General features: G+C 49.2%; 32 protein-coding genes and 1 pseudogene (2 of these 33 running past the window's edge). 12 read left to right on the top strand and 21 right to left on the bottom strand.

Annotated elements, in window-relative coordinates; genetic code table 11:
- The 4 genes from srfAC to hxlR all read right to left on the bottom strand — a co-directional run.
- Nucleotides 1-3004 carry the 5' portion of a surfactin non-ribosomal peptide synthetase SrfAC gene (gene srfAC, locus AC1RRX_RS16415; protein ID WP_144465020.1) on the bottom strand. The gene continues 833 nt to the left of window position 1, outside the view, so the window shows 3004 of its 3837 coding nt (coding positions 1-3004); the start codon lies at nt 3002-3004; its stop codon lies off the left edge, out of view.
- A gap of 34 nt (nt 3005-3038) precedes the next feature.
- Nucleotides 3039-13799, bottom strand: coding sequence for a surfactin non-ribosomal peptide synthetase SrfAB (gene srfAB, locus AC1RRX_RS16410; protein ID WP_144491010.1), 10761 nt, complete (start codon nt 13797-13799; stop codon nt 3039-3041).
- 21 nt (nt 13800-13820) lie between these two features.
- Nucleotides 13821-24575: a surfactin non-ribosomal peptide synthetase SrfAA gene (gene srfAA, locus AC1RRX_RS16405; protein WP_144491011.1), complete on the bottom strand. Its 10755-nt coding sequence runs from the start codon at nt 24573-24575 to the stop codon at nt 13821-13823.
- Between the two features lie 591 nt (nt 24576-25166).
- Entirely contained in the window at nt 25167-25529 is a 363-nt protein-coding gene (gene hxlR / locus AC1RRX_RS16400) for a transcriptional activator HxlR (RefSeq protein WP_007409352.1), read from the bottom strand.
- Nucleotides 25530-25759: 230 nt separating this feature from the next.
- Here hxlR and hxlA point away from each other — a divergent pair, with 230 nt between their 5' ends.
- The 4 genes from hxlA to nin all read left to right on the top strand — a co-directional run bounded on the left by hxlA (nt 25760) and on the right by nin (nt 28163).
- The gene (hxlA, locus tag AC1RRX_RS16395) at nt 25760-26395 is read left to right on the top strand and encodes a 3-hexulose-6-phosphate synthase (protein WP_060563063.1); all 636 of its coding nucleotides are present in this window, start codon (nt 25760-25762) and stop codon (nt 26393-26395) included.
- Complete coding sequence (gene hxlB / locus AC1RRX_RS16390) at nt 26392-26949, top strand: 6-phospho-3-hexuloisomerase (RefSeq protein ID WP_015239129.1); 558 nt, start codon at nt 26392-26394, stop codon at nt 26947-26949. The genes hxlA and hxlB overlap by 4 nt, the downstream gene beginning before the upstream one ends.
- A 357-nt stretch (nt 26950-27306) precedes the next feature.
- The gene (locus tag AC1RRX_RS16385; RefSeq protein ID WP_032867344.1) at nt 27307-27744 is read left to right on the top strand and encodes a NucA/NucB deoxyribonuclease domain-containing protein; all 438 of its coding nucleotides are present in this window, start codon (nt 27307-27309) and stop codon (nt 27742-27744) included.
- 20 nt (nt 27745-27764) lie between these two features.
- Nucleotides 27765-28163 (top strand): DNA-entry nuclease inhibitor, encoded by a 399-nt coding sequence (gene nin, locus AC1RRX_RS16380; RefSeq protein WP_015239128.1) that lies wholly within the window; start codon nt 27765-27767, stop codon nt 28161-28163.
- A 40-nt stretch (nt 28164-28203) separates the two neighbouring features.
- Here nin and AC1RRX_RS16375 read toward each other — a convergent pair whose 3' ends face one another.
- The 6 genes and pseudogenes from AC1RRX_RS16375 to AC1RRX_RS16350 form a co-directional block, all read right to left on the bottom strand.
- On the bottom strand, nt 28204-29640 hold the full coding sequence (locus AC1RRX_RS16375; RefSeq protein ID WP_007409356.1) for a glycoside hydrolase family 1 protein: 1437 nt from the start codon (nt 29638-29640) through the stop codon (nt 28204-28206).
- Nucleotides 29641-29743: 103 nt separating this feature from the next.
- The gene (locus AC1RRX_RS16370) at nt 29744-30022 is read right to left on the bottom strand and encodes a YckD family protein (RefSeq protein WP_263612330.1); all 279 of its coding nucleotides are present in this window, start codon (nt 30020-30022) and stop codon (nt 29744-29746) included.
- A gap of 116 nt (nt 30023-30138) precedes the next feature.
- Nucleotides 30139-30573 carry an RDD family protein gene (locus AC1RRX_RS16365; RefSeq protein WP_007409358.1) on the bottom strand — a complete coding sequence of 145 codons (435 nt, stop codon included), beginning with the start codon at nt 30571-30573 and terminating at the stop codon, nt 30139-30141.
- A 14-nt stretch (nt 30574-30587) separates the two neighbouring features.
- A pseudogene (locus AC1RRX_RS16360) lies at nt 30588-31725 on the bottom strand (zinc-dependent alcohol dehydrogenase).
- 64 nt (nt 31726-31789) lie between these two features.
- Nucleotides 31790-32992, bottom strand: a complete 1203-nt coding sequence (locus AC1RRX_RS16355) for a GTP-binding protein (RefSeq protein ID WP_042634803.1) — start codon at nt 32990-32992, stop codon at nt 31790-31792.
- Nucleotides 32993-33180: 188 nt separating this feature from the next.
- Nucleotides 33181-34386, bottom strand: a complete 1206-nt coding sequence (locus AC1RRX_RS16350; protein ID WP_144464885.1) for an MFS transporter — start codon at nt 34384-34386, stop codon at nt 33181-33183.
- Between the two features lie 180 nt (nt 34387-34566).
- Between AC1RRX_RS16350 and nirB the strand changes: the two genes are divergently transcribed.
- From nirB to cobA, 5 genes are all read left to right on the top strand, one after another.
- Complete coding sequence (gene nirB, locus AC1RRX_RS16345) at nt 34567-36894, top strand: nitrite reductase large subunit NirB (protein ID WP_144464883.1); 2328 nt, start codon at nt 34567-34569, stop codon at nt 36892-36894.
- Entirely contained in the window at nt 36887-39019 is a 2133-nt protein-coding gene (nasC, locus tag AC1RRX_RS16340; RefSeq protein WP_144464881.1) for an assimilatory nitrate reductase catalytic subunit NasC, read from the top strand. The genes nirB and nasC overlap by 8 nt, the downstream gene beginning before the upstream one ends.
- 120 nt (nt 39020-39139) lie before the next feature.
- Nucleotides 39140-41557 (top strand): NADPH-nitrite reductase, encoded by a 2418-nt coding sequence (nasD, locus tag AC1RRX_RS16335; protein WP_144464879.1) that lies wholly within the window; start codon nt 39140-39142, stop codon nt 41555-41557.
- A gap of 20 nt (nt 41558-41577) precedes the next feature.
- A complete protein-coding gene (nirD, locus tag AC1RRX_RS16330) occupies nt 41578-41898 on the top strand; it encodes a nitrite reductase small subunit NirD (RefSeq protein ID WP_007409365.1) in 321 nt (106 codons plus the stop codon).
- Nucleotides 41899-41962: 64 nt separating this feature from the next.
- Entirely contained in the window at nt 41963-43402 is a 1440-nt protein-coding gene (gene cobA / locus AC1RRX_RS16325) for a uroporphyrinogen-III C-methyltransferase (RefSeq protein WP_032867333.1), read from the top strand.
- Between the two features lie 55 nt (nt 43403-43457).
- Here cobA and AC1RRX_RS16320 read toward each other — a convergent pair whose 3' ends face one another.
- The 9 genes from AC1RRX_RS16320 to AC1RRX_RS16280 form a co-directional block, all read right to left on the bottom strand.
- Entirely contained in the window at nt 43458-44468 is a 1011-nt protein-coding gene (locus AC1RRX_RS16320; protein ID WP_085341713.1) for an NAD(P)/FAD-dependent oxidoreductase, read from the bottom strand.
- A 196-nt stretch (nt 44469-44664) separates the two neighbouring features.
- Complete coding sequence (gene putR, locus AC1RRX_RS16315) at nt 44665-45900, bottom strand: proline utilization transcriptional regulator PutR (protein ID WP_015416772.1); 1236 nt, start codon at nt 45898-45900, stop codon at nt 44665-44667.
- A gap of 157 nt (nt 45901-46057) precedes the next feature.
- Nucleotides 46058-47512 carry a sodium/proline symporter PutP gene (gene putP / locus AC1RRX_RS16310; protein ID WP_015239118.1) on the bottom strand — a complete coding sequence of 485 codons (1455 nt, stop codon included), beginning with the start codon at nt 47510-47512 and terminating at the stop codon, nt 46058-46060.
- A gap of 91 nt (nt 47513-47603) precedes the next feature.
- Nucleotides 47604-49151, bottom strand: coding sequence for an L-glutamate gamma-semialdehyde dehydrogenase (gene pruA / locus AC1RRX_RS16305; protein ID WP_144464877.1), 1548 nt, complete (start codon nt 49149-49151; stop codon nt 47604-47606).
- 17 nt (nt 49152-49168) lie between these two features.
- Complete coding sequence (locus tag AC1RRX_RS16300; protein WP_087920787.1) at nt 49169-50080, bottom strand: proline dehydrogenase family protein; 912 nt, start codon at nt 50078-50080, stop codon at nt 49169-49171.
- 187 nt (nt 50081-50267) lie between these two features.
- Nucleotides 50268-51053, bottom strand: coding sequence for a nucleotidyltransferase domain-containing protein (locus tag AC1RRX_RS16295; RefSeq protein ID WP_144464875.1), 786 nt, complete (start codon nt 51051-51053; stop codon nt 50268-50270).
- 65 nt (nt 51054-51118) lie between these two features.
- Complete coding sequence (gene cah, locus AC1RRX_RS16290) at nt 51119-52075, bottom strand: cephalosporin C deacetylase (protein ID WP_144464873.1); 957 nt, start codon at nt 52073-52075, stop codon at nt 51119-51121.
- 140 nt (nt 52076-52215) lie between these two features.
- Nucleotides 52216-52776: a shikimate kinase gene (locus AC1RRX_RS16285; RefSeq protein ID WP_003156609.1), complete on the bottom strand. Its 561-nt coding sequence runs from the start codon at nt 52774-52776 to the stop codon at nt 52216-52218.
- Nucleotides 52777-52902: 126 nt separating this feature from the next.
- Nucleotides 52903-54213, bottom strand: coding sequence for an MFS transporter (locus tag AC1RRX_RS16280; protein WP_144464871.1), 1311 nt, complete (start codon nt 54211-54213; stop codon nt 52903-52905).
- 218 nt (nt 54214-54431) lie between these two features.
- Between AC1RRX_RS16280 and AC1RRX_RS16275 the strand changes: the two genes are divergently transcribed.
- The 3 genes from AC1RRX_RS16275 to AC1RRX_RS16265 all read left to right on the top strand — a co-directional run bounded on the left by AC1RRX_RS16275 (nt 54432) and on the right by AC1RRX_RS16265 (nt 56333).
- Entirely contained in the window at nt 54432-55220 is a 789-nt protein-coding gene (locus tag AC1RRX_RS16275; RefSeq protein ID WP_144464869.1) for a sugar phosphate isomerase/epimerase family protein, read from the top strand.
- 54 nt (nt 55221-55274) lie between these two features.
- The gene (tmrB, locus tag AC1RRX_RS16270; protein WP_053573756.1) at nt 55275-55868 is read left to right on the top strand and encodes a tunicamycin resistance ATP-binding TmrB; all 594 of its coding nucleotides are present in this window, start codon (nt 55275-55277) and stop codon (nt 55866-55868) included.
- A gap of 180 nt (nt 55869-56048) precedes the next feature.
- Nucleotides 56049-56333 carry an antimicrobial peptide LCI gene (locus AC1RRX_RS16265; RefSeq protein ID WP_007409062.1) on the top strand — a complete coding sequence of 95 codons (285 nt, stop codon included), beginning with the start codon at nt 56049-56051 and terminating at the stop codon, nt 56331-56333.
- Nucleotides 56334-56383: 50 nt separating this feature from the next.
- Here AC1RRX_RS16265 and nadE read toward each other — a convergent pair whose 3' ends face one another.
- Nucleotides 56384-57202, bottom strand: coding sequence for an NAD(+) synthase (gene nadE, locus AC1RRX_RS16260; RefSeq protein WP_007409061.1), 819 nt, complete (start codon nt 57200-57202; stop codon nt 56384-56386).
- Nucleotides 57203-57336: 134 nt separating this feature from the next.
- On the bottom strand, nt 57337-57671 hold the 3' portion of the coding sequence (locus AC1RRX_RS16255; RefSeq protein ID WP_011996295.1) for a DUF1989 domain-containing protein. It continues 262 nt past the right edge of the window; 335 of the gene's 597 nt are visible here — the last part of the coding sequence; its start codon lies off the right edge, out of view; its stop codon occupies nt 57337-57339.

Raw genomic sequence — 57671 nt, 5'->3', positions numbered from 1 at the left:
GGCCCCCGAGCGCGAAGAAATCATCATGAATCCCGATCTGCTGTCTGCCGAGAATCTCGGACCAGATGTGTGCAATCGTTTCTTCCGTCGCGTTTCGAGGCCCGATCCATTCTTTCGCCGCCTGAGCCTGATCCGGTTTCGGCAGCTGCCGTTTATTGACCTTCCCGTTTGTCGTTAACGGAAGCTCCTCTAAGAAAGTAAAGGTTTGCGGCACCATGTAAGCAGGAAGCTGTTTTTTCAGGTGCCTCTTTACGTCTTCAGCTGAAAGCGGCGTCCGGTTCACGAGGTAGGCGTTGATTGATGCATCTCCAGACTCATGGCGGTCCGCAACAACGACCGCATCTTTCACACCCGGGTATTCCTGCAGCTGCTTTTCGATTTCTTCAAGCTCAATCCGGTGTCCGCGTATTTTGACCTGGTCGTCAATACGCCCGGCGTATTCAATTGTTCCATCCGGCAGCCAGCGTGCTAAATCCCCTGTGCGGTAAAGCGTTTCTCCCGGCTTGAACGGATTTGGGATAAACGTTTGCTTCGTCAGGTCATGACGGTTCAGATATCCTTTTGATACACCCATTCCGCTGATGCACAGTTCACCGACAGCTCCGAACGGCTGAAGCTGATTTTGCCCGTTAAGAATATAAACACTGGCATTGCTGATCGGCTTTCCGATCGGCAATGAGGAAATGGAATCCGGTATGTCGTGCACGACGTGAGCTGTCGCAAACACCGTTCCCTCAGTCGGCCCGTAGCAATTAATCAGCTTGCCAGGCCCCATGATCTCAAGCGCCTTTCTGACGTGAGGCACTGACGCGCGCTCACCCCCGAATAACACACAGCGAAGCCCCTTCAGCCACTCCTCTCCCGCATCGGTGAGAAGATTAAAAAGTGCGGTTGTCGCAAACATGACATTGACATTCTCCTGCCGGATCAGATCAGTGAGCCGTTCTGTATCAAGCAGTGTATGTTCATCTGCGATAATGAGCCGTGCCGCATTCAGTATTGATGCGTAGAAATCAAAGGTAAATGCGTCAAAGGCGTAATTGGAAACAGATAAGAACGTATCTTGTTCAGAAAATGCCATGTAGTCTACATGCTTGACCAATCCTTGAATATTGGCATGAGTGGTGATATTGCCCTTTGGCTTTCCGGTTGTGCCGGACGTATACATAATATACGCCGGATCATCGGGATCAATTGCGGCTGCAGGATCGCTTGCCTGTTCCTCAAACCGTGCTCGATCATCGATGATGAGTGTTGTTCCTGTATACGGCAGCTGAGCCGCTTTTTCTTTCATCTCCTGATGTGTCAGCAGACAGGCTGCCGCACTGTCAGCCAGCATGTACGAGATTCGGTCCTCCGGCAGCTTCGGATCAACCGGCAGATAAGCCGCTCCCGCTTTTAATACGCCGAGAATGCCGATCACCAGCTCAAGCGAGCGCTTCGTGTACAACGCGACAACGGTGTCCTTACCCGCACCTTGCTTTTGCAAACGGCGCGCAAGACGGTTCGCTTCCTCATCTAATTCACGATAGGAAAGAGTCTGGCCGGAATACGTAAGCGCCGGTGCATCTGGATTTACATTCACCGCTTCCTTGAACCAATCTGTCAGAGGCTTCGCCTGATGAGTCTGAGCCGGCGGGTTTAAGCCGGTAAGCAGAAGCTCTCTTTCCTTTTCATCAACAAGTCTGATCGTATTGACAGGCTGATCCGGCTTCTGGATGAGCTGCTGAATCGCTGTGAGAAGCTGAGATTTTAAGCGCAGGATAAACGCCTCATCAAACACATTCCCGTTATAGGCAAGCTTAATCAGCATCTCATCACCTGGAGAAGCCATCAGGTTGAGATCATAATTCGATTTCTCAAAAACATGGACGTCCTCCATATCAAAGCCGTTTTCACTGTTTTCTTCATTTTTTGCATCCTGAAGCGGATAATTTTCAAACACAATGATGTGGTCAATCAGCTTTGGCTGATCGGCCTGGCTTTGGATATCATAGAGCGGCACATATTGATGCGGCTCAGACTGCAGCGATTGTTCCTGCAGCTGCTTGAGCAAGCCGTTAAATGTGGTATCCTCAGACAGCCTCACCCGCCTCGGGACAGCATTGATAAACAGCCCGACCATACGTTCAACGCCTTTGATTTCTGCGGGACGCCCGGAAACGACTGTGCCGAAGATCAAATCGCCGGACTGCTGGTATCGGCTGATTAATACACTCCAAACCGCCTGAAGCGCCGTACTCAAAGTGGTATGCTGCGATTTTGCAAGCTCGGTAAATGCTTTTGTTTCCGCCTCCGGCAGTGAGAAGAGCAGCTCTTTCGGCTCATAGCCGTCCTTTTGTTTCTTTCTTTGCTCCGCAAATGTCGTTTGTCCTTCAAAATCTTCTAAGTACCCGCGCCAGTAATGCAGTGATGCTTGTTTATCCTGCTTTTCAAGCCACTTGATATAGTCTTTATACGGTTTGACCGGCGGCAGGCTGTACGGCTTTTGTTCACGCAGGGCATTGTATACCTTAAACAGGTCCTGCACGACGATGCCGAAGCACCAGCCGTCCAAAATGATGTGGTGGTAGCTCCACACCCATTCAAAGCTTTCTTCCGATTTTTTGAAAATGGCTGCCCGCATCGGAATATCCCGCGTCAAATCAAAGCCCTTGATCTTATCCTGTTCTTTGTATTCATTGATTTTGGCTGTTTGCTCGCTGTCCGTTACATGTGTCAGATCGATTTCTTCTATCTGAAACTGACGTTTTTTCAATACGACTTGGACCGGCCTTTTTACTTTTTCGTGAATGAACACGGTACGAAATACATCGTACCGGTCCATGATCACATTCATGCTTTCTTCAAGGCATTTGATATTCAAGCTGCCTTTTACTTTCATTGTCATTTGTTCGATGTAAAAACTTTGGCCGGGATTCAGGAGAGTATGAAACAGCATTCCCTCCTGCATCGGCGACAAATAATACATGTCCTGAACCTGATCTTTGCTGAATTGGCTCATCTGCTCCGCTCCCCCCTTCTGTTATCTGTTTTTGTCACGTTAAATTCTCCTCAAGCATGTCAAAGATGTCTCCCATTTCATCCATCTCAAGATCCTGCGCGCTGAAATCGCTCGGCGTAAATTCTTTCTCCTCTTTGGCCGTGCAATGGCGGATGATCATTAAGAGATTGTCTTTAAACCGCTGCATCTGTGTTTCGACGGTGCTTCTTTCATATTCTTCCTGATTGTATGAGCAGGAAATGACGAAGCGGCCGCCTGTAACCATCCCGCTGAAGCTTAGTGCGTATAACGCCTCTGACTCTTCGCTGACTTGACGTCCCATATCATATGGAGACGGCTCAAACCATTCCGTTTTCACTTCATTGTCAAACTGCCCCAAGTAGTTAAAACTGATTTCAGGCGTGACGCCTTTTTCTGTTTCATCGGATGACAGATACCGGAGAATCCCGTAACCGACGCCTTTATCAGGAACGCGCCGCACCGTCTCTTTTACCGTTTTAATGACGGAAGAGACGCCGTCTTCCTTGCTGATCTGCAGAATCAACGGATATTGGGCCGTAAACCAGCCGACCGTCCGTGAAATATTGACATTCGGTATGATTTCTTCCCGGCCGTGTCCTTCTAAGTTGATGCCGACTTTGCCGTTTTCCGTCCATTCACCGATCGTTAAGCCGAGCGCGCTGAGCAGAATGTCGTTGATTTCCGTTCCGTACGGATGATGAACATCTGTGAGCAGCTGTGCCGTTTCTTCCTCAGTCAATTCACATTTCACGGCCGCCGTATGTTTGACGAGCCGTTTGTTCGGATCATGGTCTTTCGGCAGCGGCTGGAGTTCTTCCGCATCTGCCTGCGCCCAATAAGCCGCCTGCTTTTTCAGCTCTTCTGATTGCGCAAACGCGTTCAGCGCCTCCGCCCAATCTTTAAAGGAGTGGGTTTTCTGCGGGAGGACGATGCTGTTTTGCTGCTGCGCCTGTTTATAACCTGAAGCGAAATCCTCAAGCAGAATTCTCCATGAAACCCCGTCCACGACGAGATGGTGAACCGCGATTAACAGATGATCGCCTTGTTCTGTCCGGTATTGCTCCGCTTTTAACAGCGGGCCGTTCTCCAGATCAAGACTTCCCTGAAGATGATCGGCAAGCCGCTGAATCTGGCTTTTCAGCATATCCTCGTCAGTTCCGTACAGATCAACGATTTCAAAGCTTGCCTTGCATTCTGTGACAGGGAGGTATGTCTGAATGATGCCTTCCCTTTCTTCACGGTAAACCATGCGGAGCGCATCATGGTGTTCAATCAATGCTTGCAGGGTTTTTTCCACCAGGTCCGGATCAAAGCCGTCTTTCGCGTGAAGCATGACGGATTGGTTCCAGTGGTGTTTGTCGGTAAAGTTTCGTTCAAAGAACCAGCGCTGGATCGGCGTTAACTCCGCTTCGCCTTCGACAGGGCCCTGGTCGGCCTGCTTGCCTTCCGTCCGCTCCACATAGGAGACGAGCTCTTCGATGGTCGGATGCTGGAAGAGATCTTTCATCTCCAGCTTGTAGCCGTGCTGGTTCAGGCGGCTCGCCATTTGGATGCCTTTGATCGAGTCCCCGCCGAGCGTGAAGAAATTATCGCTTACGCCGATCTGATCAAGACCGAGCACTTCCTGCCAAATGTCGGAAAGCAGCGTCTCCATCTCCGTTTCCGGCGCTTTGTACGCGGCGCTTCCCGCTTCAATGTCAGGCGCCGGCAGGGCCTTTTTGTCAATCTTTCCGTTCGCGGTGACCGGAAGCTCGTCCATCTCCACCCAGAACGCCGGCACCATGTAGTCAGGCAGCGTGTCTTTCAGCGCGGATTTGAGCGCTTCAATATCGTCCTGCTGAGGCGCGACATAGGCGCAAAGCGCGGTATTGCCCGCTTTGTCTTCCACGGCCGTCACCGCTGCGTCATGAACGTCCGCAAGCTGGGCGAGGCGGACTTCGATTTCTGAAAGCTCGATCCGGTAGCCCCGCACTTTGACCTGCTGGTCGATACGGCCGATGTATTCGATGCCGCACTGACCGTTCCATTTGACGAGGTCGCCGGTCCGGTACATGCGCTCGCCGGGCACGAACGGATCTGCGGTAAACCGCTTCGCCGTTTCTTCTTCACGGTTCAGGTATCCGCGCGCAAGACCGCGGCCGGCCACGCACAATTCACCGGCAATGCCTTCCGGCTGCACCTGATCGCCGTCGCCGAGAATATAAACTCTCGTATTGGCAATCGCCCGTCCGATCGAAAGCGATCCTTCCTCCGGATTGATGACGCCGCTTGTCGCGACGACGGTGTTTTCCGTCGGGCCGTAGTTGTTGACGATCGTGTACGGCTGTTTCACCGCCCGCTTCAGCTTGTCGCCGCCGACGAGAAGCATGCGGAGGGAGGTATTTTCCAGCTCCATAAATTGTTCGGCCAGCTGCGTCGGCAGGAAGGTGATGGTCACGCCGTGCTCTTCGAAATAGTGATTTAAGCGGGTGATATCCAGCCGGATCGCTTCGTCAATGACATGAAGCTCCGCGCCGATGGTCCATGTCGGGAACATCTCCCAGATGGAGGCGTCAAAACCGAAGCCCGCGTATTTGGCGCTTTTATCATCCGCCGTCATGGCGAATGCGTCGTGATGCCAGAAACACAGGTTCACCAGCGCATGGTGTTCGACCATGACACCCTTCGGCTGTCCGGTCGTTCCTGACGTGTAAATCATATAAGCGAGATGATCCGCCGTTGTTTCCGTCTGCGGGTTCGCTTCATCGTTTTCATCAAGCGGCAGGCTCAGAATGGAGCGGCTGCCGTCAAGCAGGATCGTTTCTCCGTTGTAGCTGTCCGGCACGCCCAGCGCTTCCTGTGTGAGAAGAAGCTTGGCGCCGCTGTCCTGCAAAATGTAGCTGATGCGCTCTTCCGGGTAGTCGGGGTCAATCGGCACAAATGCCGCGCCCGCTTTCAGGACGCCGAGTACGCCCGCGGCCATTTCCAAGGACGGTTTCGTCAAAATGCCGACACGTTCGTCAGCCGTGACGCCGCAGTCCATGAGAATGCGCGCGATGCGGTTCGCCCTTGCGTTCAGCTCGCCGTACGTCCATTTCGCGCCATTGTATGCCGCGGCCGGCCGGTTCGCGTAGCGGGCGGCCGTATCTTCAAAGAGACGGTGAACCGTTTTGTCCCGCGGCACAGAAAGTGTTTTTCCTTTCCATGCGTCAAGGAGGGCTTGTTTTTCAGCATCGCTGATCAGTGAAATCTCAGGCAGCTTTCTGTCCGGACTTTCTGCCGCTTGCTTCAGAATCCGCAGGAACCCGGCGCTCCACTTTTCAATTGTTTCTTTTTTAAACAGATCAGTCGCATATTCAAACTGAAGGCCGAGACCTTCTTGATCCGTAAAGCCGCCGAGTGTCAGATCGAATTTCGCCGTGCCTTGGTTTGACTCATACGGAGTGATGCGCAGGTTCTCCAGTTCCAGTGTTTCTTTATCCGGATCTTCTGTCGTCACCATAACCTGGAACAACGGGTTGCGGCTCATATCTCTCGGCAGGTCAAGCTTTCCGATCAGATCCTCAAACGGATAATCCTGATGCGCCAGCGCGTCGAGATTGGTTTGTTTCACTCGTTCGAGCAGCCCGGCGAAGGTCTGCTCTTTTCGCGTTTCATTGCGAAGCGCAAGCGTATTGACAAACATCCCCGGCATTTCCTGAACTTCGGCGCTCGTTCTTCCGGCGGTCACCGAGCCGATAATGATATCGTGCTGCCCCGTGATTTTGCTCAAAAAGACATGAAACGCGGCGTGAAGCACCATATGAAGAGTCGCTCCCGATGATTCCATTAATTCACGCACCGCTTTTTCCGTTTCACGCCCCGCTCTGAAACGGACGGATTGTCCTTTAAAACTTTGAACCGGCGGACGGAGGAAATCGGTCGGCAGATTCAATTCAGGAAGCTCGCCGGAAAATACGGAGAGCCAATAACGCTCATGGTCTTTCATCCGTTCGGCCTGCTCGGGTTCATTCTGCCAGACGGCGAAGTCTTTATAGTGCAGGTTCGGCGACGGCAGGCTTCCGCCTTTGTAAAGATGAGCGAGCTCTTTGACCAGCATGCTTCTGGACACGCCGTCGGCAATAATATGATGCATATCCAGCAGCAGCAGGTGTTTCTTTTCATTCAGTCTGACAAGAGCGGCCCGAATGAGCGGAGCCGCACTCAGATCGAACGGCTTAATGAATGCCTGAATGATAAGATCCGCTTTCTCCTCGTCCGCTGCTTCAAAGATGTGCAGGTCGATGTCAGCCTGTTCTGCGATCTGCTGCATCGGGCGGCCGTTTTGATCGATAAAGGACGTCCGCAAAGACTCGTGGCGATTGATCATCTGATTGAGCGCTTCCTGAAGCCTTGAAATATTGACTTCTCCTTCCATCAGAAGAACGGACGGCATATTATAACTGATTGTCTCCCGGTCAAGCTGGTTCAGGACGTACATCCGTTTTTGGGCGGATGATAACGGGTACGCGTCTGCACTGTCGGCAGGTGAGATCATCCGATATCCCTCAGATACCGCTGATTTTTCGATATATGCGGCAAGCAGGCGGACAGTCGGCTGTTCGAACAGCGCTTTTAACGGAACCGTTTTGTCCAGTTCAGCCTGAATATTGGCGAGGAGCATCATGCCTTTTAAAGAGTGCCCGCCGTAATCGAAGAAATTATCGTCGATGCCGAGCGTATCCGTACCGAGTGTCTGTTTCCAAATGCGGCACAGCTTTTCCTCCAATTCCGTTTCCGGCAAGGCTGAAGCTGTTTGCGCCGTTTGGCTGACGCCCGGTTTCGGAAGGGCGTTTTTATCGGTTTTCCCGTTGGCTGTGAGCGGAATGCGGTCTACTTGTATGAAATAAGCCGGAAGCATATGAGACGGCAGTGTTTCGGAAAGCCGTTTGCGAAGCTCAGAGCCTTTCAGCTCGCTGTCGGCTTTATAGTACGCGCACAGTTCCGGCAGCCCGCCTTCGCTGACTGCGAGAACGGCCGCCTCCTGAATGCCGTTTACGCTTAACAGCACAGTTTCAACCTCTTTTAATTCAATGCGGTAGCCCCGGATTTTCACCTGATCATCCGCACGGCCGATAAATTCAATCGTCCCGTCAGGAAGCCTGCGGACGACATCTCCCGTTTTGTACATGAGGCTGTCCGGTGAAAAAGGATTTGAGAGAAATTTCTCCGCCGTCAGCTGCGGACGGTGAAGATATCCTCTGGCAAGCCCCTTCCCGGTAATATAAAGCTCGCCGCTTGCGCCCGGAGGAACGAGCTGCATTGCTCCGTCCAATACAAGCGCGCCGGTATTTGCGATCGGGCGGCCGATGACGGGACGCTGCTCATATTGATCAAGACGCTCCATATTGATCCGTTCCGCAATGGCGCCGATCGTCGTTTCCGTCGGCCCGTAGTGATTGATGAAGTCGGTATGGGCGTATACGTCATGAAACTTGCGGACATCGGACGTGATGATCTTTTCTCCGCCGAGCACCACTAAACGAAGCGGGCTGAAACGGCGTTCTGACGTAAAACGGGCTGTATTGACGATCATATGGAACAATGACGGTGTCAGTTTCATATACGTAATGCCGTTTTTCTGTATATACTCACCAAGCTGATCAGGCGCGGTGTACGTCTCTTTCGGCACAATGTGCAGCTCGCCGCCCGCCTGAAGAATCGGGAATATGGCCGTATAGCCGAGATCAAATGCGTAAGAAGACAGCAGCACGGATTTGTCAGCTTCGGTCAAACCGGCTTCACGGCTGAACCATGTAACATAATTGATTAGATTGCGGTGCTCCAGCTGGACGCCTTTCGGTTTGCCCGTTGTTCCCGAAGTATAAATAATATAGGCAAGCTGGTCGGCGCCGGGCTCCGTTTCAAGCCGGTCGGCGCTTTCGTTCTGCCATTCTCCGTCTTCCATTACGACCGTTTTTCCTTTATAAACGGCGGCCGCGGTCATGTTTCTCTCATTGACGACCAGAAGCTTCGTTCCGCTGTCTTCGAGAGAGTAGCGGATTCTCTCTTCAGGAGTCTCCGGATCAATCGGGAGAAATGCCGCTCCGGCTTTCATGACGCCGAGAATCGCGGTAATCAAGTCGGCCGAACGATCCATCATAATGGCCACGATGTCCTCACTGCCCGTTCCGCAAGCCTGAAGGTGGCGGGCAAACCGGTTCGAGCGTTCATCAAGCTCACGATATGTCAGACTTATTCCGCCCGCAACCGCCGTGAGATCAGGCGTTTTTTGCGCTTGCCGTTCAAACAGCGAAACAAAAGTGCCCTCAGGCAGATCCGCTTCCGTACGTTTTTCATCAGAAAGGAGCGCTTCCCGTTCAGGAGCGGACAGCAGGCTTGCGTCGGCCAGCTGAATATCCGGATTTTCAGCGCAGGCTTTAATCAGATTGACAAAATGAGCGCTCCAGCGGCGGATGGTTTCGTCCGCAAATAAGGCTTTCGCGTAATCAAAGCTCAATCCGACCTCTTCTCCGCGTTCAGCCGCTTCTAAGGAAAGATCAAATTTAGCGACATGATGATGCATGGAGTATGAAGAAATCTCCAAATCTCCGAGCCGCAGGGCCGGGATCTCCATGTTCTGCATATTAAATAACACGCTGAACAGCGGACTCCGGCTTGTGTCCCTCGTTAACGGCAGTTTTTCAATTAATTCTTCAAGCGGATAGCTTTGATGCTCAAAAGCTTGAAGGCTCGCCGTTTTCACCTCATCCAGAAATTGTTTGAACGTTTTTTTGCCGGCAGGATGCGACCGAAGCGCAACTGTGTTGACAAACATGCCCGGCACGTCTTGGAGATCAGGATGCTGTCTTCCGGCCGTCGGAGACCCGACTATGATGTCTTCCTGCCCCGAATATTTGGACAGCAGCACTTGAAAAGCGGCTAACAAGAACATGTACATCGTCGTATCCGTATCAGCCAGCAGCTTCTTAATCTGCGCCGTCACCTGTTTATCAAGCCCGAAGATGATGCGTTCCCCTTCAAAACTGCGCTCGGCAGGACGCGGGAAATCAAGCGGCAGATCCAACACCGGCAGATCGCCTTTGAACGTATCAAGCCAGTAGGCTTCGTGCTGATCGAAATTTGCTTTTTCACGCTGCCAGACTGAAAAATCCTTATAATGAATCCTTGGCAGCGCAAGCTCCGTGCCTTGATAAAGCTTCGCAAGATCACCGATGAAAATGCCCATTGAGCTTCCGTCCGTAATAATGTGGTGCATGTCAATCAGCAGAAGATGCCGGTCTTCTTCAAGCCGGATCAGCTTCGAACGGACAAGCGGCGCGCGGTTGAGCGCAAACGGCCTGATAAAGGCTTTTGTCAGCTCTTCTGCATCTTCTTCCCGGCCCTCGGCGGTTTCAAGCTCAAACGACACATTTTTATGAATGGTCTGCACGACTTCTCCACCTGCCATGTCAAACGACGTACGCAGTGTCTCATGACGGTTGATTAATGCCTGCATGGCCTCTTCAAGACGGTTTTTGTCTACTGATCCTTCCAGCAAAAGTACAGCAGGGACGTTGTAGCTCGTGCTGGCCTGTCCGAGCTGATTAAGGATATACATCCTGCGCTGTGCTGAGGAAACAGGATAATGCTTCTGATAAGGCGCTTGTCGGATCGGTTCAAACTGCTGCTCCTCCTCGCTCTCATGCTGCAAATAATGCGCAAGCTCCTGAATGGTCGGCTTTTCAAATAACACTTTAATCGGCACTTCTTTTTGAAAGTGCTCCTGGATTTTAGCGGTCATCATCATGGCTTTTAAAGAATGTCCGCCAATCGTGAAGAAATTGTCAGTCACACCCGCTTTTACACCGAGAATGCCTTCCCAAATGTCAGCGAGTTTCTGCTCCGCTTCCGTTTTCGGCGCTACGTATTCTTTTTGAACGGCTTCAGCCTGAGGCTCAGGCAGCGCTTTTTTATCAATTTTTCCGTTCGCCGTCAGCGGAAACTGATTCATCTGGATGAAGTGCGCGGGAATCATATATTCCGGAAGTGATTCCGAAAGCGTTTTGCGCAGGTCTTCCGGCGAAAGAGCTTGGTCTGCCGTAAAGTAAGCGCAGATTTCATTTTCATCCGCTTTATTTTTCCGGATCACAGCCGCAGATTCCGTCACATTCTCCGCCTGGCTGATTTTCGCCTCGATTTCGCCGAGCTCGATTCTGAAACCGCGGACCTTTACTTGGTTGTCAATTCTGCCGAGAAACTCGATCGTGCCGTCCGGAAGCCACTTCGCCAAGTCCCCCGTCCGGTATATCATTTCATCCGGTCTGAACGGATCGCGGACAAACTGCTTCTCCGTTAATTCAGACAGGTTCACATAGCCTCTTGCCACTCCGCTTCCGCCGACGCACAGCTCACCGGGCGCGCCGATCGGCTGGAGGTTGCGGTTTTCATCCATAATGTACGCAGTGGAATTTCCGATCGGCTTCCCGATCGGGACCGAACCGTCATAATCCTGATCAATGAGAAAACTCGTCGAAAACGTCGTATTCTCCGTCGGCCCGTATCCGTTCCAAAGCGACAGCTCCGGTGATGCCTTTCTCACTTTGCTGACGATATGCGGCACAAGCGCATCACCACCGATGATGAGGTGCCGGAGCGTGTTAAACATGCCGGCATCCTTTTGGGCAAGCTGATTAAACAGCGGAGACGTCAACCACATGGTCGTGATCCGCTGCTCTTTCAGAAATTGGGCGAATTGTCCGGCGTCAAGCAGCGTCTCTTTTTTCACCGGGTGCAATGACGCTCCGTTCAGCAATGCGCCGAAGACTTCGAAGGTTCCGGCATCAAAGCTGACGGCTCCCGTTTGCGCCATCCGGTCTTCTTCATGAACCGGCACGTAATTCGAATGTTTGACGAGCCTGATGATATTTCTGTGTTCAATCATGACGCCTTTCGGTTTGCCGGTAGATCCGGATGTATACATGATATACGCCAAGTCGTTGCCGCCGGCCGGAAGATTCAAGTCTGTTCCGCTTACCGTTTCATCCGCGCTTTCATCCAGCATGACGACCGGGACTTGCAATGCGCCCGCTTGTTCTTGATAGCCCTGAACTGTCAGCACGAGCCGAATCGAGCTGTCTTCCGCCATAAAGCGGAGACGGTCCTCCGGAAAAGCCGGATCAATCGGCACATATGCGCCGCCTGCTTTTAGGACGGCAAGCATTCCGACAACGGTTTCCGCAGACCGGTCGTTCATAATAGCGGCGGTCCGGCCTTTTTCCAGCCCGCTCTTCACAAGGTGTCTCGCCAGACGGTTGGCCGCTTCGTTCACTTCACGGTAGGTCCATTCGCGTCCCGCTTCTTTTATCGCGATGCTTGCAGGCGTCCGGTTTGCCTGTGTTTCAAACAAACGGTGAACGGCCTCCTCTTCCGGAAGCGCCGTTTTCGTATCATTGAATATCTCAACAATCTGCCGCTCTTCTTCGCCTGAAACAAGACCGAGTTCCCGCACGGGCGCGTCAGGCGTTCCGACCGCGGCTTTCATCATGCGGGTCAGATGGTGCGCCGTTCGTTCGATGGCATCATGAGCGAAAGCCGCTCCGTTGTATTTGATTTTGACAGTCCACGTTTTTCCCGGATACACGATGAGATTGAAATCAAAGCTCGTCTGCTCAAAAGCATGTTCAACTTTAATGGAAAAGCCGAGTCTTTCCTCCATGCCCCCGTTTTCCAGCTCTTTGTCCAGCGGATAGTTTTCAAACGCGACCAAATGATTTAAGAGGCTGCCGTCCAGGGCGGAGCGCTTTTGAATGTCATAGAGCGGCACATAATCATAGCGCTCGGCTTCCACGGCGTTTTTCTGAACTGCCGCCATCACGTCCGAAAAGGCTGCATCTTTGTCAATTTTGATTCTGACGGGAATTGTATTGATGAACAGCCCCGCCATCGTTTCTATGCCGTTGATTTCTGAAGGACGGCCTGATACGACGGTGCCGAACACCACATCGTCTGTATAGTTGTATTTGCTGAGCACCGCACCCCAAACGGCCTGAAACAGGTTAGGCCCCGTGACTTGATGCCGGTTGGCGGTCTGCTGAATCTGCGCGACCAGCTCTTCATCCCAGACAAAAGAATATTCTTCATTTTGGTAGTCTTTCTTTTCTGATGCCAGACGGCCCGGGAGCAGGCTCGGCTGTTCGAAATCCGCCAGTCGGCTGCTCCAATATTGTTCCGCCTCCTCATAATCCCGGCCTCCGAGCCATTTGATATAGTCAGAGTAAGGTTTGCCCTGGCTTCCCCCGGCGGGCCGGCCGGCACGAAGCGCTTCATAGTTTTGGAACAGGCTTTTCATCAAAACGCCCATACTCCAGCCGTCCATGACGATATGATGATTGCTCCAGACGAGATACAGCTCCTTCTCACTGAGTCTGAACACCGCTGCTTTAAAGAGAATATCTTTCGCCAGATGAAAGCCCTGCTGCTGCACGCCGCGTTTATAGCGTTCAATATATTCGGTTTGGCGCGCTTCATCTAATTGACTGATATCTTCATAGTGCACCTTCGTCTTCCGCTCGGCTAATACGACTTGGCGCGGTTTTTGAAGCTGCTGGTGCACGAATACCGTACGCAGGATGTCATATGTCCGGATCAGCTCATTGACGCTTTTTTCAAAAAGCTCCAGCTGAAAACTTCCGTGAATCCTAAGCTCTAATTGTGTGAAGTAGGAGGAAGAATGCGGATCAAGCAGCGCATGATACAGCATTCCCTCCTGCATCGGTGTGAGTGCATACACCTTTTGAATCGATTTTTTGCTCATATGTCACCTCTGTCTTTTCTGTTAGAGAATTTCCATTAATTTATCAAGTTCATCAAGCGTCAGATCATCATCGCCAAGATCGCTAGGCGTAAGCTCAGGTCCGTCTTGGGCCAGGCAGTGATCTATGATTTTCAAGAGGTGCCCTTTAAAGCTGTCACTGAACGATTGAATGGTTTTTTCATGAAATTCGAGAGAATGATAGGCAAACGTCATCGTCATCTGCCCATTTTCTATAAATCCGACAATATCAAGCGCATTCGGCTTCTCTGTGTCAGGGCTCAGCGATTGTCCTGACGGCATCCCGGATCTTGTAAATAAGCCGGAATCCGACATCTCATTAAACTGGCCTAAGTAGTTAAAGCTGATATCCGGATCAATCTCAAATGAAAGATTCTCTTTATGCTCAGGCGCCGTTACATAACGCAGAATGCCGTAGCCGACTCCTTTGTTCGGGATGTGTCTGATGTCTTCTTTCATTTGTTTCAGCTGATATGAAAGATCGTCGGCGTGCTTCATCTCAAGGATCATCGGATACATGCTCGTAAACCATCCGACCGTCCGGGTGATATTCAAGCCGTCAAGAATGTCTTCGCGTCCGTGGCCTTCCAAATGAACGCCGATCGTGTCTTCACCCGTCCACTCTTTCAGCGCCAGTCCGAGCGCCGTGAGCAGGATGTCGTTCATTTCGGTGTGATAGGCTTCATGTACGTTTGTCGTCAGCTGTTCAGTTTGTTCAGGCGTCAGAGAGAAGCTGACCGTTCTCGTATGTCTCATGCGCTGATCACCAGACTGCCTGTCTTTCGGAAGCTGAGTGCATACCTCTTTTTCCTCAAGCTCTCTCCAGTAATCCGCTTCTTTCAGAAACGCCTTCGTATTTGCGTATTCTTTGATTCTCTCGGCAAATTCGGCGAATGAATGTGTTTTCGGCGGCAGCGCAGGTTCATTGCCTTGCTTCAGCTGCGTATAAACGGACGTAAAGTCCTCCAGTAAAATCCGCCAAGATACACCATCCACGACTAAGTGATGGATTGCGAGAAGAAGGTGGTCTCCATCTTCAGCCCGGAAGAGCCCGGCTTTCAAGAGATGTCCTGTTTCCAGTGAAATACTGCTTTGAAGACGGTCTGCTTCCCGTTCGATACGGTCCTCATGGTCTTCAGCAGGTCCGTTCAGCTCAAAGACGTTCAGTTCAACAGACACATCCTCAAGCCCTCTGTAATACGGTTTTTGTTCACGATAAATCATCCGGAGCGCATCATGGTGTTCAATCAATGCTTGCAGGGTTTTTTCCACCAGGTCCGGATCAAAGCCGTCTTTCGCGTGAAGCATGACGGATTGGTTCCAGTGGTGTTTGTCCGTGAAGTTTCGTTCAAAGAACCAGCGCTGGATCGGCGTTAAAGCCGCTTCGCCTTCGACCGGTCCTTGGTCGGCCTGCTTGCCTTCCGTCCGCTCCACATACGAGACGAGCTCTTCGATGGTCGGATGCTGGAAGAGGTCTTTCATCTCCAGCTTGTAGCCGTGCTGGTTCAGACGGCTCGCCATTTGGATGCCTTTGATCGAGTCCCCGCCGAGCGTGAAGAAATTATCGCTTACGCCGATCTGATCAAGACCGAGCACTTCCTGCCAAATGTCGGAAAGCAGCGTCTCCATCTCCGTTTCCGGCGCTTTATATACGGCGCTTCCCGCTTCAATGTCAGGCGCCGGCAGGGCTTTTTTGTCAATCTTTCCGTTTGCGGTGACCGGAAGCTCGTCCATCTCCACCCAGAACGCCGGCACCATGTAGTCAGGCAGCTTGTCTTTCAGCGCGGCTTTGAGCGCTTCAATATCGTCCTGCTGAGGCGCGACATAGGCGCAAAGCGCGGTATTGCCCGCTTTGTCTTCCACGGCCGTCACCGCTGCGTCATGAACGTCCGCAAGCTGGGCGAGGCGGACTTCGATTTCTGAAAGCTCGATCCGGTAGCCTCGCACTTTGACCTGCTGATCAATACGCCCGATGTATTCGATGCCGCACTGCGCGTTCCATTTGACGAGGTCGCCGGTCCGGTACATGCGCTCGCCGGGCACGAACGGATCTGCGGTAAACCGCTTCGCCGTTTCTTCTTCACGGTTCAGGTATCCGCGCGCAAGACCGCGGCCGGCCACGCACAATTCACCGGCAATGCCTTCCGGCTGCACCTGATCGCCGTCGCCGAGAATATAAACTCTCGTATTGGCAATTGCCCGTCCGATCGAAAGCGATCCTTCCTCCGGATTGATGACGCCGCTTGTCGCGACGACGGTGTTTTCCGTCGGGCCGTAGTTGTTGACGATCGTGTACGGCTGTTTCACCGCCCGCTTCAGCTTGTCGCCGCCGACGAGAAGCATGCGGAGAGAGGTATTTTCCAGCTCCATAAATTGTTCGGCCAGCTGCGTCGGCAGGAAGGTGATGGTCACGCCGTTCTCCTCGAAATAGTGATTTAAGCGGGTGATATCCAGCCGGATCGCTTCGTCAATGACATGAAGCTCCGCGCCGATGGTCCATGTCGGGAACATCTCCCAGATGGAGGCGTCAAAACCGAAGCCCGCGTATTTGGCGCTTTTATCATCCGCCGTCATGGCGAATGCGTCGTGATGCCAGAAACACAGGTTCACCAGCGCATGGTGTTCGACCATGACACCCTTCGGCTGTCCGGTCGTTCCTGACGTGTAAATCATATAAGCGAGATGATCCGCCGTTGTTTCCGTCTGCGGGTTCGCTTCATCGTTTTCATCAAGCGGCAGGCTCAAAATGGAGCGGCTGCCGTCAAGCAGGATCGTTTCTCCGTTGTAGCTGTCCGGCACGCCCAGCGCTTCCTGTGTGAGAAGAAGCTTGGCGCCGCTGTCCTGCAGAATGTAGCTGATACGCTCTTCCGGGTAGTCGGGATCAATCGGCACAAATGCCGCGCCCGCTTTCAAGACGCCGAGTACGCCCGCGGCCATTTCCAAGGACGGTTTCGTCAAAATGCCGACACGTTCGTCAGCCGTGACGCCGCAATCCATGAGAATGCGCGCGATGCGGTTCGCCCTTGCGTTCAGCTCGCCGTACGTCCATTTCGCGCCGTTATATGCCGCGGCCGGCCGGTTCGCGTAGCGGGCGGCCGTTTCTTCAAAGAGACGGTGAACCGTTTTGTCCCGCGGCACAGAAAGTGTTTTTCCTTTCCATGCGTCAAGGAGGGCTTGTTTTTCTGTTTTATTCACCAATGAAAGCTCAGAAAGCTTCGCAGCCGGATTTTCCGCTGCGGCTTCTAACAGTTGAAGCCAGTAATGCTTCCATGTCTCTGCCGTTTCCGGTTTAAACAGCGCGGTGTTATATTCAAGCACAAACGTTAAACCTTCGTCTGTGTCCTCAGCCGTCATTGTCAGGTCAAACTTGGCTGTTTTTCTGTCAAACGGATGGTGCTTCAGCTCAATTCCTTCCATGACCAGATCTTCCGCATTTGCATTTTGCATTGAGAATACCGCATCAAACAGCGGATTTCTGCTCGTATCACGCTGCACCTCAACCTTTTGCAGAAGGTCTTCAAGCGGATAATCCTGCGCGTCAAATGCATGTAAAGCGGTTTGTTTTACTTCTTTAAGATAGTCCGTGAACGTTTTGTCCGCTTCCGGATACGTACGAAGCGCGAGTGTATTCACAAAAACACCGATGACGTTTGCGAGATCCGCATGTGACCGTCCCGCAACCGGCGAGCCCACAATGATGTCATGCTGTCCGCTCAGTTTTGAGAGAAAGGCGCTGTATGACGCCAGCAGCACCATGTACATGGTAGAATCCGTTTGTTTCGCAAGACTGCGAAGAGCCGACGTCTGTTCCTCAGTCAGAGAAAAGACCAGCTTGTCTCCTTCAAAGGTTTGCACGGCCGGACGGCTGTAATCAGCCGGCAGCGTCAATACCGGAAGCTCGCCGTCAAGCTCCCGAAGCCAATGCTCCTCCTGCTTGCGGTACTGCTCTGATTGAATAAATTTCTGCTGCCATACCGCATAGTCTTTATAATGAATCCGCAACGGCTCAAGCGTTTCACCGCCATACAAGCGGGACAGTTCATCTATCAGCACGCCGACTGAAGCGCCGTCCGAAATGATATGGTGCATGTCAAACAGCAGCAGGTGGTCATGTTCAGCCAGCTTGACCAGTCCCGTTCTGACGAGAGGAAGCTGATCCAGGCGGAACGGCCGGATAAAGCTCTGAATAATCCGTTCAGCATCTTCTTCAGAGGCTTCATAATATTCCATGTTGATATCAGCTTCCGTCCATATGCGCTGAACCGTTTCTCCATCCTGTATGTCAAATGTCGTTCTGAAGGCTTCATGGCGTTCTGTCAGCTGTTTCATGACGGATTTCAGCTTTTCTGCATCAAGCTTTCCTTTTAAGCGGAGCACAGACGGCATGTTATAGCTTGTTTCAGCGCCTTCCAGCTGCTGAAGCACGAACATCCGCTTCTGCGGTGAAGAAACCGGATACGTTTCCCGCTCGGCCGCCGGTGCGATGCTCTCAGCCGCCTTCCGCTCAGCCCCTTCAATCAGCTGCGCCAGCCCCGCGGCCGTCGGAGAAGTGAACAGATCCTTTAAGGTAAGCTGCGCGCCGAATGTCTTCTGGATAAGGGCCAGCAGTTTCATCCCCGCTAACGAGTGGCCCCCGATCTCAAAGAACTGGTCATGGACGCCGACCCGCTCCATTTGCAGCACCTCAGCCCAAATATCCGCCAGTTTTTGTTCTGTTTCATTGCGCGGCGCCGTATATGACACGGCATTCGCTGCGGTCACATCCGGCATTGGCAGCGCCCGCCTGTCGATTTTTCCGTTCCCTGTAAGAGGCAGTTCATCCAATTGAATAAAGACGGACGGAATCATATAAGCCGGAAGATCCTTCGCCGAATGCTCCCTCAGCTCCCGGGAAGAGATTTCCCTGAGGCCGACAACATACGCGCAAAGAAGTTTGTCACCCGCGCCCTGATCCACAGCGAGCACAATGCATTCCTGAATCTGGTCATGACTTTGAAGCTGATGCTCAATTTCGCCAAGCTCAATCCGCTGACCGCGGATTTTCACCTGATGGTCGATACGTCCGATAAACTCGATATCGCCATTCGGAAGCCATCTGGCCAAGTCGCCCGTTTTATACATCCGTTCACCTTCCTTAAACGGATGCTTTACAAATTTTTCTTCCGTCAGTTCAGGACGGTTGTAGTAGCCTTCTACGAGTCCTTCCCCGCTGACGCACAGCTCTCCCGCGATACCCGCCGGCTGAATGCGTCCGGCTGAGTTCATGATGAAGACTTCCGTATTGCTGACCGGTTTCCCGATCGGAACGGAGAGCGTATCCTCTTCAATGACATCCACCGGATGGTATGTCGCAAACACCGTGCTTTCTGACGGACCGTACATATGAAGCAGTCTTCCTTTTCCGACTGCCGCAAGCGCCTTTTTGACATGTTCTACAGACGCTCTTTCGCCCCCGAACATGATTTTCCGAAGCGTCGTCAGACAGGACGGCTCCATATCAACAAGCAGGTGGAACAGGGCCGTCGTAATCATCAGAATGCTGACGTTCTCCCGTTTGATCACACGGGACAGGCGTGACATATCCAGCACGGTATCTTTCGGGACGATCACAAGCTTTGCACCGTTTAACAGCGAACCGAACATATCAAACATAAAAGCGTCAAAAACGTAGTTTGACAGACCGAGCACTGTGTCCTCTTCAGAAACAGTCAAATAGTTCGTGTTTTTTACCGTCCGCAAAATGTTGGCATGTGTGACGATGTTTCCTTTCGGCATTCCCGTCGTGCCTGATGTATAAGTGAGATTGGCAATCGTTTTGGAATCAAACGGCAATGCTGGATTGTGAGAGTCCTTTTCATAGCTCGCCTCATCATCAGCAAGCACAATGACGCCTTGAAAACCGGCCTTTTCCGCAAGCGGCTTGAGGCTTTGCTGAGTCAGGAGCACATTCGCCCTGCTGTCGCGGAAGAAATGCTGAATCCGCTGAACCGGATGCTCAGGATCAATCGGCACATAGGCGGACCCCGCTTTTAACACAGCCATAATGGAAACAATCATATCCATTGACCGTTCACACAGAACAGCCGCGGTTTTTCCGCCGCCTCCGACCGAAAGAATATACCGCGCAAGCATGTTGGCGCGTTCATTCAGCTGCTGATACGACAGGGTTTCCCCTTCGAACTGTAGAGCCGTCCGGTCAGGGTTCTTTCGGACTTGTTCTTCAAAGATCTGCACGATCGTTTGATCTTTCGGGTATACCGTGCGTTCCGGGTTGAACCGCTGTAATTGATTCAAAGCCTCCCGTTCAGAAAGCAGATCATATTCGCTGATTTTCGCATCCGGCTGAGCTGCCGCGCTTTCCAGCAGACGGACATAGTGCGCAAGCATGCGATCCGCAGTTGAGCGCTTAAACAGCTTCGTGCAATAATCCAAATCAAGCGCAATGCCTTCCGCTGTTTCCCGAGCCTGCATGGTCAGGTCGAATTTGGCGATATTGAAGTTTGTTTCATGAAGAGACAGCGTCAGATTACCGATCTCCGCAATTCCGTCCGAAGCATTTTGCAGACTGAACATCGTGTCAAATATCGGATGCCTGCTCATGTCCCGGGGCACGTTCAGCTCCTCGGTCAGCCACTCAAACGGATAATCCTGATGAGAAAACGCATCCAGCACCTGCTTGCGCACATGACCTAACAAGCCGGCAAATGTCTGATCCTGCTTCACGGAGCTTCGCAGCGCAAGCGTGTTGACAAACATCCCGATAAGCCCCTCGGTATCGGAGTGATTTCTTCCCGCTGACGGTGTTCCCACGATGATGTCTTCCTGTCCCGAATACTTAGAAAGCAGCGTATAGTATGCTGATAACAGCACCATGTAAAGGGTGGCTCCGTTTTTCTCCGCAAGCTTCCGCAGCCGTTCCCGCAGCATTTTCGGCAGCTTGGCGGACACGCGGTCACCTTCAAAGCTTTGCACCTGCGGCCGCGGATAATCAGGGAGCAGCTGAAGCACCGGCAGTTCTCCGCTGAAGACTTCTTTCCAGTACGCCCGCTCCTTCTTGTAGCCTTCTTTCGCCCGTTCCGCCTGCCATACGGCATAATCTTTATATTGAATGCGCAATTCAGGCAGCTGATTTCCGCCGTAGATGTCAGCCAGTTCCTTCAGCATGATGGAAATAGACACCCCGTCAGAAATCAGGTGATGCATATCAAACAGCAGCATATGGCGATTGTGACCGAGCGTTTGCAGGCCGATTCTGAACAGCGGCGCCTCAGATAAATCAAAACGGCGCACAAAGTCCTTCATGACCTGTTCATTCGTTCTTCCGCGCGCTTCGATCATTTCAATATGAAACGGAACATGCTCGCCAATCACTTGTCTCGGCGTGCCGTCCTCTGATTGAAACGATGTTCTGAGCGCTTCATGCCTGCTGATTAAGGCAGAAAATGCACGCTCAAGCTTTTCACGGTCTAAAGCGCCCTCAATCATGGCCGCAGCCGGCATGTTATATCCGACTCCCGCGTCTTCAAATTGGCTTGCGATATAAGTCCGCTGCTGAGCGAGCGAAAGCGGATAGCTCGCCTGCTTCTCAGCCGGCTCAATTGCACTGAATGCCGGTCCTTCGTTTCGGTTTTCCGCATAATCGGCAAGCGCCGCAATCGTCGGATGCTCAAACAAGTATTGCAGCGGAATATCAACGCCCATTTGCTTATGAATTTTCGTCAGAAGCGTCATTGCCTTTAATGAATGACCGCCTGACTCGAAGAAATGATCATAAATGCCCGCCTTGTCCATTCCGAGAACTTCCTGCCAGATGACGGCAAGTGTTTCCTCCGTTTCATTTCTTGGCGCGGCATATTCAGATGAGCTGACAGCCTGCACATCAAGCGCAAACAGCTTTTTGCGGTCCGCCTTCCCGCTCGGCGTGAGCGGAATTTCGTCCGTTTTTGTAAAGTAAGCGGGCACCATGTAATCAGGAAGGTGCTTGGACACATACTCCCTGTACTCGGCAGGGTGAAACTCGGTTCCTTTTTCCTGAACGATATATGCGCAGACATCTAAGCTGCCCTGCTGATCCGGCCGTGCCAGCACGACGGCCTGCGCCGCGCCCGGGGCTTTTCTGAGCACCGTTTCAATTTCTCCCAGCTCAATGCGGTAGCCGCGGACTTTCACCTGATCATCTTCACGGCCGATATATTCGATCGTCCCGTCCGGCAGCCAGCGCGCCATATCACCCGTGCGGTACATGCGGCCGCTTCCGTTAAACGGGTCCTGCAAAAACTTCTCTGCGGTCAAATCCGGAAGATTTAAATAGCCGCGGCCTACACCGTCACCCGCGATATACAGCTCACCGGCCGTGCCGTCGGGCTGAAGCCGCTGGTGCTTATCCAATATATACAGACGGGCGTTGCCGAGCGGTTTTCCGATCGGAACGTACGCCGCCTGTTGATTCATTCCGTTATCCGCAGACATCTGATGCACGGACGCATCTACGCACGTTTCTGTCGGCCCGTAGACATTCGTCAGACGCGGCGTCCTGCCCGATTGATGAAAGAGCGTCATCAGCTGTTCAGCAACAGCCGCGGACAGACCCTCTCCCCCAATGAGCATGTGGCGCAATTCAATTCCGCTGACATCTCCCGCCGCAGCCATCATCTGCAGATGCGCAGGCGTTCCGTCAGTGGCTTCAATCCGGTTTTGACGATAATAGTCCAGCAGTGCCGAGCCATTCGTTACAGTCGTTTTCGGCACGATATAAAGCGTCTGTCCCAAAAGAAGCGAGGCAAATATCTGTTTGACGGACGCATCAAAATGAAACGGAGCCAAAAGCGCCATTCTTAACGTCTGCTCACCGCATTGATAAATCTCCTGCTGCAGTGATTGCACCAGATGATGAACTTGCCGGTGCTCAATCATCACGCCTTTCGGCCGCCCCGTTGTACCTGACGTGTAGATGATGTAAGCCAGCCGGTCTGATTGTGTGCTGACACCGTCCGCAGCCGTTTCATACTGAACAGCCTCGTCAAAATCAATCCGTTCGGCATCCGCTGCAGGCGCCTGTATTCCGGCCTCCGTCAGAACAGCCTTCGCTCCGCTGTCCTCCAAAATGTACTGAATCCGATCCGCCGGAAAGTCAGGATCTATCGGCACATAGGCGCCGCCCGCTTTCAAAATTCCCAATATTGCCGCAATGACACGCTCAGAACGGCCAAGCAGCACCGCGACAGGAGAATCGGCTGATATCCCGGCTTGAAGAAGGCGTCCGGCAATACGGCCTGACTGTTCATGCAATGTGCGATAGGACAATGTTCGGCCTTCATACACAACCGCGGGTTTGTCAGACAGTGACTTCACTTTCTCTTCAAACAGCCCCGGTATCGTCATCTCTCCGCGGTAATTCACCGGATTGCCGGAGGCCCGTTTCAGCAGCCGCTCTTTCTCGGATTCAGAAAGAAGAGTAAGTTCATCAATTATGCGATCAGGAGATGAAATCGCATCTTCAATCAGCGTGATCAAACGTTCAGAAACAGATTCAATCTCTTCCCCCTTGAAAATGTCGCTGCGATAGTCAAAATCAATTGTCAATTTCCCGGTGTCCCATCGTTCCTTCACATGAATTGAAATATCATTTGTACCGCTTCCGCTGAAAATAGGGTCTGTCAGGAAGGACAGATTCTCTTTTTTCTGCCACTGCATCACCTGGTACTCCAGAGCCACCGTAAACAATCTGCTCAGCGAACTTTTCGAAGCGCGCAAATCATTGACAAGCAGGTTATACGGATACTTTTGGTGGCGGAGAATTTTCATCAGATCCTTCATCCGGCCTTTAACGAATTCCAAGAACGACTGTCCTCCGTCAACGCTTGTCCGCACAGGCACCGTAGATACGAACATCCCGAGCATCTGCTTTTCTTTCGCATTCGTCCGGTTCCCCATAAACGTACCCGTGACAACGTCATCCCGGCCGGTCACTTTGTAGAGATAAGTGATCAGAGCTGACTGGAACAGAGATAGTACGCTGACTTTATGCTCCTCGCAGAATGAATGAATGCGGCCATATAAGTCGTGAGGAATTTCTTGAGAAAACCGTTTCGCATCAAGACCCGCATCTGCCTGGCTCCGTTTCAGGGACACAAGCTCCGGCACGGTCTCAAACTGCCCGTTCCAAAAATCCCGATCCTTTTTAAACCGCTTCGACTGCACATATTCCTGCTCTGTCAGCACGTGCTCGATAAAAGAAGGAATCTCCGTCTGCTCCTCACTTGTCCCGCCTGAAAGCTCCAAATAAATATCAGTAATCGCATTGCCCAGAATCGTCATGGAAATCCCGTCTGAAATAATGTGATGCACATTAGCGTAAAACCAGACCTCATTTTCACTGATCGTGTGCACGGAAAAACGGAATAAATCCTGATCATATAACGCCAGAGGCTTGCCAGCTTCTTCACGCCCCCATTTGGACAGCTCGTCCGCAGAGCAGCCGGCTTGCCTGATATCTGTGTGCCCGATAGAGAGCGGACGGTATTCGCTCACATATTGAACGGGCTCCCCCTCATCATCAAGCCGCAGACGGATTCTCATCGACTCATACCGCCGGACGAATTCCTGTATCGCTTTCTCAACGTAATGAGCCTGTACGCCGTCTTCAGAAATGAGTTTCCCGAACCCGGCAAGATTTGAAATACTTGTGTTCGGATAGAATTTTTCTGTATACCAGATACGTTTTTGAGCATTTGTTAAAGGATAAAAAGTTATTTCCATATGTGTGCGCCTCCCCTTTTTAAGATAAAGATGTCAATTCTCCCTTAGAAACAGCCTCCCTCTATGTCCCTAACTCATTCTCAAGCCAAAAGAACCACTTACCTCCAAAAACGATCCCGATTCAATCACCGCCGAAATCCGTCATCCGTTCACCCGCGCAGTCCGAAATGCGGCATCAAATTTATGAGAAATCAAGACAAAAAGCCATTGATTGTAAGCACGAAAGGTTTACCTATTTCTGCATGTATTTCTATATATCTACTTACGTTCACTTTATATGAAAATATTGTTTTTATCACCGAAAAATGGGTGAAAAGTTTCATGCGGCACACCGAAAAAAAATCCGACGAATTCAGAGGGTATTTTGCGGCATCCCGCAATTTATTTTCAAAAATATTATTTACGTAAAATTAAAAATCTTTAAACTATAATGAAAATCTGTCGAATATCCAGTTATGGCAGAATGAAAAAAATTTACGTACGTAAGCTGACCCGGAAAAAACAGCGCAAGAACCGAAACAGACGGTCCGAATGTTCGCAATATGATTTCATTAAACCGCAAAAAAAGCACTCTATTTTACATAGAGCACTTCAAAAAGATTCCTTTATTGCAGTTTTATCAATGTTGATTAATTCCATATAATCTTTTCCCCACTTATACATGGCGTCCAGAATCGGCATAAGGCTTTCTCCTTGCGCCGTTAAAGAATACTCCACTTTCGGAGGGACGACAGGGTAAACTTCCCTGTGAACGATCAGATCCTGCTCCAGCTCCCTGAGCTGATTCACAAGAATTTTGTGCGTAATATCCGGAATTAAAGCTTTCAGCTCATTAAACCGCTTCGTCCCTTCTTTTCCCAAGTGCCACATAATCAGCATTTTCCACTTCCCGCCTATCACGGCAAGCGTCAATTCCTTTTCGCAATTAAACGTTTTCTCATCCATTCGGCTCACGGACAATGCTCCTTCCTCTTACTTTTTGTACGGTCATCATCTATTCATACACGCTTACTTTTTCACACAACTTTCATCAGTTTATACTACCACGCAGTTTTGCTGAAACAAAGCGCATTGCCTGCGGGGACAGTATCCTCAAAGTAACTATTAGACTTCAAAGTGCGTACTTCTCAACATGCGGGGCACTCTATAGAATGAAAATACATAAAAAGAGGAGTGGATATAAAGTGGAATTACAGCTGGCATTAGACTTAGTGAATATCCCGGAAGCAATTGAACTTGTGAAAGAGGTCGAACAATATATAGATGTTGTAGAAATCGGCACTCCCGTTGTCATTAATGAAGGCCTAAAAGCCGTACAGGAAATGAAATCAGCCTTTCCTCACTTGAAAGTGCTTGCCGATCTTAAAATCATGGATGCAGGCGGCTACGAGATCATGAAAGCGGCAGAAGCGGGAGCCGACATCATCACCGTTTTAGGAGCGACAGACGACTCAACGATCAAAGGGGCGGTTGCCGAAGCAAAAAAACAGCAGAAAAAAATCCTCGTCGACATGATTAACGTAAAAAACCTTGAAACACGGGCAAAAGAAATTGACCAACTCGGTGTTGATTATATTTGTGTTCACACAGGTTATGATCTTCAAGCAGAAGGAAAAAATTCATTCGAGGAACTGACGGCGATTAAAAAAGCGGTCAAGAGCGCTAAAACCGCAATTGCCGGAGGCATTAAACTTGATACACTTCCTGAAGCCATCAAACAAAACCCAGATTTAATCATTGTCGGCGGAGGCATTACGGGAGCTGACAATAAAGCGGATGCTGCTGCTAAAATGAAACAGCTGATCACACAAGGATCATGAAAACGACTGAATACTTACATGAAATACTAAATGAAATATCCCGCACCGCAGCATTAATATCCGACAGTGAAGCTGACAAGCTTGCGAATCAGATTTTATCGGCAGATCAAATCTTCACGTCCGGAGCGGGACGTTCCGGCTTTATGGCTAAAGCGTTCGCCATGAGGATGATGCACATCGGTCTGAACGCTTACATCGTCGGTGAGACGCTTACTCCTCCCCTCCAAGAAGGCGGTCTCGTCATCATCGGCTCAGGCTCAGGCGAAACAAAAAGTCTGCTTCATACAGCTGAAAAAGCCAAAAGCCTTAACGGCATCATCACTGCATTAACGATTAACCCCGACTCAAGTCTCGGCAAACTTGCGGATCTTACAATAACGATTCCCGGCTCTCCTAAGGAAGAGACCGGCGGAGACAGAAAGACGATTCAGCCGATGGGTTCTTTATTCGAACAAACTCTTCTGCTGTTTTACGATGCGGTTATTCTAAAAATCATGGAGAAAAAAGAATTGAATTCAGCAGACATGTTTACAAAGCATGCGAATCTGGAATGATTTGCTGACGGCCTTCTTATCAGATGGCCGTCTTTTTATCGTCTTGTTGCGCACGGTCATGCAGACCAAGGTTTTCGGGTCGGACACTCGCAGACGAAGATATCCTGCCGGTGAGCTTATCGCTATAATAAGTCAATTGACGATACACCCGCAACCGTTCATTTCTGAATAGGGAAACTGCAAAAAACACTTTCTGATTGAATTTTTAATGAATAAAGTTGATTTGTGCGGATGGTTTTACAGATATTCAGCTGAATTGCGGCTGAGAAATATATTTTAACAGCTTTACAGCCGGCCGATTCTGCTTTATTCTTGGACCAGCTTTACAGCAATTAAAACTGGAGGTGATTGATACTCTTGAAAACATTAAAAGCACTGCTGCTTGTTCTTATCATCATTGCCGGAGCAGTCGCGGCCCTGATCAAGGGTGATCTTTTCTCAGATAACGAGCAGACCGTTCAGAAGAGTCATTACGACAAAGTAATCTTATTTCCGTCCGATCGATATCCGGAAACAGCAAAGCATATTAAGGACGCGATAAAAGAAGGACATTCCAGCATATGCACCATTGACAGAGACGGAGTACATAAGCGGCGTGAGCAATCTCTTAAACATGTGCCCGTCAAAACGGGATACGATAGAGATGAATGGCCGATGGCGGTTTGTAAACAGGGCGGAAATAATGCCTCCGTAGAATATATTTCTCCGGCAGACAACCGCGGAGCCGGCTCTTGGGTCGGACACCAGCTTACCAATGATCCCGACGGAACGAGAGTATTATTTAAAATCAAGTAAAAAACAGGAGGAACAGCGCATTGAATAAATCATGGAAACCGCAAGAACTGGCCATTTCTTATCATCAATTTACAATCTTCCAAAAAGATTCAGAACCGCCTGTTATCGATTGGACCGATGAAGCCATTGAAAAAGGATATGCGGAAGCTGACGGAGCTGTTTCATTTGAGGCAAGGAGAAATACGAGGGCATTTATCGTCCTCAGGCTTAACACAAGTGAACCGGTACCATCCTATGAGAAAAAAGCGACTGTTCCCTTTGAGGCTGTAAAAGATGGAATTGAGATTGAAAGCGTGATGTCAAAGCGGCTTTCTTTTAATATTCCGAAAGGCCGATACAGCCTTACCTGTTATTCAGTGCCTGCCGAATTATCCGATCTTCATGCGGATACGTATATTATTGATGCAGCCGCAATGTAAAAGAAATCCCTGAGAGAATCTTATTTCTCTCAGGGAACTTTTATAAACTTTTACCGTTTGTTTCAATTACATTCTGGTACCAATAAAAACTTTTTTTCCTGATCCGTTTCAAATCCTTTTCATCTTCTTCATCTCGATTGATATAGACAAAACCGTAGCGTTTTTGATAGCCGTTCAGCCAGCTTAACAGATCCGTGAATGACCAGCTGCAGTAGCCGATGAGATGAACTCCGTCACTAATGGCCTCTCTGCACTGTTCAAGATGGGAGCGTAAATAGTCAATTCTGTAGTCATCCTGAATTGAGCCGTCTTCTTCTATTTTATCGAATTCCCCCAGCCCGTTTTCTGTTATAAAAACCGGCAGCTCATAGCGGCTCGTTATACGCCGGAGGCCGATGCGCAGACCTATCGGGTCAATCGTCCAATCCCAATTACTCGTCACGAGGTTCGGATTCTTTTTCGTTTTAAACAGACCCGGTATACCGGTATCCTGGTTTGTCCCTTTCTGACCAGTCGTGTTCATTTTCCCCTCCGATACACCATCAAGAGGATTTCTTTCGTACGTAATCGTCTGATAATAATTAACACCGATAAAATCCGGCTTGCCTTTTGCAAGCAATTCCATATCCCCGGCTTCAATGGCGGGCGCCCAGCCCTTTTCCTTTAAATAATTGAAAGGAATTTGCGGATAAGTCCCCCGGCAATACATATCAAGCCACCAATGGTTCATAAATTCCTCTGCGTTTTCAAATGCAGTTATGTCTTCAGGGTGACTTGTAAGCGGATAAGCCGGTGAATAAGCGAAGCTCGGGCCGATCATGCCGCCAGGAACATATTGTCTGAAGGATTCAATCGCTTTGGCATTAGCTAAAAATGCGATATGATTGGCTTCATAAAATCGTTTTCTGTCCTTTACGCCGGGCGGATGTGCAGCTGTAATAAACCCGTTATGAAAATTATAATTCTGCTCATTTAACGTGACCCAGTATTTCACCTTGCCGGCGAATCTTTTGTATAACGCAATGCAGTAATTATTAAAATCATCAATAATTTTTCTTGATTCAAAGCCGCCGTATTCATCCATCAGCGCCTGAGGCAAGTCCCAATGATAAAGAGTCAGCACCGGCTCAATATCGTTAGAAATCAATTCATCGATCAGGTCTTCGTAAAATGCGATCCCTGATTCGTTGATTTCCCCTCTGCCATTCGGAAAAATTCTCGGCCAGCTGACAGAAAAGCGGTAAGCTTTCAAACCCATTTCTGCCATCAAGGCGATATCTTCTTTATAACGCTCATAATGGCCGACTGCTGTATCGCCATTTGAGCCTTTAAACGTTTTACCCGGTATTTTCGTGAATAAGTCCCATACTGAAGGTCCTTTACCGTCTTTATTCCAGGCTCCTTCAACCTGATAGGCAGCCGAGGCTGACCCCCATAGAAATGTATCAGGGAACAGGCCCTGTTTTTTATGTATCATGTGTCTCATCCTCCTGATGCGTATGATATTGATATCATACGTTATGAAACGCGTTTCAGAGCAATCCCGATAAAAACAAAAAAGCATCCGGCTTGCCGGATGCTTAAGAATGATGATGCCGCTTTTCCAATTTATGAGGCGGAGGCTTCGGGACAAACCCATTTTGTTTCATCATGTTAAAGCGCCTGTCCATATGCTGTTTAATATGTTCTGCTTTTTCTTTCGGCAGGACCCCGTACTCAACATATTTGGATATGACATGTTTTCGTTTTTCGAGCACTTCTTTTTCAAGTGATTCAATTTCTTTTTTCTGCTGTTCCGTGAGTGACATGGTTGAAGGCATTTTTGTTCCGGCGGCGTGTGCCGGCATTGTGAAAACCATTGCTGTAATGAAAAACGCAGCTAAAGACAATGCAGCTTTTTTCATGACTCTTTCCTCCTTTAACGTTTGTTATATGTTGCTCCCTCATCCATTTTTTATGCAAAAAAAGAGCGAAATTATTCGCTCTTTTCAATCGATTCGTCCGGCAGCGCGTATGTGACATACGTTCCCGCTACAAAATCGTGGATTGACCGTCTGTCTTCTCTCATTCCGACCATGAATGCGCTCACGATCACACCGATTCCAAACGTCACGCCATATATCAGGCCGCCCACAAGCACTCTCAAAATCATAGTGAGGAAGCCTACCTGAGTGCCGTCTTTTTTGACGATGCGGATACCGCAGATCTTTTTGCCGATAACATAACCGTTCCAGTATACAGGGAGCAAAATAGCATAAAGAGTCAAAATGATGCTGATCATTGTGCTCTCATTCGGATCTTTTCCTGTTGCCAGCATAAAAATAATCGCCAAAGGCACTGAAGTAATTAAATAGTCGAGTACCACGGCTCCCAATCTGATCCAAAATCCCGCCGGTCTGTAAATATTCATCGTGTTTCTCCTCGCTATGGCTTTAAAATCACTTTAATGTTGCCATCTTCTTTTTTGTCAAATATATCATATGCAGCAGGAGCTTCCGCAAGACTCATTTTGTGTGTAATGATATCCGTCGGATCAATTTCATTTTGTTCGATCATTTGATACAGCATCGGCATCAGATGAATAACGGGTGCCTGGCCCATTTTTTAAAGAAACGTTGCGTGTGAAAAAATCACCGAGCGGAAAGCCGTCCGCTTCAGAAATGTATGCGCCCGTGAGCTGCACGGTTCCGAACTTCTTAACGGCTTCTGATGCTGTAAGAATCGGACTGATCGTTCCGAACTGATTCGGTTTTTGCTCTGTTTTTTCTTTTGAAAGCGGCGTGCCGTCCATTCCGACACAATCAATCACTACATCCGCGCCCCCTGACGTTTGTTCATGCAGCAGTTTCCCGATCTCATCATGTTCTGAAAAATTGAAGGTCTCTGCTCCGTTTATGCGTCTCGCATGTTCAAGGCGGTGCGGGACTTGATCAACTGCGATAACCCGGTTAGCTCCTTTTTTCCACGCGAATTTTTGCGCCATTAAGCCGATCGGACCTGATCCCAGAATCACGACTGTATCTCCTTTTTTCACTCCGCTGTGCTGGACGCTCCAAAAGGCGGTCGGCATGACATCTGACAGAAGCAGCACCTGCTCATCTTCAAGCTCACTGTCTGCCGGAACCAGAAAAGAAGAGAAATCAGCATAAGGAACACGTAAATATTCAGCCTGCCCGCCGGGATAATTACCGTTAAACTCCGAAAAACCGAATAAGCCGCCGGCATCTGTATGAGGATTTGGATTAGATTCATCACACTGGCTTTCCATCTGGTGCTTGCAATAATGACATTCTCCGCAGCCGATGTTAAAAGGAATCACGACCCGGTCGCCTTTTTTCAGCTTTTTGACTTGACTGCCCGTTTCTTCAACGATTCCCATCGGCTCATGCCCGACGATATAACCCGGATCGGCGGGTATTCCGTTTTTATATAAATGAAGGTCTGAACCGCATATCCCGGTTGCGGTGATTCGAACGATGACATCTCTCTCATCTTGAATGGCGGGTGCCGGGACTTCTTTCACTTCCATATGTTCTTTTCCTTGGTATGTCAGTGCTTTCACACTTGGTCAGCTCCTTTTTCATCACTCCTTCCCTTTTCACCTGCTTCTAAACTTGGCCGGTATGTTATTCGGCCCGCTGAATATCCCATTGAAAAGGTTCTTCAAGCTGCGACCAGTCGGAATCGAACTCAGACGGCGTGAGCAGGCACTGATCCAATTCCTTTGTAATGGCTGCTTCATCTAAATCTGTTCCGATAAACACCAGGTTCGTATGACGGTCTCCGAATTGGTCGTCCCAATCTTCCAGAATCTCCGGTTCCTGCTGTTTGATCTGCTCCTGCTCAAGTTTCGGCATTGCCGCCACCCAATAAGAAACAGGCTCAATCGAAACCGCCGGACCCGCCTGAGACATCAGCAGCGCAAGGCTGTTGCGGGTTGCGCACCAAACAATTCCTTTTGCGCGCACAATGCTGTCAGGCATTGATTGATGCAGCCAGCTATCAAAACGAGCGGTATGAAACGGCAGACGCCGCGAGTACACAAACGAAGTGATGCCGTACTCTTCCGTTTCCGGAGTGTGCGCTTCATGACCTGCCGTCAGCTCCTTTATCCATCCTGCTGATGAACTCGCTTCCTCAAACTCAAATAAACCGGTATTCAATATGCATTCGGCAGGCACTTCTCCGCGGACGGACCGGATCAGTCTGGCGCGGGGCTGTAATGCGCGAAGGACCGTTTCCAGCTGTTCAAGCTCTTTTTCGCCCACCATGTCGCATTTATTTAAAATGAGTACATCACAAAACTCGATTTGGTCAATTAATAAATCGGCAATCACCCGTTCATCCTCTTCTCCTACCGCTTCCTTCCGGTCAAGAAGGCTGTCACCGGACTGGAAATCATGCCAGAAGCGGTTTGCATCCACCACGGTCACCATTGTGTCCAGCCTGCAGAATGTTGTCAGATCAATGCCCATTTCTTCATCTATATAAGAAAATGTCTGGGCAACGGGAATCGGTTCGCTGATCCCTGTTGATTCAATCACAATATAATCAAATCTGCCGTCTTTCGCGAGTTTCTCAACTTCGACTAATAAATCTTCACGCAGCGTGCAGCAGATACAGCCGTTGGATAATTCTACGAGTTTCTCATCCGTCCTTGACAAGCCGCCTCCCTGCTTCACCAAGCCCGCGTCTATATTTACTTCGCTCATGTCATTGACGATGACGGCAATTTTTAAACCGTTGCGGTTTTGTAAAATATGATTCAAAACGGTCGTCTTTCCGGCACCAAGATAGCCGCTCAATACTGTAACCGGAATTTTTTTCATAAAATAGCCTCCTGACAAAATAGAATTATTACGATTTATACCCCGCACCTGCCTTATTATCATCATGATGTACATTATTATAAATCGTAATCGTTACTATTTATTCTGATGTATTCTCCGTTTAAAATCAAGTGAAAAATAATCAATCATAAAAAAGACACGCTGTCATACGTGTCTTCCGCCCAAACTTAAACATCCGCAGGACTGTTTTCAGTGCCACAGCTTTTTCTCCAAAAATAGCCTGCGGCCAGAACAAGCACAAATGCGAGCAATGTGATACATGAGAAAGAGATAAAACCGATCGCATAAGTTCCCGTCATCTGCTTCAATGATCCTAAAATATTCGGAAGGAAAAAACCCCCTATGCCGCCGGCTGCTCCGACGATTCCCGTCACCATTCCGATTTCTTTTGCAAAGTGCTGAGGGACAAGCTGAAATACCGCTCCGTTGCCCATACCGAGCGCCATCATTCCGATAAACAGCAGAACGATCACCGTTGAAAGCGGAGGCAGGCTGCTGACTCCCGCCATACACAGAGCCGCGATGACAAACAGTACAGCCAGAACTTTCGCACCTCCCGCCCGGTCTGAAATCCAGCCTCCTGCAGGGCGAAAAAAACTGCCCGCTGCGACACATATTGTGACGAAATCACCGGCATGGATTTTTGACAATTGATATTGATCAACGAAAAAAATCGCCAAAAAACTTGATAATCCCACAAAACCTCCGAAAGTGACGCCGTACAGAAGACAGAAACACCATGTTTCCTTCTGCCTGAACACGTGAAGGCAGTTTTTAAGCGGCTGCGGTGCGGGCTGTGCAGGAGAGTCCTTCGCCATGACGATAAACAGTATAAAAACGATCATCAACGGAAGAAGCGCAATTCCCATTACACTGTGCCACCCAAACTGTTCCGCAAGGCGGGGACCGAACAATGTCGCAAACAAAGTGCCGCTGTTGCCGGCACCTGCTATCCCCATTGCAAGCCCCTGCAAGTGAGGCGGATACCACCGGCTCGCCATCGGAAGCGCAACAGCAAAACTTGCGCCCGCTACGCCCAGCAGAATGCCGATCGCATACAGCTCAGTCAAAGAACGGCCGCCGAATGCCCCCCAAAGCAGCGGGATCATCGTGATCAGCATCCCGATCACGGCTGTTTTCTTCGGCCCGATCCTGTCCGTTAACACACCTAAAATGATCCGAAACACAGATCCTGATAAGATCGGCAGAGCCACGACAAACCCTTTTTCAAAAGAAGATAACCCGAAATCCTGAGAAATATAAACGCCGAGCGCCCCCAGCATTACCCAAATCATAAAACTCACATCAAAATATAAGAAGGAACAGAGCAGAGTGAGCGGATGACCGCTTGTTTTTAATTCCGACAGCTTCATAACATTCTCCTTTCCGGTCTTCTATCATTTCAAATTGCTGAATCAAGAATATATGACGGGCATTCACCGGAAAAGACATGTGTAAGATAATGCGACACATTTAATGCGTTAATCAGGCAATGTGCCATAATTTCTCATAGAGAAGCAATCTTACTGGCAGCTGCAAAGGAGGTTTGGCGAATGAAGAAACAACGATTAATTGCAGCAGGGAACGGAATGGCCGGAATCCGCTGTATTGAACACATTTTAAAGATGAACCGTGACATGTTTGAGATTGTCATTTTCGGAAGCGAACCTCATCCCAATTACAATCGCATTCTCTTATCCTCCGTTTTACAAGGTGAGGTTTCGCTTGATGACATTACGCTGAATAGCCGCGAATGGTACGAAAAAAACGGAATTACGCTTTACACGGGAGAAACGGTTGTACACATTGATACAGAACGGCAGGTTGTCACAACGGATCGAAAGCGCAGCATGACTTACGATCAAATCATCCTTGCAACGGGCTCCTCTCCTTATATTCTCCCCATACCCGGAGCAGATAAAGAAGGTGTGTACGGCTTTCGGACAATAGAAGACTGCCAATCCCTTATCAATGCGGCCGGCCGGTATCAAAAGGCGGCGGTCATCGGCGCCGGTTTATTAGGTCTTGAAGCGGCCGTCGGCTTACGGCAGCTCGGCATGGACGTCAGCGTCATTCACCACTCTTCCGCCATTATGCAAAAACAGCTTGATCCAACGGCATCCCGCCTGCTGCAGAAAGAGCTGGAACGAAAAGGCTTAGTCTTTCTTTTAGAGAAAGACACGGCATCCATTACAGGGAACTCACGGGCGGAAGGCATCCGTTTCAAAGACGGTTCTTCCATAGAAGCAGACCTGATTGTCATGGCCGCCGGTGTGAGGCCCAATATCCGATCGGCTGCATCTGCCGGACTTTCAGTGAACCGAGGAATCATCGTCAATCAATTCATGCAGACGAACAAACCGAATGTGTATGCCGTCGGTGAATGCGCGGAGCATGACGGGATTGTATACGGATTGGCGGCGCCGCTTTATGAACAGGGAAAAGTGCTCGCGCAGCATCTATGCGGCGTCCCGTGCGAAGGGTTTCAAGGCTTTGCACAATCTGCAGCCTTAAAAATAGCCGGTATTGATGTATGGTCGGCAGGAAAGGTGCACGAGGATGAGCACACAGCCGGCATATTGTTCCATGATGAGCATGCAGGCATCTACAAAAAAGCGCTCTTTGAGGACGATAAACCGGCCGGCTTTATTTTATTCGGGGACACGCGCGGTAAACAGCGGCTTCTCGACAGTCTTGTGAAGCAAAGAGATATTTCCATCGTGAAAAAACAGCTCATGGAACCGGATCAAGGCGGTATATCCTTTGAATCCATGCCTCCCCATGAAACCATTTGCCAATGCAGCTCAGTGACCAAGGGCTCCATTGAAGAAGCGGTGAACAAATATGGCTTAAAAACCGCGGAGGAAGTGAAGCACATGACAAAAGCGTCCGGATCTTGCGGAGGATGCAGGCCGCTCGTTGAAGACTTGCTGAAGTATATGGCAAGCGATGATTACACAAAACCCTCCCGCCAGCCTTCGTTTTGCGGCTGCACCGATTTGACGGAAGAAGAAGTCATCGCCGAAATTCGCCGCCGTCCGTTCACTGATGCCGCCGAGATAATGAGAGAGATCGGCTGGAAAACAGAAAACGGCTGCCGCATTTGTATTCCGGCGCTTCACTATTACTTGGAAAGGACGCGGCCTGATTTTATGCAGTTCAATGAAATATCGGCAGAAGAGACATGCACCCTGATTCCGCAAATGTACGGCGGACTGACAAGTGCGGCAGAGCTCAAAAACATCGCAGACGTCATCGAAGCATACGGCATCCCCGAGGTTTCGATGACTGACAGTCACCGGCTGAGGCTTTCCGGAATAAGGCCAAATGACCTTGCAAGCATCAGAAAAGCACTGAACATGCCGGTTTTCTCCCCCCGGCACCGCTGGACGATGCAAATCAAAGCATGTACGTGCGGACAGCATCGCTCCTTTCAAGAGCTGGCAAGCAGGATTGAACGAGATACCGACACGCTTGCCGTACCCGCTTATGTATCCGTCAGCTTGTCATGTGAAAACAATTGCACCGATGCTTACATTCAGGATATCGGCGCGCTTCAGACACAAACTTGCTGGGAGATTTATATCGGGGGCGTCCGCGGAAAACAAGCCCGCGCCGGCAGCCTTTTTTGTGTGACGGATAACGAAGACAGTACCGCCGCTATGATGAAAGGCCTTATTCAATATTATCGCGAAACGGCTCACTACAACGAAGCGATTTATCAATGGGTTGACAGACTCGGCCTCGTCCATATCAGAGAAATGCTGTTTGAAGAAGATATGCGGACACAGCTTCTGAAAAATCTCCGTTCAGACATATCCCTGCTGCAAAACCTGTCTGCCGGGAAAACGCCATACGAAAGGATGAAGCTTTTTGACTGAACCGATGCTCCGTTATTTCCGTGACAAACTGCAAGATATTCAATCGGAAAAAACATATGAGACGCAATGCCCGTTCTGCAGCATGCAATGCAAAATGCAGCTTACGGAACAAACCTTCGCGGCACGGAAGAAATACACTGCAATCGGCATTGATAATCCGACGACACATGGCCGTTTATGTACAAAAGGCATGAATGCCCATCAGCATGCCGTGCACTCTTCCCGCATTACACGCCCCCTGCTTAAAAAAAACGGTGAATTTGTGCCTGTCTCTTGGGCTGAAGCACTGAATCGCATAAAGGAACAAATCAATCTGATCCAAACCGAACACGGCAATGATGCGATGGCCGTCTACGGGAGCGCCTCAATTACAAATGAAGAAGCCTATCTGCTTGGAAAGTTCGCACGGGTCGGCTTACAGACGAAATACATCGATTACAACGGGCGGCTCTGTATGTCTGCCGCAGCAACGGCGGCCGGCCAGACATTCGGCGCGGACAGGGGCCTGACAAATCCATTATCGGACATTCCGCATACACGTGTCATCATCCTGGCAGGCACCAATATCGCGGAATGCCAGCCGACAATCATGCCATATTTTGATAAAGCGAAAGAAAACGGGGCTTACATTATCGCCATTGATCCCCGGGAAACGGCGACGACCAAAATAGCCGATCTTCACCTGAAAATCAAGCCCGGTACAGACGCCGCCTTGGCAAACGGACTCGTCAAAATCTGCATTGACGAACAGCTTACAGACAAAGACTTTATCCGCACACGAACAAACGGATTCGATAAGCTCAAACGGCATACCGACGCTTTGGATCTGAAAGAGATCTCCGAGCAGACAAGTGTTCCTTTGGAGCATATACGAAAGGCCGCCGTGAAGTTTGCCAAGGAAACATCCGGCATGCTGTTTACAGCGCGGGGGATCGAACAGCAGACTGACGGTACCGCGGCAGTGAAAGCTTTCTTAAATATAGTGCTGATCACGGGAAAAATCGGCAAGCCCTTCTCAGGTTACGGGGCGATTACCGGTCAAGGCAACGGACAAGGCGCGAGAGAACACGGCCAAAAAGCGGATCAGCTTCCGGGCTACCGTTCTATCGAAATTGAAGAACACCGGGCGCATATTACGAAGGTGTGGGGGATTCATCAGGATGAGCTGCCGCGAAAAGGCGTCTCAGCCTATGAAATGATAGAAAAAATAGATAGCGGCGACATCAAAGGACTGTTTCTCATGTGTTCCAATCCGGCTGTTTCCGGCCCAAATGCGAATTTCGTCAAGCAGGCAATCAAGAAACTGAGATTTTTTGTCGCAGTTGACTTATTTATTTCTGAGACCGCGGCATTCGCGGATGTGATTTTACCCGCCTCCTCTTATTTGGAAGACGAAGGCACGATGACAAATGTAGAAGGCCGCGTGACATTAAGAGAAGCGAGCCGCACCTGCCCCGGAGAAGCGAAACATGATTGGCAGATCATCTGTGACATTGCCTCCGCTCTTGGTAAAGGGCATTATTTTTCCTATACGTCGGCGGAGGAAATCTTTAACGAACTGAGAGAAGCGAGCCGCGGCGGAATCGCTGATTACGCAGGCATCACCTATGACAGGCTCAGGCGGGAAGGCGGCATTCAGTGGCCATGTCCTGAAGCGGATCACCCCGGAACCGGGCGATTGTTTGAGCACTCATTTGCCCATCCCGATCACAGAGCTGAATTAAGCGTGATTCCAAATGAACCGGCCGTCCCGAAAGAGAAACCGAGCGCCGGCTATCCGCTTTATTTAACCACAGGAAGGGTGATGTCTCATTACTTAACGGGTGTCCAAACGAGAAAAAGCTCCGCCCTGGCTGCAAGACATTTCGAATCCTTTGTGGAAATCCATCCAAAAACGGCGGCCGACTATCATATCGAAGACCGTGTTCTCGTGAAAGTAGAATCCCCCCGGGGCAGCATCACGGTCCGGAGCAGATGGTCGGAGAAAGTACGAAAAGACACGTTGTTTGTTCCCATCCATTGGTCTGACACGCAAAACGTCAACGACTTAATTGGTGAAGCCTTGGATCCGGACTGTAAAATGCCCGGTTTTAAGATGTGTGCGGTACGAATCAGCCCTATATAATTTTTCATAAAATTTTTAGATTTTTTAGTATTTTTTGTTACATTTCATAACATGCATCTTAAATATTTGTTTTTGCTGTGCTACGCTAAAAAAAAACAAAGATAAGGAGCGGATCATCTGATGGGAAAAAAACAGCTAGTCCTTGTTGGAAATGGAATGGCCGGGGTAAGAGCGATTGAAGAAATACTGCGTGTTTCAAAAGACGAATTCGAGATTACAATATTCGGGGCCGAACCTCATCCCAACTATAACCGAATCCTTCTGTCAAAAGTGCTGCAAGGCGATACCGACATTCAAGACATTACGTTAAACGATTGGAACTGGTACAAAGAAAACAACATTCAGCTGTATACCGGTGAAACAGTCATCAAAGTCGACACGGAAAACAAAACCGTCATCACCGATGCAGACAGAATCCAGCCTTACGATGAACTCATCCTGGCGACAGGCTCTGTCCCTTTTATCCTTCCGATTCCGGGCGCAGACAAACAAGGCGTCACGGCATTCCGGGATATAAAAGATACAGACACGATGCTCGCCGCGTCAAAACAATATAAAAAAGCAGCCGTCATCGGCGGAGGACTGCTGGGTTTGGAAGCCGCACGCGGACTGCTGAACCTCGGCATGGACGTGTCTGTCATCCACCTCGCCCCATTCCTGATGGAGCGCCAGCTTGACGCAGCGGCGGGACGCCTGCTGCAAAACGAATTAGAAAAACAAGGCATGACCTTTTTCCTTGAAAAGCAAACCGAAGAAATTCTCGGTACTGACCGTGTCGAAGGCGTACGCTTCAAAGACGGCACAAGCATCGAAGCTGACCTGGTCGTCATGGCGGTCGGCATCCGCCCGAATACACAGCTTGGCACAGAAAGCGGCATTCCGGTAAACCGCGGAATCATTGTCAACGATTATATGCAGACTGACATTCCGCACATTTACACGGTCGGTGAATGTGCCGAGCACCGCGGAATCGCATACGGTCTTGTGGCGCCGCTCTATGAACAGGCAAAAGTGCTGGCCAAACATATTTGCGGCATTGAAACAAAACCGTATGAAGGCTCCGTTCTCTCCACTCAATTAAAGGTATCAGGCGTCGAAGTCTTCTCTGCCGGTGACTTTAACGAATCAGAGGACAAAAAAGCGATTAAAGTGTTCGATGAGCAGGACGGCATTTATAAAAAAATCGTCCTGAGGGGCAATCAAATTGTCGGCGCTGTTTTGTTCGGAGACAGCAGCGAGGGCAGCCGCCTGTTTTCAATGATTCAAAAACAAGCCGATATCTCTGAAACCTCCAAAATATCAATCTTACAGCCTCTTGATCAGGAAGCAGGCGCAAGCATGACCGCGGCGATGAGCGACGATGAAATCATCTGCGGATGCAACGGCGTTTCAAAAGGCGCGATTATTCAAGCCATTCAGGAAAAAGGCTGCACATCTACGGACGAAATCAAAGCATGCACTGGGGCATCCCGTTCCTGCGGAGGCTGTAAACCGCTCGTGGAAGACATTCTTCAATATACACTGGGCTCAGAATTTGACGCGTCCGCGCAAAAAGAAGCGATTTGCGGCTGCACATCACTGTCGAGAGATGAAGTCGTAGAAGAAATCAAAGCCAAAGGGCTGTCCCATACAAGAGAAATCATGAACGTGCTCGGCTGGAAAACACCGGAGGGCTGCTCCAAATGCCGTCCTGCCCTCAACTACTACTTAGGCATGATTAATCCGGCTACATACGAGGATGACAGAACATCCCGTTTTGTGAACGAACGGATGCACGCCAATATTCAAAAAGACGGAACATACTCAGTCGTTCCCCGGATGTACGGCGGCGTGACCAACTCTCAGGATCTCCGCAAGATCGCCGATGTCGTCGACAAATATGAGATCCCGCTCGTTAAAATGACAGGCGGCCAGCGAATTGATCTCATCGGCGTCAAAAAAGAAGACCTGCCGAAAGTATGGGCCGAGCTTGATATGCCTTCAGGCTACGCGTACGGAAAAACACTCCGCACGGTAAAAACGTGCGTAGGCGAACAATTCTGCCGCTTCGGCACGCAAGACTCCATGGCACTGGGCATTGCGCTTGAGAAAAAATTCGAAGGGCTCAATACGCCTCATAAGGTCAAAATGGCCGTGTCCGCCTGCCCGCGGAACTGTGCGGAATCAGGCATTAAGGACCTTGGCGTTGTCGGCATCGACGGAGGCTGGGAGCTTTATGTCGGCGGAAACGGCGGAACCCATTTGCGCGCCGGTGATTTGCTGATGAAAGTAAAAACGAATGAAGAAGTTTTAGAATATGCGGGTGCTTACCTTCAGTACTACAGAGAAACGGCAAACTATCTGGAGCGGACATCCGCATGGCTTGAGCGCGTCGGTTTATCTCATGTCCAATCCGTATTAAACGATCCGGAAAAACGGCAGGAGCTCAACGACAGAATGAATGAGACACTCTCTGTCCACAAAGATCCGTGGCAATACTTCCTTAAAGATAAAAAAGCATCTCAAGATCTATTCGAAAATGTCGTCACGACTTCATAAAACAGTAAGGGGGAACGGACATGGTTAATAAAGATATGACAAAGGTTTGCATAGGCAAAGTAAACGAATTACCCGAGGAGTTAGGAAAAACCGTATATATAGAAGATAAAGAGCTTGCCGTATTTAAGCTTTCTGACGGGAGCGTCCGCGCCGTCGAAAACCGCTGTCCCCATAAAGGGGGCGTCTTGGCTGAAGGTATCGTCAGCGGAGAATACGTCTTCTGCCCGATGCATGACTGGAAAATCTCCTTAGAAGACGGAAAAGTCCAAGAGCCGGATCATGGCTGTGTCAAAACATACGAAACACTGATCGAAGGAGAGAATGTATACCTCCTGTATTGATCAGACCGGATCACTTTTTCAAGTGGTCCTTCATTTTTTAAATTGCTGAAGGGATGACGCCATCATGAAAAACGGAATCGTATATTTTGTCGGTGCCGGACCAGGAGACCCGGGGCTGATCACCGTAAAAGGAAAACAGGCTCTGGAGAAAGCGGATATTATTTTGTATGACCGGCTCGCAAACCCAAAGTTTCTTGAATATGCCTCACCGGACTGCCGGTTCATTTATTGCGGAAAGCTGCCCGACCGCCATTTTATGAAACAGTCTGAGATAAATGCCCTGCTGATTGAAAAAGCGGCGGAGGGCTGCACCGTAGTCCGCTTGAAAGGCGGAGACCCAAGTGTGTTCGGCAGAGTCGGCGAAGAAGCAGAGGCGCTTCATCAGCACGGCATCCGCTACGAAATGGTGCCCGGCATCACCTCGGGAATCGCAGCGCCGCTGTATGCGGGAGTCCCCGTCACCCATCGTGATTTCGCTTCGTCCTTCGCGATGATCACCGCTCATGATACATCATTGCATGGCAGGCCGAATCTCGACTGGGAAGGGCTTGCCCGAAGCGTTCAAACGCTTGTGTTTTATATGGGCGTTAAAAATCTGTCATTTATATGCCGTAAGCTTACGGAGTACGGAAAATCCCCTTCCGTCCCCGTACTCGTCATTCAATGGGGGACGTGGGGGCGGCAGCGGAGCGTTAAAGGAACGCTTCAGGATATCCATGAAAAAGTTCAAAGCCAAAACATCACCAACCCTGCCATTATCGTCATCGGTGATATTGTCAATTTTCAAACACACAGCTGGTTTGAAAGCAAACCGTTCATCGGGCGGCATATCATGGTTGTCACTCATGGCGATGAAGAACATACATTGACAGACAAGCTGCGCGAGTATGGCGCCGATGTTATTGAGTGGCCGAAGCGGATCGTTAAAAAAATGCCCGCAAACGAAAACATCCTGAAACAGATCAGCACCTTTGAACAACTATTTTTCACATCACGCCTTGCGGTATGCGAATTCTTTGACACACTGGCTTTCAAGCAGATCGACATCCGCCGGGTGACCGCAAGCCTGAATGCAGCGACTGAGGCCGCAAAGACGGAACTGACAAAACGGGGCTTTCTCCTATCCGAATGTCAAATTGATTCTCCGCATTCACTCATTGTAGGAAGCCGTCAAGCAGCAGAAAACTTGTCAGACTCAAAATCATGCCCGTTTTATATCACCCATGAACATATCGCAGATGAGCGGTTCACTTCCATGATCGAACGCACGATCAGCGAGTCTCCTCTGCAAATGATTATCTGTATGGGCAAAGAATCCGCTCAGCATTTGATCAGCGCCGGAAAACAAATCGGCATATCACCGGATCCGTCAGCAAACCGCCCTCCCGTCATCTGCATGGGCGAAGACGTCCCCGCCGGCTGCGGGTTTACCGCCGTGAAAAATCAGGAACAGTTATTTGCGTTTATACGAAATGAAATGAAAGACATGCTCGTTCACAGCTGATACGCCGGAATGCTTTTCTGACCCCCCAGACTCAACATCGGGGGTCAGCCCTTTTTTATTGTGTCACCAATTTTTTATGGTGAGTCGAATACATCGCCATCTGATCCGCCTGCGGGTCCAAATAGGCTTTGGCGCTGTTCACGGCGGTCGGCCCCTCCGTGAAACCGCCTGCAATCAATCTGAGCTTGCTTTCATAATGGGCGGCGTCACCGGCGACAAACACGCCCGGAAGATTCGTCCGCATATGTCTGTCAGCTTTAATCCTGCCTTCTTCTATCTCAAGCCCCCAGTCCTTCATCGGACCGAGATCAATTTTAAACCCATGGTTGATAATGAGCTCATCAAGCTTGATGACTTCAGAAAGTCCGGACTCAGTTTGGCAAACGGTGACGCTCTCGATCCGTTCTCCGGTGCCGTTGAGGTGCTTTAGACGATATGGCGCAAGCACCCGCACGGAAGACCGCTTCATTTTCGCCACGCTGCTTTCCAAACCGCCGAACTCCTCCCTGCGGTGCAAGACGGTAACAGACGCCGCAATCGGTTCCAGCTCATTCGCCCAGTCAACCGCGGTATCTCCCCCTCCTGAAATCACGACATGCTTATCTCGAAACGCATCAAGCTTCTCCACCTTATAATGAAGGTTCTTTCCCGAATACCGGCTCGCATCCGCGCTGTCAAGTTCATTGACCTCAAGCGTCCCCATGCCGACAGCCAAAATCACCGTGCGTGTATAGTGCTTTTCCCCTTTGGAACTTTCCAGCACAATGGTTCCGTCTTCCAGCCGTTCAAATCCGGTCACCCGCTGATTCAACACGATATCCGGCTTAAATGTCGCAGCCTGTTCCTTCAGCTGCTTAATCAGCTGTTCTCCGGCAATCCCGGGTATTCCGCCGATATCACGGATGATTTTTTCAGGGAAAAACATAGACACCTTCCCCCCGAGCCGCGGCAAAAACTCGATCACTTTCGTTTTCAGCTCGCGCATCCCGCAATAAAAAGCCGCAAACAGGCCGACCGGGCCTCCGCCTATAATCGTGACGTCATACACCTCATGATTTTCCGCCATCGTTCTGCCTCCCGTTTATATCTATACTTCAACATTTTTAATTGAGAATCAATATCAATAAAAGTATAACACACATCGAGCAGCTGTGTTTATTCATTTCTCTCTTGCGGGAAAGGAGTGATTCAGAAGTGAGGTTCTGAGATTGATAAGCGGGAAGGTATTAAAACTGAAACCAGTACGGTGACTGGTTTCTTTTTTATCTCTTTTTCATCAGCATGATATCGAGATACAGCTGGCACCTTGTCCTGAAGTCGTTTAAATTAATTGATGTCATGTCAAGAATCTGTTTGATACGGTAGTTCAATGTGTTTTGATGAATAAAAAGCTGTTCTGCGGCTGGTTTTGTTTTGCAGTTATTGAGGAGATAGATTTCTAACGTTTTCAGCAGTTCGGTACTGCTTTCTCTGTCTTTGGCTTTTAATAACGCTAAATCTTCGTTTACATATTCCAGTGAGGCGTTTTTTTCTTCGATGCTTTCAAGATAGCGGTAAATCCCGAGCTTACTGTATTCGTACGGGATATTTTCCTGGTTTCCGGTAATTTCGGCGGCCTTTATGACTTCAAGGGCCTCTATATAACTTTTGCCGAGCTTCAGGATGCTGCTGTATTCATTGCCGATTCCGATATAGATGGGAGTGGGGATCTTCTGAAAGTGAAAATGAGTCAGCAGTTTGTGGATGAATTCAGATGCTGCCGAAGTGCCGGAGCTTTTTTGCGAGAAGCTTGCGACGACGATGACAATATTGGAATCAATGGTTAAGACGTGACTGACTTTATCCCGCAAATTCAAGTACGATTTGATGTTTTCCTTCACATCTTCGACTGCCTCCCCATCCCCATTTGCGGCGTGCAGGACGACTACCGAAAAAACCGACGGCAGCACGGCGTTCATCTTTTCCGCTTCCCGCCTGAACTCCTTTTCAGAGGAGAATTGCTGAAAGATCGCCCGTTTCACCAGGTCTTCCGCTCTCTCTTCTTTTTCCTGTTTCAGCCGGTTCGTTTTATAGATGATTTTTCCGACATGGAATGAAGTTTCATATAAAAAATCGAGCTCCTCGTCCGTCAAGTTTCGGTCGAGCTCCTGAATCCAGATGTAGCCCATCACTTCGCCTTTATGTTTTGCGCTTACAACCACTCTCTGATTCAGTCCGATACTGTCTATTTTTTCGACACGGAACGGTTCAGGAACGGTTTTCAGCTTTTCGATCACCCCGTCCTTCAGAAACCTTTCAAAAATCTGCACGGGGCATTTTTTTGAAAATATCGTCTGCTGGTTGGCGGAGTCGAAGTGATTAATGTAATAAGAATTATAGGCAAGCAAAAAGAAATCCGCGCTTTCCAGAATAACGGGCTTCTGCAATTCATAACTGATGAAATCAATTAATTTATCAATGTCCGTAAATGAAAAAACTCTCTCTAAAAGCTCTTCCATACCTATTTCTCCTATGCTCTTTTTATCTTTATCATACTCTGCGGGGTGACTTTTTGTATAGAAAAAAATTCACATATTCCCAAAACGGAATTATCCGGAATTCTGTATCGTGAAAAGAGGAAAAAGGGCGGTCCCTTCTTCCTCTCGTTCCTTGCTTTTATTGAGAAAGTGTATCACGGTACTCATGAAACTGATCTGTGACATCTTTTGACGGAGCCTGTGTCAATAAGCTGACGACAAATACAGCGGCAAGGCTTACAGCAAAGCCCGGAATGATTTCGTACAAAAAGTCTGAAAGACCGGCATTCGCCCAAATGATTACGGTAATCGCTCCCGCAATCATGCCGGCGAGTGCCCCCCATTTCGTCATCCGTTTCCAAAATAAACTGAGCAGTACGACCGGCCCGAATGAAGCGCCGAATCCCGCCCATGCATAGCTGACAAGACCAAGTATCGTGTTGTTTTTCTCCCAGGCGAGCACCAAAGCGATGATTGACACCGCAAGCACTGCCATTCTCCCCAGAAATACGAGTTCCTTATCAGAAGCCGAACGCCTGAACATGGACTTATACAAGTCCTCCACTAAAGAACTGGACGTAACGAGCAGCTGAGACGAAATCGTACTCATAATGGCCGCTAAAATCGCAGAAATGAGAAATCCCGTAATAATCGGGTGGAACAGAATGTTGCCGAGCTGAATAAAAATGGTTTCCGGATCAGCCAGCTTCAGTCCGTTCTGGTGGTAATACGCGATTCCCGCAAGACCCGTAAACAGCGCGCCTAGTGCAGACAAAATCATCCATCCCATTCCGATCCGTCTGGCACGTTTGATTTCTTTCACAGATGTGATCGCCATAAAGCGCACAATAATATGCGGCTGCCCGAAATAGCCGAGCCCCCACGCAAATAAAGAAATAATGCCAAGGACGGTCGTCCCTTTGAACATGTTAAACAGTTCCGGGTTGACGGAACGGATATCGGCAACGGTTTCCCCCGGGCCGCCCGTATGGAAAATCGTCACAATCGGCACAAGAATAAGCGCCACAAACATAATGATCCCTTGAACAAAGTCCGTCCAGCTTACCGCCAAAAAGCCCCCGAACAAGGTGTAGGCGACAACGACGCCTGTCACGACCCACAGTCCCGTGTGGTAATTCAACCCTAAAATGCTGTTGAATAAGACACCTCCGGATACCATGCCGGATGATACGTAAAATGTGAAAAAGACGAGAATGACAAGACCCGAAAACAGTCTGAGAAGCTTCGTATGATCACCGAAACGGTTTTCAAGGAAACCCGGAATGGTGATGGAATTCCCCGCTTTTTCGGTATACGTTCTCAGTCTCGGCGCCACGAAAAGCCAGTTCGCCCACGCCCCGAGCACAAGCCCGAGCACAATCCAAGCGCCGCTTAATCCTGTCGAGAACATAGCACCCGGAAGCCCCATCAAGAGCCATCCGCTCATATCCGCCGCTCCCGCGCTGAGCGCTGTGACGGCAGGGCCTAAAGAACGCCCCCCCAGCATGTAATCCGTCAGATTTGACGTCCGTCTGTAGGCGAAATAACCGATAAACAGCATGCCCGCCATATAAATACAAATGGAAATAATCAACTGAATGTTTGCTATGGCATTTCCTCCTCCGCTTTATATGTTTATGGTGAAATGGACACCCCCCGCGAGGAGGATGCCCATTCAGTCCCTCTTAAAACATTTCACTGATTGTTTTCGCCTGCATGTGGAGGGCCAAATAATCCGGGCCGCCCGCTTTTGAATCAGTGCCGGACATTTTGAAGCCTCCGAACGGATGGTAGCCGACAATCGCTCCCGTACAATTGCGGTTGAAGTACAAGTTGCCGACATGGAATTCCTGTTTCGCCCGTTCAATATGTTTGCGGTTATTTGTAATGACCGCGCCTGTCAAACCGTATTCAGTATTGTTGGCCACTTCCAGCGCTTCATCAAAGTTTGATACTTTAGAAAACGCCACGACAGGCCCGAAAATTTCTTCCTGCATGAGTCTTGCTTTCGGATCAAGGTCAGCGAAGATCGTCGGCTTGATAAAGTAGCCTTTTGAATCATCTCCGGTGCCGCCGCTTACTAAACGGCCTTCTTCTTTTCCGATTTCAATGTAGCTCATGATCTTGTCGTAAGAACCTTGGTCGATGACAGGCCCCATATAAACATCTGCACTGTCAGGTTTAGCAGTTACTTTTGATTCCGTAATTTCAATGACACGCTCTAATACTTGATCATACACTCTTTCATGGACAACTGCACGTGAACCTGCAGAACATTTTTGTCCCGCGAAGCCGAATGCTGATGTAAAGATGGATTGAGCCGCCAATTCAATGTCCGCATCTTCGTCAACGACAACCGTATCTTTACCGCCCATTTCTGCAATGACGCGTTTCAGATGCTGCTGGCCCGGCTGCACTTTCGCCGCGCGTTCGAAAATTCTCGTACCGACTTCACGTGATCCTGTAAATGTGATAAGGCTTGTTTTCGGATGGTCAACAAGATAATCGCCTACTTCTGCTCCGCTTCCCGGCACAAAGTTGACTACGCCTTTTGGCAATCCGGACTCTTCAAGCACCTCAACAAATTTTGCTGCAATAACAGGTGTAGCACTCGCAGGTTTTAGAACCACTGTGTTTCCAGTAACGATCGGCGCCACTGTTGTTCCTGCCATGATCGCAAACAAGAAGTTCCACGGCGGAATAACAACTGTCACTCCAGTCGGCGTGTACACATATTGGTTTTTCTCGCCCTCACGGCTGTTGACCGGTTTGCCTTTTGCCAGTTCGATCATTTGGCGTGCATAATACTCCATGAAGTCAATCGCTTCAGCCGTATCTGCATCAGCTTCGTTCCAAGGTTTTCCCGCTTCCTTGACGAGCAGGGCGGAGAATTCGTGCTTTCTGCGGCGGACTTTGGCAGCTGCGCGGAACAAAACGGCCGCTCTTTCTTCAGGGGATGTGTATCTCCACTCTTCGAACGCTTTCGCAGCAGCTTCAATCGCTTGCTCAGCGTGCTCCTGGGACGCCTTTGACACTTTTCCGACGACTTCTTCTTTATCAGCCGGATTGATTGAAACGATTTTCGCTTCCGTCTCTACCTTTTCACCGTTGATGACGAGCGGATAATCTTTTCCCAGATACTCATTTACCGTCGCAAGCGCTTTCTTAAATTCTTCAACGTTCGATTGATCTTGGAAATTCGTGAATGGTTCGTGTTTATAAGGTGTAGTCATTGTCATCTCTCCCTTTTTTACTTCTTAGTCATTCCTTTAAAGGCGAATGCGATGTTTGAGGGGCGTTCGGCGAGCCGTCTCATGAAATAACCGTACCAGTCATCCCCGTAAGGCAGGTAGACTCTCATGCGGTATCCTTCTTCCACCAGGCTGAGCTGGGTTTGCGAGCGCATGCCGTACAGCATCTGAAACTCAAAACGGTCGTTTGGAATGCCGTGCTCTTTGGCAAGCTGTTTTGTAAACTCGATCATTTTGTCATCATGCGTGGCAACTGCCGTATAATGTCCTTTTAAAAGCTGTTTGCGGATGAGTCTTTTATAATTTTCATCGACGTCGCTTTTTTCAGGATAGGCCACCTTTTCCGATTCTTTATAGGCCCCTTTGACAAGCCGCAGAAACGGATTCAGCGGGCTGAGGTCATCAAGATCCTTCTCCGTTCTGTACAGATAGGCCTGCACCACGGTGCTTACATATTCATACCGGCTTCGGAAGTCTTTAAAGATATCCAGCGTTTTCTGGCATCTCGTTTCATCTTCCATGTCAATCGTCACCATGACTTTATGTTTTTCAGCCGTCTGGAGGATTTTCGTCATATTTTCATAGACGAGATCGAGATCTATATCAAGACCTAAAGACGTCATTTTTAATGACACTTGGGAATTCAGCTGTTCATCAGCGATTAAGGCGATGGTCTGCATGCACTCCTCGGTGCGTTCTTTCGCGACATCACCGCTGTTGACAAATTCCCCCAAATGATCGACAGTAACTGACAGCCCCTGGCTGTTCAAATGTCGGATTGTCGGGATAGAACTGCGGAAATCCATTCCTCCGATGATTTTGCCGGCTGCCACACGGCTTCCCCAGCTTCGCGCCATCTTATTGAGAAAGCTGCTCTTGGATAAAAATAAGAAAAAATCTCTTGTAATCACTTCCAACCTTAACACCCCGCAATCTAAGAAGTATTTGTATGAGTCTATTGTAAATGGACAAAACATCCTCTCACAATATTCTAAAAATACAAAGATTCTGATAAATTTTTGTGGTTTTACCACAATCAGCTTCTTAGATAGCAGGCGGATTATGCCGAAAAAAGGCGGACGGAAATGACGGCAATCGTCAATTTCCGCCTTTTTCCTCCCACGCCTCTTCGACGGTCTGAATCAATAGCTGATTCAGTTCCTCCGTTATGTCAGGTTTCGGCGTTTTGATCGTTTTGACATAGTGCCCGATGCGTTCTATTTCTTCTTCTATAAACGCATGAATAATCGTATTTCTCGGTTCCGGAGCCAGCTCCTGACCGCTTTTTTTCCTTGTAAGCAGTGTATTGATTTCAGAAATGAGCGCTTCATCCGTCAATAAGGCATCGGCCAGTACGGGAAATGACATCGGCGGTACGGAGCCGAACGTTTCGATCCATCTGCAGGCAAGGAGAGGACGCAGAACATAAAAATACTTTTTAATCTTCACTTCACTGCCCCGCAATTCCGTTTTTTCATTCCGTTTTGCCATATTGAGATAATGATAGATGCCGGCTTCAGGCGAAAAGGCGCGGATTTTCAGTTTTCGAAGCTTTTCAGCCGCTGAGAAAGCTTCATAATAGATCATCTCAGAAGAGAGCCATTCCAAAAGAGGCGGATTTGATTTTTTAAAAAGCCTAAGCGCTTTTCTCAGTTCCCAGCCGCTGATGTCAAGCATGTCATGAATCGGCTCTTCTATGACATCCCTATGCGGTTCGATCGAAAAGTACCATTCTTTTTTCGGCACATAGAGAAACCGTACATCGTAGTCGCTGTCTCTTGACGGAAACCCCCATGCGCGGCTCCCTGATTCTACGGCGTAAAGCACCTTGACGCCATGCTGTGCTTCAATTCGTTTTAATTCTTCGATGATCCTTTGTTCCATCTGTATCCGTCCTTTTCCGTGATGATTCCTGAAAAAAGCCCAAGTACTTGGGCTTTTCGCGGCTGTCAGCCTTTCAGGTGCGCTTTCAGAAAGGCCAGCTTTTCCGTATGGAAAGAAGGTATGTATTCATGTCCGAAATACCGGTAAACCTTCAATTCTTTTTCCGTTTCCAGATGATTGTAAGCGGCAAACACCGTCGACGGCGGAGTCACGCGGTCAATCAGGCCGATGGACATGAGCACCGGAACTTTTACGCGGTCCGCCAGATTCATGATATCAAAATAGGCCAGTGTATTCATCGCGGCCTTCTCCGTTTCAGGGCTGCCGTTCTTTCTGAAAAAGGAGTTAATCTCAAGATACGGCTCATCAAGAGCGACATCAATGGCCCGCTCAAAATTGCTTAAATAAGGATAATCGGCCGCAACCGCTCTCGGAATGTCAGATAGTGCCGCCGCGGCGATTGAAAGTCCGCCTCCCTGGCTCCCGCCGATGACGGCGATCCTCGTTTCATCCACTTCATCAAAGCCGCTGATGACTTCCAAAGCCCGGACGGCGTCTAAGTACACGCCGCGGTAATAATATGTATCTTTATCTAAAATCCCTTTCGTCATCCAGCCGGGAACGTGTCCGTGCGGTGAGACGCTTGTATCTGTGCTGCTGTGCTGACCGCGGACAAGCATGCCGAATGCGGCATATCCGTGTAGCGCCCAATTTACGATGTCATGTATATCCCCGTCATAGCTCGCGTTATAGCCGTGATATTTCACGATGGCCGGATGCGGTCCTTGCCGGTCGGGAACGGCGTACCATCCCTCAATTTCCGCCTTGCCGAAGCTTCGGTATTTCAGCCGGAATACTTTCACGCCGTCAGCCGGGTAGCTTTCAGCCTTCAATTCAGGCTTTGCCTCTTCCTTTGCAAGCTCATGTAATGATGATGCCCAAAAATCCGAAAAGTCATGAGGAGCGGTTTTATTTGGTTTATAGGTTTGCAGTTGGTCGAGCGGCAAGTCGTATAATTGCATATCCGATTATTCTCCTTTGTTTTATATGTTTTAATTTTCTGACTCTATCTTAACACGATTTTACACTCATTTTCTAAACATTTTAATAAACGTTTGTTTAAAAACAAAAAAGCCGTGCGCTCACAGCGTCACGGCTCTTTTTACATCGGCTGATACAAGTCCCAGCCGATTTTTAACGTTTCTACGATATAATCGGCGATTTCTTCTGGTTCCAGATTATCCGTCGCCACTTTTGAATTATGTTTATCATAGATGCTTTGGCGCTCGTTAAAGAGCTGCTGCATTTCATCCATGGAACGGTTATGCAGAACGGGACGGCTTTCAATCAGCAGATCAGCCCGCTGCTTCCAATTCTCCCACGATAAATCAAGATGGAGCACGAGGCAGTTTTCAAGGCAGCACTGTCTGATTTCCTCTTGTTTAAACGAACCGCCCCCAAGTGACACGATCTTGAATTTCGTATTGCGGCAGATATCTAATATATAGTCCTTTTCAGTCTGACGGAAAAAGGCTTCACCTTTTTTCTCAAACATTTCAGGGATGGACATATTGAAATCTTTCTCAATCTGCAGATCAATATCAATGAAGTCTCTGTATAATTTCTTAGCGACCAGCTGGCCGATTGTTGTCTTTCCGACACCCATGAATCCGATCAGTACGATATTTCTTTCTCTTACGGGAATGGCACGTTTTGCGTTCATCTTCGGCGAAATCCTCCTAAGAAATGAAAAAGTTATGTTTATTATATGATAACTCAATATTGAAATATAGAGATAATGCAATGAAAGAAAACCCATCCTTTATTAAAAAGAGATGAGTTTTTCTTTCTATCGGAGCGTAATGCGTTCCACCTTTCCGACAATGAAAATATAAGAAAATGCCCCGATAAATGCGACAGCGCCGACAAACAGAATCGCTCCGTTATATGAACCGGTCGCAGAAACGATAAACCCGATGAGAAGCGGGGTGATAATGCCGGCCATATTGGCGAAAAAGCTAAAGACGCCCCCTGCCAATCCGATTGTTTCGCTTGGCGCGACCTCACTCAGCATCGTCCAGGATATATTGGACATGCCCTGCGCAAAAGAAGCAATGGATAAGATCGTCAAAACCGCGGGAGCAGAATCCGTAACATTCGCGAGCACGATGGAGCCTGTCAGCAGAAGACCGAGGATGACGGGCGTTTTCCGGGCAACGTTCACCGACACCCCCCGTTTCATCATGCCGTCAGACCAAAATCCGCCGAACAATACGCCGAAAAAAGCGGCGATATACGGGATTGATGCGGCGAAGCCGACTTTTAAGAAAGCCATGTGCTTTGCCTCCGCCAGATAAGTCGGAAACCATGTCAAAAAGAAGAACAGCGTGGAGGCTACGGCGAATTGGCCGATATACAATCCGACAAGCTTGCGGTATTTTAGAAGCTGGACGAAATCCGCCCACGATATCCTGCCGGCTGAATCAGACACCTCAGTCAGTCCGCCGCCTTCTTTAATATAATCAAGCTCCTCACGATTCACTTTCCGATACCCGTTCGGCTCGTGATACATTTTGAACCAGAAAACGGAGAAAACAAGCCCGAGCACCCCTGAGGAAATAAATACGGCGCGCCAGTCAAATGCCGTTAACACCCAGAATAAAACCGGTGTGGCGAACGCCAGCCCGACATATTCCCCCGCCGTATAAACACCCGTCGCAAAGGCGCGTTCCCGCCTTGGAAACCATGTCGTGACAATCCGGTTGTTTGCCGGAAACGCCGGCGATTCAGCTATGCCGATGAGCAGGCGGCAGCCGAATAGAAACCCGAAACTTGTCGCAAAAGCTTGTACTCCGGTAAAAACCGACCATACAAATAAAGAAATTCCGTATGTCCGTTTCGACCCGAATTTATCCAAAATGAGTCCGCCGGGAATCTGCATCCCCGTATAGGTCCAGCTGAACGCAGAAAAAACGATGCCCAAAAGCGCGGGGCTTATGTTCAGCGAATGTTGAATGGATGGGCCGACAATAGATACACTGGCTCGGTCTATATAATTAATCGCAGTGATAAAAAACAAAAGAACCAATATCACATAACGAGCGCGAGTCGGTTTATTGCGGACGGGACTGAAGGCCCTCAGCTCCGTTTCTTTTTTCAATGGCTTCTCCCCCCTTACTCGAATGAAATTAATTGTACAACACTTCGGTTAATTATTTAATACTTTGACGCAAAAAAGCGTTAAACAATTTGTGTGCCGCACTGACCTGATGCAGACACACCCCGCTTATAAAAAGTGTCTGCCCTTTTCACCTGTTTATCCGTATCGCACCCGGGGAAAAAGTACACATATGATAGGCAGTTACGGGAGGATTACCGATGAAACTGAGTTTTTGCACGACAGGATTTAAGAAAAAGCATATTTTTGACATCATTTCTTTCGCGAAGGAGCACTCCTTTGAGGGAATCGAACTGTGGTACGGACACGCTAAACAATATATAGAGGAAATCGGCCCGCTCGACAGGCTTTATCAGCAGCTTCAGGAGGAAGGCATCGGGGTGCCTGCCGTCAGTTTGTACACTGACTTCGCCACTCAGGATGAAAGGCAGGCGTTAAAGGATGTTCAAAGGGCATTAAGCGCGGCACGACAGCTGCACAGTCCCTTGATCAGAGTCTTTGCCGGCAATCTTCCTTCGCACCGGACGTCACCGGAAAAGTGGCAACGTGCGGTTGATCAATTTCAGCAGGCGGCACGGCTCGCAGATGACTATGAAGTCGATATCGGGCTTGAGATTCATTACGATACGTACGCGGATACACCGGAGGCGGCGCTGGCATTTTCGGAGGATGTCGGACATCCGCGGGTCCGCACCATTTTTGACGGCTCCAACCTACACGTCAATCACGTTGACCAAATGTCCGCTTTGGAAAAACTGTATCATACCGTCAGCCACATTCATCTGAAAAACTATCACTGGGATTTTGCCAACTGGTATCTCAGCAAGCCAACTCCGATTTTTCAAGGAGATCTCGATCAAAAAGCATTTTTAAAAGAGCTGATGAACAGACAATATGACGGTTTTGTTTCTCTTGAGTATTTTGGAGAACATGCCTTTACGCATATAAAGGAATCGCTCCGCGAATATACGTCTGTTTTTTCCCGCTGACTCTTCGATCGAAGGGTCTTTTTTTGTATCATATAAAAAAAGGGGGATATCATGATGATCATTTGGATAAATGGGGCTTTCGGTTCCGGAAAAACACAAACAGCGTTTGAACTGCACAGAAGACTGAAACCGTCTTACATATATGATCCTGAAAAGATGGGGTTTGCGATGCGTTCTATGATACCGCCGGATATCGCTGAAGATGACTTTCAAAGCTACCCTCTGTGGCGGGAATTCAATTACAGCATGCTTTCCTATTTGTCAGATACATATCAGGGCATCATCATTGTGCCCATGACCATTACGAACGTTCAATACTTCCATGACATTATCAGCAGGCTGAGACAGGATGGCCGGACCATTCACCACTTTACCCTGCTGGCTTCAAAGGAAACATTGCTGAAACGCCTGCGCACCAGAGCGGAAGGAAAAAACTCCTGGGCCGCAAAACAAATCGACCGCTGCATCAACAGCCTGTCTGATAGCCTCTTCACAGAACATCTCCATACAGACCAAATGTCTATTCAGCAGGTCGCAGAAACGATCGCTGCCCAAGCAAATCTGCCTCTTAAGCCTGATTCGAGAGGCAGCCTTCGAAGATTCACCGACAGATTGATGGTGAAGCTGAATCATATCCGTATCAAATAAAAAAACGTTTTGAAAAACATGTCCCTGATCCATGCAAATGGATCAATAAATAAAAAGCCCCTCTGAAGGGATGTTTTTTCAAATTAAGAAAAAAATTTTAGAAATAAAGAAGGAATTTTATGGATAATCATCTAATTATTAACACTGTAACACATTTCATTTGAAAAGGGAGTGCTCGAAATGAAATTCAAAAAAGTGTTAACCGGTTCTGCGCTGTCTCTTGCCTTACTGATGTCTGCCGCTCCTGCCTTTGCCGCATCACCAACAGCATCCGCATCCGCGGAAAATAGCCCAATCTCAACGAAAGCAGATGCCGGCATTAATGCCATCAAACTCGTTCAAAGCCCTAACGGCAACTTCGCTGCTTCTTTCGTTTTAGATGGAACAAAATGGATTTTCAAAAGCAAATACTATGACAGCAGCAAAGGGTATTGGGTAGGGATTTATGAAAGTGTAGATAAATAAAAATGAAATAAACAAAAAACCTCCCTTTCAAAAGGGAGGTTTTTTTCATTCTATTTCCACCAATCATCAAACATCGATGCCGGCACCTGGCGCTTATGCTCCGTACTGAGGTAGCGTTTTTCCAGCGCTTCAATCACTTCGGAAGAAACATCCTTGCCTTCTAAATAATCATCAATGTCATTGTATGTGATGCCGAGTTCGGTCTCATCAGTCTGCTGCGGTTTTTCATCGAGCAGATCGGCCGTCGGTAATTTCAAATACAGGCGTTCCGGCGCGCCGAGTTCTTCTAATAAACGTCTGCCCTGGCGTTTCGTTAATCCGGTCAGCGGCAGCAGATCAGCTCCGCCGTCACCGTATTTTGTGAAGAAACCGGTCACCGCCTCGGCCGCATGGTCGGTTCCGATGACAAGCAGCCCCTCTTGTCCGCCGATGGCATATTGAGCGATCATTCTCATTCTGGCTTTTACATTTCCTTTGTTAAAGTCAGACAGCTGATCGCCCGTGTCTTTTTTATACTGATCAGCGAACGCGCTGACAGCGGACTTAATATCAAATGTCCATGATTTATCAGGTTTAATGAATTTGAGCGCCAATTGGGCGTCATCCTCATCTTGCTGTGTGCCGTGCGGAAGGCGGACTGCGATAAATTCAGCGTTTCCGCCTTCTTCTCTGATGCTTTCAGCCGCCAATTGGGCGAGGCGTCCCGCAAGCGTGGAATCCTGCCCCCCGCTGATGCCGAGCACAAAGCCTTTGGCACCTGTTTTTTTCAAATATTGTTTCAGAAAGTTCACTCTGTCCTCAATTTCTTGTTTCGGATCAATTGAGGGCTTTACATGGAGATCATTCATAATTTGTTTCTGGATGCTCATCCCAATCACTCCTCCTGCATTGTTTCTTTATGATCCATTTCCCGTTCATGCTGAAAATGAATCATGCCACTATGTACGACTCTCTGTTAAATATAGCACAGGTGCAGATTTTAAGTGAATCAAATACACCGGGATCAGCTGATTTCCACCCGCAGCGCCGTGATGCTGTCTCCGTTGCATTTTCCTTTTTCAATCGGACAGGATGAAAACGCGACGACGAGATCCATTTCCGCACGGAGCCGTACATAATCACCCGCGTCAGAAAGAGGCGTTTCGACTGATAAGTTCCCCTTCTCATCGAGCACCGTGTTCATAAAGATGGCAAATGGGTAATGCATATGCGGCCGCGGCACCCCGAACGGTTCAAGCGCCCCGCTCATATTGTCATAGCACGTATCCTGGAGCTCGTCTTTATGCTTTCCGTATAAAAGCCTGTTCATATCCGGACGGCAGGCGGGAAGCAGCAGGT

This window comes from Bacillus sp. GW821-FHT11D08, from assembly GCF_058808515.1.
This window is presented reverse-complemented; position numbering and strand designations above follow the sequence as displayed.

Coding starts and splice junctions, on each gene's coding strand:
- srfAB (WP_144491010.1), bottom strand. CDS start 13,799: ATGAGCAAAAAATCGATTCAAAAGGTGTATGCACTCACACCGATGCAG.
- srfAA (WP_144491011.1), bottom strand. CDS start 24,575: ATGGAAATAACTTTTTATCCTTTAACAAATGCTCAAAAACGTATCTGG.
- hxlB (WP_015239129.1), top strand. CDS start 26,392: ATGAAAACGACTGAATACTTACATGAAATACTAAATGAAATATCCCGC.
- AC1RRX_RS16375 (WP_007409356.1), bottom strand. CDS start 29,640: ATGATACATAAAAAACAGGGCCTGTTCCCTGATACATTTCTATGGGGG.
- AC1RRX_RS16370 (WP_263612330.1), bottom strand. CDS start 30,022: ATGGTTTTCACAATGCCGGCACACGCCGCCGGAACAAAAATGCCTTCA.
- AC1RRX_RS16365 (WP_007409358.1), bottom strand. CDS start 30,573: ATGAATATTTACAGACCGGCGGGATTTTGGATCAGATTGGGAGCCGTG.
- AC1RRX_RS16355 (WP_042634803.1), bottom strand. CDS start 32,992: ATGAAAAAAATTCCGGTTACAGTATTGAGCGGCTATCTTGGTGCCGGA.
- AC1RRX_RS16350 (WP_144464885.1), bottom strand. CDS start 34,386: ATGAAGCTGTCGGAATTAAAAACAAGCGGTCATCCGCTCACTCTGCTC.
- nirB (WP_144464883.1), top strand. CDS start 34,567: ATGAAGAAACAACGATTAATTGCAGCAGGGAACGGAATGGCCGGAATC.
- nasD (WP_144464879.1), top strand. CDS start 39,140: ATGGGAAAAAAACAGCTAGTCCTTGTTGGAAATGGAATGGCCGGGGTA.
- nirD (WP_007409365.1), top strand. CDS start 41,578: ATGGTTAATAAAGATATGACAAAGGTTTGCATAGGCAAAGTAAACGAA.
- cobA (WP_032867333.1), top strand. CDS start 41,963: ATGAAAAACGGAATCGTATATTTTGTCGGTGCCGGACCAGGAGACCCG.
- AC1RRX_RS16320 (WP_085341713.1), bottom strand. CDS start 44,468: ATGGCGGAAAATCATGAGGTGTATGACGTCACGATTATAGGCGGAGGC.
- putR (WP_015416772.1), bottom strand. CDS start 45,900: ATGGAAGAGCTTTTAGAGAGAGTTTTTTCATTTACGGACATTGATAAA.
- pruA (WP_144464877.1), bottom strand. CDS start 49,151: ATGACTACACCTTATAAACACGAACCATTCACGAATTTCCAAGATCAA.
- AC1RRX_RS16295 (WP_144464875.1), bottom strand. CDS start 51,053: ATGGAACAAAGGATCATCGAAGAATTAAAACGAATTGAAGCACAGCAT.
- cah (WP_144464873.1), bottom strand. CDS start 52,075: ATGCAATTATACGACTTGCCGCTCGACCAACTGCAAACCTATAAACCA.
- AC1RRX_RS16285 (WP_003156609.1), bottom strand. CDS start 52,776: ATGAACGCAAAACGTGCCATTCCCGTAAGAGAAAGAAATATCGTACTG.
- AC1RRX_RS16275 (WP_144464869.1), top strand. CDS start 54,432: ATGAAACTGAGTTTTTGCACGACAGGATTTAAGAAAAAGCATATTTTT.
- tmrB (WP_053573756.1), top strand. CDS start 55,275: ATGATCATTTGGATAAATGGGGCTTTCGGTTCCGGAAAAACACAAACA.
- AC1RRX_RS16265 (WP_007409062.1), top strand. CDS start 56,049: ATGAAATTCAAAAAAGTGTTAACCGGTTCTGCGCTGTCTCTTGCCTTA.
- nadE (WP_007409061.1), bottom strand. CDS start 57,202: ATGAGCATCCAGAAACAAATTATGAATGATCTCCATGTAAAGCCCTCA.